Origin of the sequence: Ureibacillus manganicus DSM 26584 (genome assembly GCF_000772945.1) — a bacterium.
Lineage (GTDB): Bacteria > Bacillota > Bacilli > Bacillales_A > Planococcaceae > Ureibacillus > Ureibacillus manganicus.
The window spans coordinates 1-48,736 of sequence record NZ_JPVN01000023.1 but is presented as its reverse complement, the minus strand read 5'-3'; the positions used below and the strand labels follow the sequence as shown (position 1 = coordinate 48,736).

Here is a 48,736-nt window from a genome sequence, read left to right as displayed (position 1 = left end):
ATGGTAGTTGGGGGCTTCCCCCTGTGAGAGTAGGACGTCGCTTCGCAATTTGACACCACTAATTGTAGTGGTGTTTTTTTTATACCTAAATATAAAGGAATTGGACATATCGAAAGCAAGGTTCAGCGTTAATCTATTTTACACCGCATAAGAGTAGTTTTTAATACAGTAAATTTGAATATAACAATGTATAATAATAGTATTCTTTTATTATGAAGACTAATGCTTGTTCGTTAAATATGAAGGGATTATTTTAATGATAAACATATTATTACTTAGACCATCGTTAAAATTTATTGACTGCAATTAAGAAAAATTACTATTGTAAATAAAATGAATTTAAGAATTTTAACTAGTAAATAATAATTTTTAAAATAAAATAATTTAACATTACTCACTATAAATAAATATTTTTTTGTAATTTTAAAATATATTGTAAAAATAAATCTAGTTTCAATTAAATTATCTAAAAATAATATTAATTATTCGAATTTTTTAAACTATTAATCTTAAGATAATATTGATTTTGTCTATTAATTGAACTATCATAAAATTAACAATTCAAGTTTGAGAATTGTTAGAATTGTAGGATATCAGGGGGATGAAATATGAGAAAGTCGTTATTAGTATTTTTTGTTGCATTATTTGCACTAGTATTAGCTGCATGTGGTTCTAACAATGAATCGGGAACTTCAAATGAATCAGGGAAAACAGTATACAAAGTAGGAATTGATACTACTTACCCACCATTTGAATATGAAGTTGATGGGAAATATGTAGGGATCGATGTTGATTTAATAAATGCAATCGCAGAAGACCAAGGTTTTGAAGTACAATTAGAGGCTATGGACTTCAAAGGAATTATTCCAGCATTACAAGCAGGGCAATTAGACATTTCAATGGGTGGTATGAGTATTACTGAAGACCGAAAAAAAGTAGTAGATTTTACAGACCCATATTTTGATGCAGGTGTTTCTCTTGTAGTAAGTAAAGACAATTCAGAAATTAAATCAGTAGAAGATTTAAAAGGTAAAAAAGTAGCTGTTAAAAAAGGTACAGTAGGAGCAAATTACGCTGATTCAATCGTAAATGATATTGGTTTTGAGATTATTCAATTTGATGATAGTCCATCAATGTTCTTAGAAGTTCAAAATGGAAATGCAGTAGCTTTGTTTGAGGATTACCCAGTAATTTCATATGCAATCGCTCAGCAAGATTTAGGATTACAAGTTGTTGGAGATCGATTAAATGATGATCAGTATGGTATTGGAGTATTAAAAGGTAAAAACCAAGAAGTTTTAGCGAAAATTAATCAAGGCTTAAAGAATTTAAAAGAAAATGGAAAATATCAAGAAATTATAGATAAATATTTAGCAGATTAAAAAATAGCACGCTTAATGCGTGCTACTTTTTTCAAATAAGGAGTGATTTTCTAGTGGAAGCAGCAATTAATGCATTACCCTACTTAATGCAGGGATTAGTTACAACGTTGTATATATTTGGCGTAGCAATAATAATTGGTTTTATCATTGGTCTTGTTGTTGCATTAATGAGATTAACACATATTAAACCCTTACAATGGATTGCAAAGATTTATGTAAATATTATCCGTGGTACTCCATTGCTAGTTCAAATCTTTTTCATATACTTTGGATTAAACTCATTATCATTTATGAGTTTAGACAGAGAAGTAGCAGGGATTATAACAATAGCTTTAAATGCTGGGGCATATCTATCAGAAAATATTCGTGCTGGTATTCAGTCAATCGATAAAGGGCAAACAGAAGCATCCCGCTCATTAGGATTTTCAGGCGTCCAAACAATGCGTTTTATTATCCTCCCACAAGCCTTAAGAAGAATGTTACCTACATTTACAAATCAGGCAATAATAACATTGAAAGATACTTCATTGTTATCAGTAATAGGTATAGCGGACTTAACTCAACGCGGTGAAGTTCAAGCATCGGCAACATTTGAATCTTTTGCAATGTGGACGACTGTAGGGATAATTTATTTCATCGTTATCTACATATTAACACTGCTTAGTAACTTCATTGAAAGGAGATTTAAATTACGATGAGTATTGTTCAAGTAAAAAATTTAAAGAAACATTATGGACAAATGGAAGTATTGAAAGATATTTCAGTCGAAATTGCTGAAAAAGAAGTAGTCTGTGTAATCGGGCCATCTGGATCAGGTAAAAGTACATTTCTACGATGCTTAAATCGCTTAGAAGAAATTACTTCGGGTACTATATTAGTCAATGGCCATGAAATGACTGATAACAATTCAGATATTAATAAATTCCGTCAAGAAGTGGGGATGGTATTTCAACAATTTAATTTATTCCCACATAAAACTGTCCTACAAAACGTAATATTAGCTCCCATCAAACTAAAAGGTAAGTCGAAAAGTGAAGCTGAAACTTTAGGGATGACTTTACTTGAAAAAGTTGGACTTAAGGAAAAGGCAAATTCATATCCAAGTGAGCTATCAGGGGGTCAACAACAACGCGTTGCCATTGCAAGAGCGTTGGCAATGGAGCCTAAAATAATGTTGTTTGATGAGCCTACATCTGCATTAGACCCAGAGATGGTAGGGGATGTATTAAATGTAATGAAAGAACTTGCAAATGAAGGTATGACTATGGTTATCGTAACACATGAAATGGGCTTTGCTCGTGATGTTTGTGACCGAGTAATCTTTATGGATGGTGGCTATATCGTTGAAGAAGGCGATCCAAAAGATGTGTTTACAAATCCAAAACATGAACGTACACGTAGTTTCTTAAGCAAAGTATTATCTTCTTAGGGGGATTCATTAATGGAGTTGTCAAAGATAAGATTCATCTGACAACTCCTACATTTATACTTAATTAAGCCTAATTTTGTATGATAATAACAAAGATAATCTTGTATTATGAAACTACCATTGTTATAATATAAAAAAATGACATTTAGGTCCCGTGGTGTAGCGGTTAACATGCCTGCCTGTCACGCAGGAGATCGCCGGTTCGATCCCGGTCGGGACCGCCATTTATTAAATTATCCCTTTAACAAAGTTCGTCCTTGTTAAAGGTTTTTTTATTTTAAGGAATTATTAGACAACTTCAAATTATCACTCATGTTGGCGATCGATAATTAATATATATATTACTATTGCAAAAAAATACATGAGGAGAAATAGGTTTGAAATCAAAAAAATTACAACAAAAGATGCATGTTCTATGTTTTATCGTTGTTGTTAATCTTATTTTGATGATTTCCCATTACACATACGAAATAAATAAATTTTATATCATTGAAGAAAATAACTCTTTTAGATGGCAAAAGTTTATGAATGAAAGTGAATTTGAACAACTTCGACAAGGTATGACATATTTTGATGTGGTCAAGATTGCAAAAGGTAGAGGCGAACAACTCACGGAGCAATCATTTGTTTGGCAAGATGAGCAAAGCTTAAAGCGAAGTTATATCCTTACATTTACTAATGATCTTTTAGTTGGAAAATATATTTACATTAAACATCACCCAAATTAAAATAAACTAACCTTAAAGATTAAAGCTGACTTTAACTTTAGAAAGTCAGCTTTTTCGATTTGTTTCAGGTAATTCTTTTTGAACATATTGCTTTCATTGGGTAAACTAAAGATAATGTATTTTTTGAGAGGATAATAATATGAAATATGAAATAAATGTTGATTCAATTGAAGAAACAAATCTTCTAGCACATAAACTTGCAAACTTGTTAGAAGCACAGGATACCATTACTCTTGAGGGAGATTTAGGTGCTGGGAAAACTACATTTACACAAGCACTTGCTAAAGGACTGGGGATAAATAGAACAGTTAACAGCCCCACGTTTACAATAATGAAACAATATAATGGACGATTGCCACTTAATCATTTAGATGTATACCGTCTTTCAGATAGTGAGGAAGATTTAGGTTGGAATGAAATTTTTTACGGTGAAGGCGTATCGGTTGTCGAATGGGCGCATTTAATAGAGGACTCTTTACCTCAAGAAAGATTAGCAATTGAAATAAAACGAATAGATGAAAACGGCAGAAAATTCATACTAAAACCAATTGGAAGTAGATATGAAGAATTGTGTAAGGAGTTATTAAAATGATCTGGCTAGGAATTGACACGTCTAACACTCCACTTTCAGTAGCTATTACAAAGAATGGTCAAACTTTAGTGGAAATCGTACAAAATGTAAAATTAACTCATTCTGTTACAGCTATGCCAGTAATAGAAGAACTACTTGCAAAAGTAAATATGAAACCAAATGATATTGATGCAATTGCTGTTTCAGAAGGTCCTGGTTCTTATACAGGTATACGTATTGGTGTGACGATTGCAAAAACACTTGCTTGGACATTAAATAAACCACTTGTTGGTGTTTCAAGTTTAAAAGTAATTGCATCAAATGCAAATTTGTTTAATGGTTTAGTATGTTCATTATTTGATGCAAGAAGACAAAATGTTTACGCAGGTGTCTATAGAGGAATACATATGGAGCCAGTAATCGAAGATCATCACTGTACCATTGTAGACTTATTAACAAACTTAAAAGAGCTTAAAGAACCTGTCTTGTTTGTAGGACAAGATGTTACTATTTTTGAGGAAGTAATTAAAGAACACTTAGGAGAAAAGGCACTATTTGCACCTAAAACACTTCAGTTACCAAGAGCTACTAAACTTATTGAATTAGCAGCTGAAAAGCCGTTTCAATCTATGGATGAGGTCCAAGCCTTTGTTCCAAAGTACCATCGTCTGGCACAGGCCGAAGCTGAATGGATGAAGGAACAGAAAAAGGAGTAGAATTATGGTTCTTTATCGGAAAATGACTGAAACGGATGTAAATGCAGTTCATGCAATAGAAGTTGCTTCCTTCCCAACACCATGGACCTTGGATTCTTTCTACTATGAAATGACTGAAAACAATTTTGCGCATTACATTATAGCTGAAGATGATTTAGGGAATATTGTCGGATTTTGTGGTATGTGGTTAGTAATTGACTCAGCACAGATTACAAATGTAGCGGTTTCTGAGTCTGTTCGCGGTCTTGGAATCGGAGAAGGATTAATGAGAGAAGCCATTCGAATTGCAAAAGAACAATATAATATAGAAGTAATGAGTCTAGAAGTTAGAGTATCAAATATTGTAGCCCAAAATTTATATCGTAAGTTAGGATTTAATGATGGTGGCATAAGAAAAGGATACTATACAGATAATCAAGAAGATGCTCTTGTAATGTGGGTGAACTTATAATGGAAAATCAAAATTTAATATTAGCTATAGAGACGAGTTGTGATGAGACTGCAGCTGCCGTTATTAGAAATGGTAATGAAATAGTTTCAAATGTCGTGTCATCACAAATTGCAAGTCAAACACGTTTTGGCGGGGTAGTTCCAGAAATTGCTTCACGACATCACGTAGAAAAAATTACATTAGTTATAGAAAAGGCATTAAAAGATGCAAACTTAGATCCTGAAGAACTGGATGCTGTTGCAGTTACTGAGGGGCCAGGGCTCGTAGGTGCATTATTAATCGGCATTAATGCAGCAAAAGCCTTTGCCTTTGCACATGGGTTACCAATCATAGGTGTCCATCATATTGCAGGGCATATATATGCAAACGCTCTTGTACAATCAATGGAGTTTCCTTTACTTGCTCTTGTTGTCTCTGGCGGTCATACTGAACTTGTCTTAATGAAAGAACATGGGCATTTTGAAGTAATCGGTGAAACACGAGATGATGCAGCAGGGGAAGCATACGATAAAGTAGCAAGAGTTTTAAATTTGCCATATCCGGGTGGACCACATATAGATCGCCTTGCACATGAAGCAAGCGAAGGTGTAGTATTTCCACGGGCGTGGCTTGAAGACTCATATGATTTCAGCTTTAGTGGATTAAAATCAGCAGTTATTAACTTTAAACATAATATGGAACAGCGTGGGGAGAAAATCATACCGGAACAGGTCGCAAAAGGTTTTCAAGATAGTGTCGTAGAAGTGTTAACAACAAAAACAGTACGTGCAGCGAAAGAATTTCAAGTAAAACAAGTGATTGCAGCTGGTGGTGTATCTGCTAATAAAGGATTACGTACAAGTCTTGAGCAAGCATTTGCAAAAGAAGAAATACCTTTTTACGTACCTCCATTAAACTTATGTACAGATAATGCAGCTATGATTGGTGCCGCTGCTGCATCTATGTATAATGCTTCTGTTCGTGGCAATTTATCGATGAATGGAAATCCTGGTATGGAATTAAAAAGTTGGTCAAAAGAATAATATGCATAAAAAGAGGGCTATGAAAGTGAACATAGCGCTTTTTTTTTATATAAAAAATTATTTTCAACAATAATTAGATTAATATTAACAAAAAATACGTTTTTTTAAGTATTATCTTTTGTAAAACTTTTCTGAAAAATTATCCACAGGTTCTCCTATGAATAATTAAAAAGTCAATGCGAACATCCGTACTTATGCACAAAATGTGGATAACTTGTGCATAACCTGTGGTAAAACTAGATGTTGTGGTGATTTTTACACATAACGGTGTGGAGAACTTAAAAAATAAATGTGGACAATGTGGAAAACTCTGTTGATATCTTGATATTACTAGGTTTTTGATGTGAATAAAAATGTGGAAGAATTTTTGCGAAATTTGTCTATTGACCAAGATATATGTATTTTACTGACGAATAATAAAAAGTCCCTGTAAAAGTTAAATATGAGTCTAACTTTTACAGGGGCAGTTAAAAATTCAAGGATAACTTCTTATGAACCAATATCCTCTAGTTCTTCATTCAACTCAAGCCATTCTAATTCTGAATGTTCGTAGTTGGATTTTAAATTTTCAAGATTCGATTGGAGTTGCATAACCATTACATGATCTTGAAAAATATCAGGATTACAAAGATCTTCTTCAATTTGTTTAATTTGCTTGTCTAAATCAGCCATATCCTTTTCTATTTGTTCGACTAAGCGACGAATTTGGCGCTCTCGCTTTTTTTCTTCTTTATCAATCTGGGTTGTTATATTTTTTACTGAAGTAGCTTCAACTGAGTTATTTGCTGCAGCTTTCATTTGAGCCAATTCTTCAAGTTCCTGCTTCTTCTCTAAGAAGTAATCATAATCTCCTAAGTATTCAAACGCACCGTCTGAAGAAAGTTCAATTACCTTCGTGGCAATTCGATTAATAAAATATCGGTCATGGGATACAAATAGTAATGTACCAGGATAGTCTATTAAGGCATTCTCTAATACTTCCTTACTATCTAAATCTAGATGATTGGTCGGTTCATCTAGAACTAATAAATTCCCTTTTTGCATCATTAACTTAGCTAAAGCTAGACGTGCCTTTTCCCCACCAGATAATGAATGGACAGGTTTTGCAACATCATCTCCACTAAATAAAAAGCGCCCAAGAATTGTGCGGATATCTTTTTCATTCATTAGTGGCCATTCATCCCACAATTCTTTTAACACAGGTTTGTTTCCAGTAAGTTTGGCTTGTTCTTGGTCATAATAACTAATTTGTACGTTTGTTCCGTAACGAATGTCACCTTCTCGAATGGGTAAGTCTTTAACAATTGTTTTTAAAAGTGTTGATTTTCCGACACCATTCGGGCCAACTAAAGCAATCCGATCTTCACGATAAACTCTCATTGAAATATTCTTTGATATTATTGTTTGTTCATCATAACCTATTGCTAGATGATCGATAGAAAGTACGTCATTTCCACTTTGCTTTTCAATGGTAAATCCAAAATTAGCCGAACGCTCATCGCCGTCTGGTGAATTCATCCATTCAGTACGTTCTAACATCTTACGCCTGCTTTGTGCCATTTTTGTTGTAGATGCGCGAGCAATGTTCTTTTGAATAAATGCCTCTAGTTTTGCCTTTTCACTCTGTTCGCGTTCATAAGTTTTCAAATTACGCTCATAATTTTTTGCTTTTTCATCAAGATAAGCACTATAGTTTCCTACAAATCGTGTTACATGGGTTCTCGATACTTCATAAACAATGGTAACAAGTTGGTCTAAAAAATATCGGTCATGAGAAACAATTAATATTGCACCTTCATAACTCTTTAAATAATTTTCTAACCAGGTTAAAGTTTCTATATCTAAATGGTTCGTTGGCTCGTCAAGTATTAATAAATCAGGTTTACTAAGTAATAATTTAGCAAGAGCTAATCTAGTTCTTTGACCTCCAGATAAGGAAGAAATAGGCTTAATGTAATCTTCAGGGTAAAATTGCATTCCATGTAAGACAGATCGCGTATCCGCTTCATATTGGTAGCCACCTGCATCTTTAAAACCATGTTGCAGTTGATCATAATCACTCATTATTCGCTGATAAGTGTCATTATTTTCATAAACAGAAGGATCCGCCATCTTTGCTTCAAGAGCGCGAAGGTTCTGTTCCTGACTTCTTAAATCCGAAAAAATGGTCATCATTTCATCCCAAATAGATAAGGTAGAGTTCAATCCAGCGTGTTGCTCTAAATAGCCTAATTGAACATCTTTTGGGATGATAATATCCCCAGAATCGTACGACATTTGACCAGCTATTATTTTCAGTAATGTAGATTTTCCTGCACCATTTCGACCGACTAGCGCAACACGATCGCGATGTTGCACTTCGAGTTTAATGCCGCTTAAAATTTCATCCGTTCCAAAGGATTTGTTTAATTGATTTACTTGTAAAACAATCATTGTTACACCTCAGTTCACTACCAATAGTGTAATGGATTGTTAAGGATTCTTGCAATGTGAAAGCTTTACCTATTACAATATGTTTAGTAATATTGAATGGATTTCTTTCTCTTAATAATAGAATTGAATCCATTGATACTAAATTTATAGTATAGCAATCGGCGAATTTACATAATTTGAATAGTAAATATTGCAGAGAACATTACATAAAAAAGGACTTTGACAGCCCAATTTCGTTTAGTCGAAATTGAATGGGGGATAGTAAGTGAAACATGAACTAAAAATTCCACAAGCAACAACTAAAAGATTGCCATTGTATTATCGTTTTCTTCAAAATCTGGCAAATGAAGGGAAACGTCGAATTTCGTCACAAGAATTAAGTGAAGCTATGAAAATCGATTCTGCAACAATTCGACGGGATTTTTCATATTTTGGAGCACTAGGGAAAAAGGGGTACGGGTACGATGTTTTGTATTTGCTGGATTTTTTCAGACAAACATTAGATCAAGATGAGGGCGCTAATGTTGCTTTAATTGGTGTCGGGAATTTAGGAAATGCTTTTTTAAAATATAACTTCCAAAAGAACCATAATACACGAATTGTTGTAGCATTTGACTCAAAAGCGCCAATGGAAGGACATGAGGTTAATGGAATTCCTGTATTTCATCCAGACCGATTAGAAGAAATGTACGTTAAATATAATGCAGAAATGGCGATACTAACTGTGTCCTCTCGTTCAGCACAAGAAGTTACTAATAGACTTGCCAATATCGATGCAAAAGGAATACTAAACTTCACGCCTGTCCGTTTGAATGTACCAGAATCTATGAAGGTCATGAATATTGATCTGTCTGTGGAGTTAGAGGCATTAATTTACTTAATACGTAATAGTTAGGACGAAAAGATTTCACATTAATACAATAGCAATACACCTTGATTTGATTTAAAATAGTATAAGAAATAGAGGAGGTTTATAATCATGGTAGAAGTGCATTTAAATGCAGTAACACCGTTTGCCATAATCATTATTGCAATAGTAGCATTATTAATTTTTGGACCAAAAAAATTGCCAGAGTTAGGTAGAGCTGTTGGTACGACACTTCGTGAGTTTAAAAAGGGCACTAAAGGATTAATTGATGATGAAGATGAACCAAAAAAACCTGTGATTGAACATAAAGATACAACAATACAACAAGCTGAAGTAAAAGAACAAAATAACGAAGAAAAAGCTAAGTAGTTAAGGATGTCAGGAATATGAATCCAAAAGAATTAACTGTAATTGAACATATAGAGGAATTAAGAAATCGTCTAATTGTTTGTGCGGTTATCTTTGTATTATCATTATTTGCTGGTTTCTATTTTGCAGAGCCAGTAATTAAATTTATCCAATATAGAAGTCAAGAAGCAGAGCAACTAACTTTAAACGCATTTAATGTCACAGACCCACTAGCTGTTTATTTGCAAGTGACTTTCCTAATCTCACTTGTCATTACATCACCAGTGATTTTGTTTCAATTGTGGGCGTTTATCACACCTGGTTTACATGAATTAGAACGTAAGGCAACATTAAAGTACATTCCTTACGCATTTTTCTTATTTATTACTGGACTAGCATTTGCGTATTTTATCTTATTCCCAAGTGTTCTACAATTTATGATGAATTTGTCGGAAAGACTAGATATTGAACAAACAATAGGGATTAATGAATATTTTTCATTTTTGTTTAAACTGGTTGTACCATTTGGGTTTATATTCCAGTTGCCTGTTGTTACAATTTTTCTAGCTCGATTAGGAATTTTAAATCCAGCATTAATGAGAAAGTTTCGTAAGTATTCATACTTTGTCTTGTTTGTAATTGCTGTTCTCCTTGCACCACCTGATATTGTTTCATACCTAATTATTTCAATACCGTTATTTGTTCTATATGAAATCAGTATTATAATTGCAGGTGTAGGATATAAAAAATTCCTAACAGCTGAGGAACAAAGACAGAAAGAAGAACAGGAAGAAAACCACAGACAACAAGTGGAAGAACTACTTGCTGAACAACGCCGACAAATGGAGAATTTAAGTAACTAAAAAATAAAAGTGTAGATACAAACTTGATTGTATCTACACTTTTTTTACTGTATAAAAACGATGATTGTTTGGATTTCCTTCACCCAATTTTGAATTTCGTCACCATAGATTTGAGCAATGGTTACAAAACCGTTCAGAAGCATATGAGAAATGATCGAAGTTAATAATCGTTTTGTTTTATAGTAAAGGAAGGCAAATATGAAACCTGAAACTGCATAAATAAGGATGTGTGTAAATTCATTGTGAATTGTAGCGAAAACAATGGCGCTAATAAGTCCAGCAATCCAAAAATTTTGTGTTTGAATAATTGATCCAAAAACTACACGGCGAAAGACAAGTTCCTCTAGGATTGGTGCAAATAATACTGTTGATAAGATCATGATAGGAGCAATTTCTGTAACTTTGATGATTGTTTCGGTGTTCTGAGAGCCTAATGTTATTCCTAGTGCCAATTCAATATTAACAGCAACCGTTTGCCCAACTAGCACTAAGAAAAAACCAAGAATCCCCCAACCAATTGATTCCCCTATTGAGGATTTTTCCCCTTTATAAACATTCCAAAAGTTTTTATTACGACTAATAATTATGAAACTAACTATAAATGTTATAGCAAATGCAATGGTAGACCACCATGCTACAAGGACAATACCAGATTCATTTGGTTCTCTATCAATAAATTGAAGGAATATATCACGTACACCTGGAATAAATAATAGAAGCCCAGAAAGTTGACAAACAATATAAAGAATTAAAATATAAAATGCTGTCGCCTGAGTTTTTAATTTATTTGGTTGACTCAATTGTTTACCGCCTCTCTGTTAAAAAACTAATTATGCTGATTAAAAGCTTTTGGAAATAGTTAGAATATAAAAGTATGTGTAAAAACCCCTTTTTATCTTCTTATATTGTAGTTGAAGATAGATATAAATCAAAATTTTTTATGCTTCATACTTGCAAATGGAAAATGAATTCATTATTATAATAATTGTGTTAGCACTCATCAGATGAGAGTGCTAATAAGAAATCTAAAAAATATAAATAATAATATTCTAGGAGGTTGTTTCACTTGTTAAGACCATTAGGTGATCGTATCATTATCGAACTAGTTGAGGTGGAAGAAAAAACTGCATCAGGACTTGTTCTTCCGGATTCAGCAAAAGAAAAACCATCACAAGGTAAAGTTGTAGCAGTAGGAACTGGTCGTGTTCTAGATAACGGCACACGCGTCGAGCTTGAAGTGAAAGAAGGAGACACTATCATCTTCTCAAAATATTCAGGCACAGAAGTGAAATATGAAGGAAACGAATATTTAATTTTACGTGAAAGTGACATTTTAGCAGTTATTGGCTAAGAAACAAAAATTTAAAGCTACTATGCGTTGGTCTAAGCGCATGATTGATACTATTTTGAAAGTTAATTTATATTGGAGGGTAACAAAATGGCAAAAGACATTAAATTCTCAGAAGATGCTCGTTCTTTAATGCTTCAAGGTGTAGATAAATTAGCAAACACTGTTAAAGTAACATTAGGGCCAAAAGGTCGTAACGTTGTTCTAGAGAAAAAATTTGGTTCTCCATTAATTACTAATGATGGTGTAACAATTGCGAAAGAAATCGAATTAGAAAATCCATATGAAAATATGGGTGCAAAATTAGTTGCAGAAGTTGCATCTAAAACAAACGAAATCGCTGGAGACGGTACAACTACAGCAACTGTTTTAGCTCAAGCTATGATTCGTGAAGGTCTTAAAAACGTTACAGCTGGTGCAAATCCAGTTGGAATTCGTAAAGGGATTGATAAAGCGGTAGCTACAGCAATCGAAGAATTAAAATCTATTTCTCGTCCAGTAGAAAACAAGGAAGAAATTGCACAAGTTGCAGCGATTTCTTCATCAGATGAAGAAGTTGGAACATTCATCGCTGACGCTATGGAACGCGTTGGTACTGACGGTGTAATTACAATTGAAGAATCTAAAGGATTCACTACTGAATTAGATGTAGTAGAAGGTATGCAATTCGATCGTGGATATGTATCTCACTACATGGTAACTGATACAGACAAAATGGAAGCTGTATTAGATAACCCATACATCTTAATTACTGACAAAAAAATCACTAGTATCCAAGAAATCTTACCTTTACTTGAACAAGTTGTACAACAAGGTCGTCCATTATTAATTATTGCTGAAGATATCGAAGGTGAAGCGTTAGCGACATTAGTACTTAACAAACTACGTGGTACATTCCAAGTTGTTGCTGTTAAAGCTCCTGGTTTCGGTGACCGTCGTAAAGCAATGCTTGAAGACGTAGCGATTTTAACTGGTGGTCAAGTAATCACTGCAGATCTTGGTTTAGATCTAAAAACTGCAGATGTTACATCACTAGGTAGAGCAGCTAAAGTTGTTGTAAACAAAGACAACACTACAATCGTTGAAGGTTCAGGAAGCAGCGATGCAATTGAAAGCCGTGTAAACCAAATCCGCTCTCAAATTGCTGAAACTACTTCTGAATTTGATAGAGAAAAATTACAAGAGCGCTTAGCGAAATTAGCTGGCGGTGTAGCAGTAATTAAAGTTGGTGCTGCAACAGAAACTGAACTAAAAGAGCGCAAACTTCGTATTGAAGACGCATTAAATTCAACTCGTGCGGCAGTTGAAGAAGGTATCGTATCAGGTGGTGGTACTGCACTTCTTAACATCTACGGCTCTGTAGAAAAAGTATTAAACGAAGTTGAAGGCGACGTTGCAACAGGTGTGAAAATTGTTCTTCGTGCTCTTGAAGAACCAGTTCGTCAAATCGCTAACAACGCAGGTCTTGAAGGATCAATCATCGTTGACCGCTTAAAACGCGAAGAAATCGGTGTAGGCTTTAACGCTGCAACTAGCGAATGGGTAAACATGATCGATGCTGGTATCGTAGACCCTGCTAAAGTAACTCGTTCTGCACTTCAAAATGCTGCATCTGTAGCTGCTTTATTCTTAACAACTGAAGCAGTAGTAGCAGACATTCCAGAACCAGCTGGCCCAGCAATGCCTGACATGGGCGGTATGGGCGGCATGATGTAATAAGCCGTCTGAACCCTTGATATGTATGGGCTTGTATGTAAGGCGAAGGTGAAATGCTAACATTTTGCTAACATAGAGGATATTAACGGAGGCTTCTCAAAAGTTCAATGAACTTTTGAGAGGCTTCTTTTTTTATTTATTTCGTTACGGGTAGATAGTGTTTTTAATAATTTGATCAACTGAATGACCAAAACTATCCATAATTTGTTCAAGTGCTACACAACGCCCTGTCAGAAGCGATGTACGTGTATGTCGAACTGATAGATACTAAAAAAGCAAGTAAGTAAGTAAGTTAATAATAAAGAGTGTAAAGAAATCTTCTTTACACTCAAGAAATTACATGTTTAGTTTTTATTAAAATACTCTAAAAAAGCATTGGAAATTTCAACACCTTGATATGTTAAAAGTGAAATAGAAGTCAACGAGAACATACCAATCATAATAAATCGAATCCACATCATTTTTCATTTCCTCCTCTGAAATAGGTTAGTAGTATCTATTTCAAAGAGTTGATTAAATAATTCGATTGATAAAAAATGGTTGTAAGTAGCATAAGTCTTCTAGTTAACGCAGCAAACAGACTAAAGGAACTAGTAATACTTAAGATAATCAAAACTAAAACTGTTTGTGGAGTAAGGTTAAAATCCTTAAGTTTTCCATTATCATCAATTGGGTAGTCTGGAATTTGGTTATCAACTAGATAGATTTCTTCATCAACTATAGATTGAGGGTAATCGTAAAGAAAATGACAACAAAAGCTATATATTAAAATCAAAGCAATAAGGCTTAAGTATCTATTCAAAAAACGCCACACCCCTTAAAAGAAATTCGTAAAATTATTTATAACATAATTTTAGAAATTAGTATATTAAATACTAATAGTAATTAAGGTTATTATAGGTTATAAAAGGATATATTAGTTAATTATAACAGATAAATATTTATATTTTTCTAAGGCAATCTAGTAAAAAATCCCGTTAAAGATTACCATTCTAATATTTACAGACTTGAAAATTTTGGAGCACATAGTAACAGATAGTACTCACCTTCAACTTACGTTCGGTATGATGTAAATAACTAAGAATTAACTTGCAATCTACCTATATATAATCAAGGATTTATACAGTACTAACAATTGAAGTGAATATTAATATATTAACCAGTGATGAAATATACATAATTAGGCAAGCGAATATCACTTTCAGTAAAAAGTAACATTTTAAATGGCTGGAGCTGTTTCTACACGATGATAATACCAAGTATGTACAATAAAGTAATGCAACATGTAAAGATTAGCTTTGCCGCACTTCTGATAATTTTAATAGTGTTCAATTATGCTTCAAGCACAATATACTCTAGCAATTATTCACCTAGAAAGGTTTACTATGTTTCGATTGATGGAGATAATTCAAATCCTGGAACAAAACAATTACCTTGGCGAACAATTCAAAAAGCATCCAATACGATAGTTGCGGGAGAAACTGTTTTAGTGAGGGGTGGTATATACGAAGAATTTGTTGAAATCAGAAATTCAGGGTCAGCCAAAGATGGATATATTACTTTCCAAGCGTACCCTGGCGAACAGCCGATTTTGGAAGGGAAAAACTTAAAACCTACAAGTGCCAACAACAGTCTGTTATTAATACAAGATGCAAGTTATGTTGTTGTACAAGGTTTCGAAATTCGCGGACTTACAACGTCAAGTTCTAATGATTATATTTCTGGAATGAAAGTGCGTGGTGGCGGATCATATATATCTATTTTAGACAATAACATTCATGGTATAACGAATTATTCGGAAAAGGGCAATGCTCATGGATTATTAGTCTATGGTGATTCAACGATTCCGATAGAAAATATTAAAATTAGTGGTAATGAGGTGCATCATTTAGTTTCAGGGTCAAGCGAATCATTAACATTGGATGGTAATGTAAAAGATTTTGTCGTTGACTATAATACAGTACATGATACCAATAATGTTGGTATTGATATAATTGGTCATTACAATACTTGTTCAGATCCATGTGTAGATCAAGCGCGAAATGGGATTGTAGCACACAATGTTGTTTACAATATTGACACGTCTACTAATCCTGCTTATGGAGCCTTGGGGCATCGTTCTGCAGCTGGTATATATATCGATGGTGGTACCAATATAATTGTAGAAAACAATGAAGTCTTTAATAGTAACTTTGGTGTAGAGTTAGCAAGTGAGAATTACGGGATGGCCACAAGTGATGTTATTTTACGCAATAACTTTTTGCATCATAACCAAGGTGCGGGAATTATTATGGGTGGTTCTAGCGAAGAAAACGGTGGTGCACAGAATAATATCATTATTAATAATACGTTATATATGAATGATTCATTGAATCAAGGATATGGAGAAATTACGCTACAACATTATAATTCAAACAATATTTTTGCTAATAATATAATCTACACAGCCCCTAATAATAGGTTTATTAAGAAAAGTGAGAAGACAGGCAGCAGCAATTTCATAGATTATAATCTTTATTATCGTGAAGGTGGAGTGGATTCTTCAAGTTGGCGCTATGATGGAGAGATATATAGTACTTGGAAAGACTTTAAATATGCGACAGGATATGATCACCATTCTATATTTGCTGATCCTTTATTGGTTGATATCGAAAACAATAGTCCGTATATATCGGATAAATCACCAGCTATTGACCAGGGGACTTTCCAGTATGATCCTACTATGAAGAAAGACTATTATAATCTTCAACGAGTTGTAGGAAAGGGTATTGATATTGGTGCTGCAGAATATAAAAACGGGGTTTTGCCTAGCAAGCCTTTACAAGATAAGCACCCTAGATTAATTCCAGCTGAAGAAACTAAGACGGATTCTAATGTTAATTTGCCATTGGTTGTTATAGATGGGAAAGTGAATGAGTGGAAGAATATCACACCTTCACTAGCAGATGGTGCAAATATAAAATCCGCCAAGTTTACAAATGACTCGGAGAATCTATACATGTTAGTGGAAGGAAGTAATTTAAACAATAAATTACAAGTGTATATTAATGCAGATGGGAATGAACAAACAGGTTATCAATCTTCAAATTGGTCGACAAAAGGAATTGACTATTTACTAGAATCAATCAGATTCTATAGTTACGACGGAGACGGAACGAACTGGGCGTTTAAAGAAATAGTAAATTTACGTAAAATTAATAAGTATACAGGAGATGGAAATATAATAGAAATAGCGATTCCGTTAAATCTATTAAATCTTGTACCTGGACAACAATTAAAGTTAGGTGTTCTATTGAACGATAATAAATTAGATAAGCTCCCTATGAGTGGAGATATGTTCACTTATAAAATTAAATAATGTTTTTCAGTAAACACATCTGGAAGTTATGGTCCTTTATTGATGAAGTTAGATACGTTAACAATGTACTTATTCATGATAAAGGACTTTTTTGCAGTCTACATTTTAGGTATGTTTGCTAGTGAACGAATGTAGAAGAAAAGCTGTAAATAATAACATAAAAAGCTATCATTATTTGTTCGAAAATTGTACAGTATCAGGTAGTATAATATATCTTATTGCTCAATTAAAATGGAAAATGTAAAGTTACAACGATTATTAAGTGCTAAATACCTACATTTCTTTATACAATATATAAAGAAATGTAAAAGTTGAGAGAATACTATAAATTGAATCTAATATGAAACTGGTGATAGGATGAAAGTTTTAATAACTGGAGGATATGGCTTTATTGGATCCCATGTTGCAGATCGGTTTCATCAAGAAGGACATGAAGTGTTCATTATTGATAACTTGAGTACAGGAAGAAAAGAGAATGTTAAATTCAAGCATAAAGGATATATATTATCAGTCGAGGATCCTAAATGTGTAGAGATTTTTAAATCACATCAATTTGATGCAGTTGTTCACCTAGCAGCACAAGTAAGTGTAGCTACTTCGGTATCCAATCCCATAATTGATGCAAAATCAAATGTAGTGGGACTCGTAAATATGTTGAACATTTCTGCAATGCATCGTGTAAAAAGATTTATCTATGCTTCCTCAGCTGCTGTCTATGGATATCAAACTGAATTACCTATTCCTGAAGAAGCGAACTGTAATCCTATTTCACCGTATGGTATTAGTAAAGTTACTGGAGAGCTGTATTGTCAAAAATGGCAGGAACTATATTATTTACCGACTATAATGTTTCGTTTTTCTAATGTTTATGGCCCTCGTCAAAATAGCTTAGGTGAAGCTGGAGTTATTTCAATCTTTATGGATCGTTTTATTTCTCAGCAGCCATATATCGTGTATGGAGATGGTGAGCAGACAAGGGATTTTATTTATGTAGAAGATGTAGCATATGCGATTTACAGAAGTGTAAATAGTTCTCAAACAGGTATTTATAACCTATCTTCTAATGAGCAAATCTCTATCAATCAAATAATTAATATATTAAATGAAATACAAGGAACTAACGAAGTAAAATATACACATAAAAGAACCGGTGATATTGATAATTCTGTGTTGGATAATCGTAAAGTTATGCGTGATTTAGATTGGTCACCATTATATACAATTCAAGAAGGACTACGTAAAACGGCAGAGCATTTCATGGAAAATAGAGTGCGACGCAAAAAAAAAAAGAAAAATGAATCAGTAACCCGTAAAAAAGCACGACAAACATTTCGTAAAGTACAACCATTTGTTGAAAATATCGTTGCTTTTGTGTTAGTCGCTTGGCTGACACTTCATTTTTTAAATAACACATACGGAATTGTTGATGTGAGGTTATTTTATATTACAATCATTGGGATTCTATATGGTAGTCGTCAAGCTGTACTTGCAGTATTTCTATCTTCGGCCTTATTAATATATCAAAAGCTATCTGAAGGTAGAGATATTGTTTCTTTAACATATGACACCAACTTTTTCTTCCAAATTGCGATATACATTTTCGTTGGCTTAGTTGTAGGATATACAATAGAAAGAAAAAATGTCCTAATTAAACAACATGGATTAGAGGTAAATGAACTAAGTGAACGTTATGCTTTTTTAGAAAGTGTCTATACAGAAGTTCGCGAAGTAAAAGACGAGCTCCAATCACGTATATTAAATGCGGGAGATAGTTATGGGAAAATCTATTCAGCGACGAAGGAATTAGAAAGTTTAGAACCAGAACGTGTTTTCGGGTCTGCAGTAAATGTTGTCAAATCAATTCTACAAGCACCTAAAGTAATGATTTATATGGTAAACCCAAATCAGACATATTTACGACTTTTAGCTAGTACCGGATATCATACAAATGATATACCAAAGTCCTTAAAAGTATCAGATCATGAATTCGTTTCTAGTACAATTCAGACAGGAAAGGTATATGCGAACAAAAAATTAGAGCAAGGGGTACCGCTAATGGTTGCGCCACTTTTTCATAATGATAAAGTAACGGCCATTATTGCTATTGACGGATTGCCATTTGAGAATTTCTCGTTATATCATCAAAACTTGTTCCGTATTACGACAGATTTAATAGCTTCTGCACTTAGTAAAGCGTTATCTTACATTGAAGCAACCGAATCCAAGCGATATGTAGAGAATACTATGATTCTCAAACCTGAGGTGTTTAGTGAAATCTTGACTTCAAAAATGCAAACATATGAACAGTATCAAGTTCCTTATTTATTGTTACGTGCGGATATGAAAAACATAGCAAATAGAGATGTGTCTGAGTATTTATCCTCCAAATTGAGAGAAACTGATTATATTGGTTTAGATAGTGAAGGTAGATTGCTGGTTTTATTTTCCAATACGAGCGAGAAAGATAAGCAAAACATTGTTAATCGTTTAGCTCATCCTTTAATTGATTTTTCGGAAGTAACGAAGGAGCAATTAGTATGTATCTAATAATCTACAGTATATATTTACTTGCCTCAATCCTATTAATCTCTTTATTGTATCGAAAATCTTGGCAAGATTGGTTAATGAAAGTAATGATTATTGCTACCTTACCTGGTATTGGGTGGCTATTTCCGATATTTTGGCCAAAGAGCATTATTAGACATAATGTAGAAAATTTAAATGATTATATGACACGTCTTGAAGAAGAACTTAAAGTGAAAAGGAACAGCATTTATCAACGAGTGGAACGTCATGAGGAACTCGACATTATACCCCTTGAAGAAGCACTTTTAGTAAGTGAGTATAAGACTCGCCGTAAAGTAATGATCGATGTTCTAAAGCAAGACGTTGTCAATTATTTAGAAATCTTGCAACACGCAGTGAGCAATGAAGACAAAGAAACCTCCTATTATGCAGTAAGTGCAATTATGGAATTAAAAAGAAAATTGCAACTGGCTTTACAAGAACTTGCGCTAAATTATGAAAAGGATTCGTCAAATTTACAAGTGGTCAGAACATATGCAGAAGTCTTACAATCTTATTTGAAAAGTGGTTTCTTAGATGAACGAACATTATTAAAATATCGTTATACTTATCGCTCTGTGTTAGAAAAGTTGATCGAAATTAAACAAGATCTAGAATGGGCTCATAAAGAAAAAGTAGAAATTGAAATTACTTTAAAGTTATATGATGATGCTAAACAGAGTGCTCTTAAATTTCTCGATACATTTCAATATTGCGAAGATTCTTATTTATGCTTGATGAAAGTCTACTATGAAATGAAATCATATCAGAAAGTTCAAGAAACGTTGAATAGCTTAAAGAAATCACCAATAAAGTTGTCTAATCGTGCTTTAACAATGGTAAGGTTTTGGTCTAAAGGAGCATAAAGATGAAAAAGGGCGTAAAGTTACATCGTAATATTTACATCATATTGCTATTTGTATTACTTCTTGCAGTAGCATCGCAATTTGCGAGGTCGAAGTTTGTATTAGAATTTAGCCATAATGAAAATGTGCATCAACAATATCAGCAAGTGAAACAAAAATATCTAGCTTCGCTTAATGAAGAACCTTCTACTACTACTGCGATTAGTGACCGAAATTATTGTGTTTTGTACGATAGTCGAGATACGTTAAGTGTAGGAATTAAAGATAATTCCCTGCAAGTTTTGGAGTATATGCAACAACCATATACAACAGTTGATTTGGATATCAACGATGTAGATGTAAGTGAGTGTCAGGCAATTCTAATGACATCATCATTGAATAGAGTTGAATCTGAAATACAATCGATTATTGACTATGTCGAAGATGGTGGATACATGTATGTCATGCGTTTAGATAACCCTTCACCTGTATTCAATCAAATATATCGTAAATTAGGTTTTTTAAATTTTTCTTACCTTAAAGGTGAATATGGAATTGAACTTACTTCTAATGTGCTGATTAACCAAAAAGGGATTCAATATGATGGGGATTTCATTTATAACGATGTCTTGATAGGTGAGATAGAAGATTCTGCAGAATTATTAGCAACAACGATTAATCACACCCCGTTAATGTGGAAAAAAACATTTGGAGATGGGGCGTTCCTTGTTTTCAATGGTAGCAGCCTAGATACAAAGGAATCGAGAGGGCTTATTGCTGGTGGAATTAGTATGTTGGAGCCAGATTATATTTACCCAATCTTTAATACGAAATTATTTTATATAGATGATTTTCCAGCACCAATTCCTCAGGGGATTAATGATGTGATTTATAAGGATTATCAAATGGATATTACAACTTTTTTTCAAAATATTTGGTGGCCACAAATGATTAGGGTTGCTAAATTAAATGACATTAAATATACAGCTATGGTCATCCAAACGTACGGTGATGATGTAATAGGGCCTTTTCAATCTCGGGAAGATGAGGAATTGCATAATTTAATCGGATACGGTAGAGAAGTTATTAAAAGTGGTGGTGAGATTGGGATCCACGGATATAATCACCAATCATTGCAAATGGATCCGCAAATAGCCGACTATTTTGACTATAATGAGTGGCAAACTTCGGAGGATATGAAAGAATCAATTCGAACGGTTTTACAATATATTAAACGAGCTTTTCCTAACTATAATGTTATGTCATATGTTCCTCCTTCCAATGTCCTAAGTTCAGAAGGAAGACAAGCGTTAGTAGATACATGGCCAAATTTAGCGGTTATTTCATCTTTATACATGACAGATCCTTTTGAACGTTCATATGTACAAGAATTTCAAATTACATCCGATGGCATTATTGAAATGCCAAGGGTTACTTCTGGTTACTTTGACACGGAATATAATAAATGGCTAGAGGCGAATACAATTACATCAATAGGTGTGTTTTCACACTTTATCCATCCAGATGATTTGTTAGACAAGGAACGAGGTCGTCAGCAAACGTGGGAAAGTTTGTATAAAGATTTTGAAGACTTATTAGAAAGATTGCATAGTACCTATCCATGGTTACGAAGTATTACTTCAACGCAAGCAGCAGTTAGTGTTGCTAACCAGCTTCAAAGTGACATGGATGTTACGAAAGATAAGAATAAACTACAAGTTACTACTACATCAGAATCAGCTGAACAGTACTTTATATTAAGGACAGATAAAAAAATTAAAATGCTGGAGCACTGTATCGTAGAAAAAATTGATAAAGACATATATCTAGTAACAGCATTCAATAAGAACTTTTCTATTGGATTAGGCGGGTGATACGATGAAAATTTGCATAATTGCTGAAGGCTCTTACCCTTATGTTACAGGAGGCGTATCCAGTTGGATCCAAAGTATAATTCAGGGAATGCCCGAGCATGAGTTCGTAATCTATGCAATTGTTGCGGAAAAGAAGCAAAAAGGAAAGTTTAAGTATCAATTACCTGACAATGTTGTAGAAGTCAAAGAAACTTTTCTCGATTCCTATTTAGAGGAAGATAGTAAATGGGGTAGAAATTTTAAACTATCTGAGAAGGAAAAACATAATGTAAAGGCATTACTTGGAGCAGAGGGAGATATCGATTGGGCAGGTTTTATTAAGATGTTGCGAAGTACCCGGTTTCGGAATGTTTCCGACTTTTTAACGAGCCGTGATTTTTTTGATATTTTACAAGAATTATGTGAGGAAAAGTATCCGTTAGTTCCTTTCACTGAAATGTTTTGGACTGTACGCTCAATGATTTTGCCACTTTTTATTACTATACGAGAAGATATTCCTCAGGCAGATCTTTATCATAGTGTATCAACTGGCTATGCAGGAATTATCGGAGCAGTCACGAAGGTGGTTTATCGGAAGCCTTATCTTCTAACTGAACATGGTATTTATTCTCGTGAGCGGGAAGAAGAGATAATAAAGGCAGACTGGGTAAAAGGTTATTTTAAAGATTTGTGGATTCAATATTTTTATCGACTTTCTGCCAGTGCTTATAGTCATTCAGATTGGGTGACAACATTATTTGGACGTAATAAGGAAATTGAAATGGAATTAGGATGCGCGGAGGAAAAAATAGAAATTATTCCAAACGGTGTAAAAGTATTAGAATATAAAGGTTTGCCTACTGAGAAACCAGAATCTTTGTATTATATTGGTGCAATTGTTCGTGTTGTACCTATTAAAGACATTAAGACATTGTTGCAAAGTTTTTCAATCATAAAGCATGAAATACCAAACGCCAAATTTTTTGTAATGGGTCCTTATGAGGAAAACCAGGAGTATTATGAAGAATGTCTGCAGCTAATAGAATTATTGGAGCTTGAGGATGTTGAGTTTACAGGCTCAGTTCAGATAAAAGATTATATTGGAAAGATGGATCTATTAATGTTGACGAGCATTAGTGAAGGTCAGCCATTATCGATACTCGAAGCTATGGCTGCGGGTAAACCAGTTGTTGCAACTGATGTTGGTAGCTGTAGAGAGTTAATAGAAGGATTAGATGATAGGATAGGCGCATCTGGTTTTGTTGTACCAGTTATGCACTATGAAGAGTTAGCACATGCGGCTATTACGCTATATAAAGATGAAAAATTACGCCACGAAATGGGACGCAATGCATATAAACGTGTAGAGATGTTTTATAGACAAGAAGATGTCATAAAAAAATATCGTAATTTATACGACAGAATAGGGGGAGGAAATGATGGCAGGAATAGGATTTGAGCTTAGAAAGTTATTTCGTGAACAGGGGCTAATGAACCATCTGAAGGCGTATGCTTATTCCTCTTTAACGACAGTCGGGCCTATGATTTTGAGCATGATTCTTATTGTTGCAATGCAAAAAGTTACATCTACCGATAACATGAATTATTTGGATTGGCAACTATATATTGCTACAGTATCCTATTGTTTTATTTTTTCTATTGTGTTTACAAGTGGCATTTCCATGGTGCTTACACGTTACTCAGCAGATATGTTGTATGAGAAAAAATACACACGTTTAATGTCCTCATACTATGGATCATTGATTGTTATGTTACCAATTGTGGCGGTAGTAGCACTATTATTTTTGAGTGGAATATCGGCAAATTGGATTTACAAGATAGCAGCATATTTCTTTATTATGATTCTCATTATTGTTTGGATTCAAGGTGTCTTTTTATCAGCATTGAAAGATTATATGCGAATTGTACGAGGGTTTGCTATTGGGACAGTTGTTGCATTGTGTAGCGGGTGGCTTATTTCAAATGTTACAATAATGGACTCTAGTACTTCAGCGTTATTTGGATTAGATATAGGGTTTTTAATTATGGTGATTCTTACCAATTTCCACTTTGAACAAAAATTCCCACAAGCAGAGCAAAAATACTTTTTTGAGTTCTTAAGTTATTTCAAAAAGTATGCATCATTGTTTTTTGCTGGCTGTTTTCTTTATTCAGGAATATATTTACATAACTTTGTTTATTGGTTAGGACCAAATCGTAGTGTAATAGCAGACCAATTTCTTATTATGCCATACTATGATACAGCTGTATTCTATGCATTTATATCTGTATTACCGACATTTGTGACATTTGTTGTTTCTGTAGAAACTGCTTTTTATGAGAAATTCCGCTTATATTATTTGAATATTATACATGGCGGAACAATTCGTGATATCACTACTGCCAAGCAACAAATGCAGAAAACACTTGTGAAAGAAATTAGTGTGCTCATGGAGATTCAATTATTATTTACAATTCTATCGATTGCTTTTGGTATTAAGTTTTTACCGATGATCGGATTTACTATGGAACAATTGGATTTGTTTATCATTTTAACATTAGCGTATTTTTTATTTATTATCTATTTTGTACTAACACATATTTTAATGTATTTTGATGATCGGAAAGGAGTACTAGGAATTAGTTTCATATTTGTTGTTTTAAATATTATTTGTAGCTATTGGATGATGCAATTAGAAAGTGATGGGTTAGGGATGTTTATAGCATCAGGTATTGCATTAGGACTAGTGATAGCTAGATTACTATATATTCTGCGAAATATTGATTATTATACATTTTGTGCTCAGCCCATTACCGTAAAAACTGCTCGCAAAAAGCATAAGCAATTTAGTAAACCCTTTACGACTACTTTTATTCTCCTCATTTCGATATTGCTACTTTCGGCATGTACTGGATTAGAAAACGATTCGCAGAAGGAAGATTTGGATGGTGGAAATAATATCATTAATCGTGCTTTAATGCCTGATGAAGCGACTTCTGTGTTTTCGGAAGATAAAAAGGTTTACGAACGTGATGATGATTCGTCTTTGAAAACTTTGTATATCACCGTTTTACCTAATGAAGACGCAGGTGAACCGTTCGATTGGTACGCACTTAATCGTCAGCCAGAGAAGGCAGATTCAAAAAAATTACCGATACTCGTACAAGAAGGGTATAGCGACGAAAATGGACCGAGTTCAGGGATGTTTGGATACGGTACTACAAATAAAAATGCGACTATTGAACTTCGTGGAAATACTGCTTGGTATTTGCAACAAAAATCGTTTCGAATAAAGTTAAATGAAGAAGCAGGATTATATTTAGACCAGCGAACAATTAATTTAAATAAACATAGCAATGACTTTTCACGGATAAAAAATAAGTTAAGTTTTGATTTAATGGAACAAATTCCAAATATCACGAGTTTGAGAACTCAGTTTATCCATTTATATGTAAAGGATTTATCAACGGGTTTAAAAGATGCACCTTATGAGGATTACGGTTTATTCACCCATGTAGAACAACCGAATAAGATGTTTTTGAAATCACATATGCTTGATCCAAATGCTTATTTATATAAAGTTACTTTTTTTGAATTTAATAGATATGAAGAGAAGATAAAAGAAGAAACGGACCCTAATTTTAACAAGGAGAATTTTGAATCCATATTAGAAATAAAAGGTCGAGAAGAACATGGGAAACTCATCAAAATGCTTGAAGATGTGAATAATTTAAGTTTGCCAATTGAGGAAATAATGAATGAGCATTTTGATGAAGATAATTTTTTAACGTGGGTAGCTATTAATATTTTAATGGATAATATGGATACGGATGCAAATAACTTCTATCTTTATTCACCTATCAATAGCAATAAGTGGTATTTTCTCCCTTGGGACTATGATGGTGGATGGGAGCAACAAAGACGAACTAATAATATACGTTCCTACCAAAATGGGATCAGTAACTTTTGGGGGCAAATTTTAGCTAACCGGTATTTTAGAAAAGAAGGTAATGTAGAGAAATTAAAAGCTAAGGTTGAAGAATTGCATACACAATATATTAATAAGGATACAATTGAAGCGCAATTAAAGAGTTATCAAGAGATTGTCGAGCCTTTTCTATACCGTCAGCCCGATATAAACTTTTTACCAAATAATGTACTCAATTATAATGAGGAATTAAATATCATTCTGCAAACCCCAGAAGAAAGCATAAAACGATTTTATGAGGACATCGAAAAACCAAAGCCATACTACATGGATGAAGTTGAAGATTTAGGGGGGAAATTGAAATTCACATGGGAAATCTCATTTGACTTACAAGATGATGAGCTATTCTATGATTTTACAATTTCGAAGAACTTAGACTTTACAGATATCGTGTATGAACAAAAAGATTTAACAGTAAATTTCATAGAAATTGATAAACTGCCAGCTGGAAAATATTATTGGAAATCTGGTGTAAGAGATCACAAGGGGAATCGACAAGACGCCTTTGATTTTGTACTTGATGAAGAAGATAAAAGTAGAGACGGTATAAGGGAATTTGAGGTGAAGTAGATTGCAGAATCGTGATCAAAAATATAGAACGGAGCAAAAATATTATTTATACCTTCATGATTATTTGACTTTGAGAAATAAAATAGCTACAGTTCTTCCGTTAGACCCTCACTCTGTCAGCCCTGATGGCTACAATATTCGTAGCTTATATTTTGATGATCCGTTAAGAAGTGCATTGCAACTAAAAAATGATGGTATTTTTAGAAGAGAGAAATTCCGAATTCGAATTTACAATGGAAATGACAAGGTTATTAATCTAGAACGAAAGAACAAACGAGGAGATTACGTATACAAAGAATCTGCTTCAATAACGCTTGATGAGTACAAAAAAGTGTTAGAAGGAGATTATAGCTTTTTGTTGCAAAGGAAAGAAAAATTACTACATGAATTTTATATTGCTTTAAACACATATCACTTTCAGCCAAGTGTCATTGTAGATTATTGGCGTGAGGCTTATATACACGAATGGGGTAATGTTCGTATTACGTTTGATAAAAAATTATCAGCGGGTATTAATACGATAGATTTATTTAATCCTCAATTAGTATTGGAAGAAGTACTTCCGACAGAACTAACGATTTTGGAAGTGAAGTTCGATTCCTTTCTGCCGGATCATATTCGCCAAATATTACAGCCTAAGAGTCATATCCGATCCACAATTTCGAAATATGTACTGTGTAAAGAAAGAGCAATTCAACATTTTAAAGAATAAAGTTCGGGTGGTGGAAAAGATATGAGTTTTGAGGATTTTTTTAAGAATAGTGTTTTACAGTTAGAAGCATTTCGCTCAATATCTTATGTGAATATGATTTTCGGTCTACTCTTTGCGTTTTTAATAGGTATGTTTATCTTTTGGGTTTACAAAAAAACATTCCGTGGCGTCGTTTACAGTTATAATTACAATATTTCATTTGTACTAATGACAATGATTACATCGCTAGTTATTATGACGATTAGTACAAATATTATTTTGTCCCTCGGTATGGTTGGAGCACTGAGTATTGTACGTTTTAGAACAGCTGTAAAAGATCCACTTGATATTGTGTATATGTTTTGGGCTCTTTCAGCTGGTATTGCTTGTGGTGCCCGCATATATCCGCTCGCAATAGGGGGCTCTTTAGTGATTGGCGCTGTTGTGGTGCTATTGTCCAGACATAAAATTAGAGAACAATCGTTTTTACTCATTATTCGTCATACTGATGAAGCTGTAGGTTCTTTAAGGTCGGAGCTTAGGAAGCTTAATACAAAATTAAAGTCAAAAACAGTTCGGAAAGGTTATACAGAATTAACTGTAGAAATTACTTTACGTGACGATAATACAAACTTTGTCCATGTTATTAGTGAAATCGATGGAGTCAATGATGTATCTCTTGTGAATTATACTGGAGACTATGCACAGTAATAGATAGATTGCTAGAAACTAATTAATTACATTAAATAATAATAAACACCACATAAAAAATACAACGAAGTAGCACAATTTGCTACTTCGTTTTTATCTACAAAAATTATTTATTTTTTACTTTTCGTCAATTTGGCAATATAGCTCACAAAAATGAGAAGGGTTTAACTTTTCACCAGTTATTTTGCTAATTTTCTCATTCCATTTGTATAAAGCACCTGTCTTGAAATATTGATTTATTAACATATCACCAGTAGCCTTTGTAAAGATATCAGGGGATATAGTGTTCTCAATATAACGTTGCAATTGTGCAGCCATTAGCTCACCAAGTAAGTAGTTTTGATAATATACGGGAGCTAATGTAAAGTGTATTTTTGCAGCCCAGTCAGGTTGGTCAGTTGAATCTGGAGGAGTCACTAATTGAACGCGACTTACAATATCCCACCATAAAGTATTTAAATCTTGATCAGGATTTTCGTACAATTCCTTTTCAAAGTAGACAAATGTAATAATCCATCTACCAGCAATTAACATAGATAACTTTTGGAATTTTTCTAGTTCAGGAGAAAGTTCTTGAATAGTCTCCTCATTGATATTTAAAAACTGGCGCAACCATCTTGGATCTTTGCCCATTTTACCAAACAGCATAGCAATGGCTTCTGTTGTTAAAATATGGCTTGGTGCTCGTAAGATAAATGGAAGCTCCCGGTCAATATATTTAAAATAGGCTGCATGCCCAAATTCGTGTAAGTTTGTCTCCATCCAATAGGAATTTTCTTCAAGATTACAAAGGACTCTTACATCTCCTTCACGGTCCATATCTGTACAGAAAGCAGTAGGATTTTTCTTTTCACGTGGATATAAGTCACTTTTCTCATATAAATCAGAAATTTCAATTCCCATAGATAAGAAAGTATCCGTCGTTTTCTGTAAAATATCTTTACCCTTATAGAATGAATCTAAGTTTGTTTTCTCAGATGGTGGTGCTTCTTGGAAGAATGGATCCACATAATGCCAAGGGCGAATTTCAGAAGGAGTAATCCCAAATTTATCGGCTAATCTTTCATCTAATTCCTTTTTCATTGAACGATAAGCACTATCTGATTGTGTGATTAAATCATTAAAAATTGAAAATACTTCTTGCTGATCCAAATCTTGAAGGGCAAAACTCATTTGGTAATGATTCTCGTATCCTAGCAATCTAGCAGCTTCATTTCGCTTTTTTACAAGCTCTAGAAGATCCTTTTCGACAATCTTTCCAACTTCCTTACTTGCATACCATACTTTTTTACGAAGCTCCTGATCAGTACTGTTGATTAGAACGTTTCGAATCTCATTTGCTGAATATTTCTTGCCTTCTACCTCAGGGATATATGAGTTAAACATAAGATTTAAGTCAGAGGAGCGCTTTGATAAGTCTGCAAGAACTTCCTCCGGTAGTAGATTTCCTTTTATTCTATCTAATATAATCTCTAGTTGTCGTTTCTCAATATCTGTTAAGTTTTCATATTCTAAATAGTTTTTTGTTTCCTCATAGGTTTCCTTTTTAGAGAATAATAAGCTAAGTTTCGTTCTTGCCTCACTTTGTTTAGCTGCCCATTTTGGGTCACCTGTAGTTTGTGCCATCCAACTAGCTTCTGCGCCATCTCTCATCAATAGTTGTATTTGATCATTAAACTTTTGTAAAAAAGTTTGTACGTTTTTACTCATACTTGGCCCATCCTTTCACTCGTTTATCTGTCCTGTCCATAACGATTAGTGTGAATTGTGTGTATTTTCAGTTATGGAATTAATACCCATTATATACTAAATGATAGTAAGAAAAAAATATGTCACTTCAGTAGAAAAGAAACTAATTGTTCTAATGAACTCACCTACTCAATTTGTTTAAAATATCTAATTGAGTTGACCATTGTAACTTTTAATTTTTAAAAAAGTGTATGGAATATAATGTAACTTTTGTATAGTTTGTTGTCCAATGTTAATAAATTTGGAATTTTCATTGTTTTCGATTAACAATGGGTGCAGCATTTTATTGGCTATTTGGTCTAACGACTTCAACATAGAAAAATTATACAATTTAATTTAAAGAATTGAATTTGTTTAGAATAAACAAACATTCAATCTACTCGACTTTTAAAATCTACTAATTGGAGGTTTCAAATGGAAAAGGAAAAAAGTGCTAAAAAGAAGTTTCAACTTCCGCATATTTATGTCATCTTATTTATTTTCAGTGCTCTAGCGGCAATTTCTACTTACTTTATTTCAGCAGGTCAGTTTGAGCGTGTGCCAGGTCCTGACGGAAGAACAGCAATTGATCCTAACTCATATTCACAAGTGGAAGCTGCGCCAATTGGTATAGCCGATTTCCTTACTGTTATTCCGCGGGGACTAATAGATGCTGGGGAAATTGTATTTTTCACCTTTATAATTGGCGGTATGTTTATGGTGCTGAAAACAACTGGAATTATTGAAGTGGTTGTGGACAGGCTTGCAAACCGTTTTGCGAAAAATAGCATTTTGCTGATTCCGATTTTAACAACAGTATTTGGGGTTGGGGCAACATTAATTGGAACTCCTGAACTATCACTAGTTTATATTCCTGTAATTATGCCATTAATCATTGCCTTAGGGTATGATTCCATTGTAGCTGCAGCTATTGCTCTTGTTGGTACAGTTGTAGGGTTTACCACGGGAGTTTTAAACCCAATTAACGTAGGATTATCGCAAAAAATTGTAGGAATACCGGTATTTTCTGGATTGCCATTGCGTTTAATTCTATTTATTGTCTGTATATCAGTGGGAATTTATTTCATCATGAGATATGCAAAAAAAGTACAGCAGAATCCTATAAAAAGCTATGTTTATGAAGATGACCAAGAAAAAAGGGGACTTTACAAGCAAAAAGATAAAATTGAAGCGAAAAGCATGAACACAAGACAAAAATACGCTTCCGTTGCTGCACTCATCTTCCTCGGAATATTAGTATATGGTGTGCTTAATCTCGGTTGGTTCATGGTAGAAATGGCAGGTCTGTTTATCTTTATGGGAATCGTAGTCGGACTTATTGCCGGACTTAACGCTACCCAGATTTCTAACGCTTTTACGGAAGGATTCCGTGAGGTTCTTATGGGAGCCATTATTATTGGTCTTGCCCGATCTGTTGCTGTTGTACTAGAAGATGGACAAATTATGGATACAATCGTATACAGCCTCGGTTCATTGGTTGGTGAGATGCCATCTATCCTCGGTGCAGTAGGTATGTATCTAGTACAGCTGGCTATAAACTTTATTATACCGTCGGGAAGTGGACAGGCCTTAGTTACGATGCCGATCATGGGGCCACTTTCAGACATTATTGGTGTTACAAGACAGACAGCTGTACTTGCGTTCCAGTTCGGGGACGGCTTTGCTCATATTCTATTCCCGACTTCTGGTTACTTTATGGCTGCACTCGTTATTGCAGGCGTATCTTGGCAAAAGTGGATTCGTTTCTATATGCCCCTATTCCTAGTATTCTCGGCAATAGGGATTGTCACACTAGTGATCGCCCAGATGATTCAATATACAGGCTGATCACATTTAGTAATAAAAAATGGCTCTGAACTTGGCATTTGTTGCCCGACATTGGGGAGGAAGTACTATCTAAAGGCTTTCATCAGTTAAACTAAACTGTTGAAAGTCTTTTTTAATAGATTAAGAGAATTTACTTGTGTGGGCCTTTTCTATGAAATATGTTGATAGATTAGATATAATTGAATTGTATGACATTTTTAAAGTTTTAGATTTTTTTAGTGATAATCTAGAACGAAATAGAAAGGTGGAAATAAAATGAGTACGCTAGTAGCACAAGAAAGAAAAGACTTATCAAATTCTTCTTTGAAAAAAATGAGAAGTGAAGGAGAAATCCCAGCAGTTGTTTATGGAAGAAAAGTAAACACTAAATCAATTTCGATTAAAACTTCAGATTTAAATCGTGTCATTAAAGAAGTAGGTAGAAATGGTATTATCTCTTTAAATCTCGATGGAAATTCTAAAAATGTAATTTTAAGAGATTATCAAAGTAAAGCTTTAACTGGGGATGTACTTCATGTAGATTTTCTTCAAGTAGATGAACACACTGAAATCGATACAAAAGTTAGTGTAATTCTAAAAGGAACATCGGTTGGTGAGAAAGCAGGAGGGGTTACTAAACAATTCCTTCATGAATTGAATATTACGGCAAAAGCAAATAATTTGCCAGATAGTATTGAAATTGACATCACTGATTTTGAAATCGGTCATACTGTTCGAGTATCAGATCTTAAAGAAAAATACAGTAACTTCACAATCAATCATGAGGATGAAGAAGCAATTGTATCGGTTGACTATGTGAAACAAGTAGAAGAGGAAGAAACTACTGAGGTAGAAGCTTAATCTAATACTCGCAACACACAGTACATTTCGCTATTGCTCTGCCAAGCTTAGCGAAATCCAGTTAAACAGTACTATTATTATTTAACCGTTTGAATTATAAAGTAAATAGGAAATCTATGTCAATACAATTTGAAAAATAATAAAATAAACAAAGTCTATAGTAGAAGGCGCTTGTACTATAGACTTTTATTATATTTGGAATCCTAAAGTAACTAAATACTTTAGCTGCTTTAAAATCTTTAATTATTGTTTGGAACCGGAAAATAGTGAAAAGTCGACCACCTTCCATTAAAGATGAAAAGTGATCGACTTTTTAAATATTAAATATTATAGGAAAGAGCTTCAAGAGATTTTCAATTGAATTTACAGTGCTGTTTCCCTCAAATTAGATTGAACATGCCGTGTTGTTTCTTTCTTCTGAAGCATTCTAATCATAAGATTATTAGACACTAGAGCAATGATGATTAAGAAAGTACCTACTAAATCGAAAATTGTTACTTTGTTTCCTTGGAAGATTGATATTGTTAGAGTTGTAACAGGAACAAAGTTTATAAACAATAACGCGTTTAATGGTGACAATAAACTTACACCGATATTCCAACCTAACAAAGCTATAACTCCTGGGAAAATAATCATAAACAATAAATGCGGACTTACTGTCATAATAGCTTCTGCTGACGGAACAGGAATATATCCAAATACTGATGAAGCAATTGTTAGAATAATAGCTGTAATTGTACCAAGTAAACAACTTAATGTTGAATAACGTAAAGCGGACCAACCTTGAAATTCACTACCACCCATCGTATAAATAACCCATCCAATCACTGCAATTAAGATGAGCATAGTAGGAATAAATTGATCTGTAGCACCTAAAAATGATTTAATATCCCCTTTTGTTATTACTAACATTGCACCAATGAATGACACGAATACACAAAGTAAAGTAAATAGATGAGGACGATCTTTGAAAATCATCCAAACAATAATTATGGATATCATCGGCATAAGTGATTCCATGATCGATGCTACCATAATCCCTGATTCCCCTAAAATATCTTCTCCCCAAAAGATAAAAAGATTATAGACTGTAAAGGCCATTGTACCAAAGAACCATAAATGAAGGCCTCTGCCCTCAAACCGAAAAGCTTCTTTGCCTTCTTTCCAAAAAAGAATAATAACTAAAATAACAGTTACAGAACCATAACGAATAATTGTAAAATAGAAGGGATCTATATGCTTAAAGGCATCATGTGCAACTGGGAACATTGCTCCCCAAGAAACAGCAGCGACTAAACACAAAATAGCTCCTAATAATACATTATTTTTCATTTTTTCCAATACCCCTATTCATTTATCTTACACATCATCATACCTCCATTTATTCATCACGTAAAACGAATAAAAATAAAGATTATAATCATTATTTTTGATATCATAGAAAGGTAGATAATATATAAAAAAGGGATGAGGATTTTGGAATTTAAAGACTTAGAAATATTTCAAATGGTGGCTGAAAAAGGGACTGTTTCTGAAGTGGCTAAAGAATTTAATTATGTTCAGTCAAATATTACATCGAGAATACAGAAGCTTGAGGCAGAATTAAATACATCATTATTTAACCGACATCGCCGTGGGATGACTCTAACACCTGAGGGTAAAGCGCTATTAGGTTATTGTAAAAAGATATTATTGTTAACCGATGAAATGAAAAAAGCAGTTCAAAATGAAAACGAACCAACAGGTAAATTGGAAATTGGAACAGTTGAAACGGTATATCAGTTACCAATCATATTAACTACTTATATAAAGAAATATAAAAATGTTGATTTATCATTATTTTCTGGTGTAACGGAAACACTAGAAGAAGAAGTGCTGAATCATAAATTGGATGGGGCGTTTGTTACTGAATCAGATTTTCATCCAGATCTTGTATCCCATGAAGTATTTAATGAGGAGCTTGTATTAATTTCAGATATGCGTGAGTACACACTTGACGAGTTAAAAGATGAACCGTTTTTGTGCTTTAGCGAAGGTTGTGGCTATAGAGCTCGTCTTGAAACTTGGTATAAAGACCAAAATATTATACCTCGAAAAGTAATGGAGTTCGGAACGCTAGAAACAATCTTACGCAGTGTTTCTATGGGACTGGGAGTTTCGTTTGTTCCTAAGTCATCTGTAGCACATATGGAACAAAGCGGTCTCATCCAATGTCATACACTTCCCGATAAATACAGTAAAATAAAGACTGTGTTTATTAGAAGATCTGATACGTACTTAACTGCATCTATTAAAAAGTTTATAGAAACAATTGAAACAAGCAAAAAAGCAGAACCTATATCTAACTAACTTAGGGTTTTTGCGAAATTTGCAATAATTGAGGGTGAATAAATGGATCAACAACAAACAGATTATCAAATATCCTTAAAGGAAATAAAATATTTATCACCAAAAGTAAATCATGGATTAGAACTAATATTTGTAATTAATGGAGAAGTAACAGTAGAAATTGATAGCAGATTTTTTGTGTTAAAAGAGCAAGATCTACTTCTTATTAATCGAAACCAACTCTATCAGGTAAAAGGAAATACATCAAACAGTGTTCTAACTCTAAATATTACTGATGCCTTTATCGATCAATATTATGCAGATTATCGAAACAGTCGTTTTGAGTGCTTTTCTCAAGAAATAGATATGGGCAGAGAACAGATGTTAGATAATATTAGGAAATCACTTGTTCAACTGATGATTTCTTATTGTCGGAAAGATGAAAGCTATCGAATTGAAATTCAAAGTTACTTATGTGATATTTTGCTAAATTTGGTTAGAGGATTTAAGAAAAAAGGAAGTACATTTGAAAAGCTGGATACGAATGATTACCGATTAGAACATATCATTGAGTACTTGGAAAGGAATTATCACCAAGTCATCACATTAGACGATATGGCAAAAAAGTCGTATCTATCAACAAGCTATTTATCTCGTTATTTTAAACAAAAAACGGGAATGGGATTTAGCAGATTTTTGATGAACATTCGATTGAAGCATAGTCTAAAAGATTTACTATATACAAATGATACTATTTCACAAATTGCAATGAGAAACGGCTTTGCAAATACAAAATCTTTTACAAGTCTATTTAAAGAATCCTACGGCATTACACCACATGTATACAGAGAGAACCATGCTACTGAAAAAATCGATTCCTTTGAAAGTTATCCTCTAGAGGATGCGGAACAGTTAATTCATTCCACTGAGATCTTGGGGAAATTAGGAATCGTACTAAATCAATTAGATCAATCTTATAGAAATACAGAATCAAGATTTGAAGAATTAACATTAGACATAACAAAACCAATTCAAAGAGAAATTTCTCGACCTAAACATGTTGTCATTGTTAGAGAGTTAAAAGAATTACTTAAAGCCCCAGTAAGATCTCAACTACTAATGGTGAAAGAAGAAATCGGATTAAACTATGTAGGAATTAGTAATTTGTTGAGAGGGGAAACAATTACAGCTGATGTTGAAACAGATGAAGCTTTAGCTACAAGTTCACCTTACTTCAAAGCTGATGTAGCCTTAAATTTTCTTAAGAAGCATGATCTCTCCTTATTTATAAGAATTGATTATCAAGAAATTACGACAAACGAAGATCATAACCTTGAAAAGCTCATTGCATTTTTAAAGCATTGTTTGCAATTGTATGGATCCTCGTATATAAATACTTGGCATTTCTTGTTTTACGAGCCTTATTATACTGCCGTAGGACATAAGGAATTAAGACGTGTATACATGAAATTGTATAATGTGCTAAAAAAGATGATACCAAATGTTCAAGTAGGTGTATTTTTACCATTTTCATTTGTAGATGAAAAAACCACAGAATCACATAATTGGTTACTAACAGAAGCTGATTCTATAGATTTTATAGGGTATCATTCAAACCAAAATGATGTAGTCGATTTTAAGGAATTAAATGATCAACGATTTAATATGACTAAGGATTACCTAAAAGAAAAAACAGCAAAGATAAAACATTATTTAAAAAAGAATGGTATTGAAAAGCCACTTCACCTTGTCTCATGGAATACGCTATCTGGAAATACAAGGTTTACCAATGGAATATTTTTCAGGGGAGCTTTAGTGTTAAAGGGTGTTTTAGATATATTAAATGAAGTGGAATCCATTGGTTTTTGGATTAACACTGCATTGCATGAAAATGACAGCGACGGCCAGCGCATACGAATTGAGGGAATGGAACTGTTCCATTATTTCAGTGGAAAACGCCCAGCTTACTTTGCCATGATGTTTGTTAAGAGGCTGTATGGTACAGTGATTAGCCACGGATTTGATCATGTTCTCATACAAAACGAACGAGGTTATCAGTTAGTATTAATGAATTGCAATACAATCAATCCTTATTATTCTGTGGAAGAATCTTTTCTTCAAAAGCTGAATAAAGAAATACTTGTTAAAATTAATGGGCTAGAAACAGGTGAGTATCAAGTTCGGAAATATACCTTTGATAGAGATCATGGTGCTCTTTATACGAACTGGTTAAATTTAAATAGTAAGCACGGATTAGATATGGAAATTATAGATTATATCAATCGGTCAAATCACCCAAAACTAGAAATCTTTGATGAGACAATTGCAGATGAGTGGTCTTTTCATTCCTATTTAACATTAAATGCAATTCATTATTTTGAAATTAGAAAAGCTATTTTTTAAGAAGTCATCGTTGTACGAATTACAACGGTGGCTTTTTTATTTTGAATCTCAATTCTGGATAATTCACTCTAGCAAAGAATTCTACATTCAAGTGCAAATTATTACCCCCTTTTTTTGATGTTAATAAATGTATGTGAAAAAAAATTCAGACCCTAATAGAAATAGTAGGCAAATAATGACTCATCTATTTAGGCAGCTTTTTTTATAATAAACGTGTAAACAAGTTTAAAGGAGGAACGAACAAAAGTATTTTAGGAAAGGAAAGTTTAGTTATTACTGGTGATACATTCACAAGTATTTATGAAATATTGAAGGGAAAAGTATTGTAGACAGTATTATTTTTTTCAAACTCTAATAGGAGGCATTCTTATGGAAAATGGTTATAAAGGCACTAATAAAATGATTATCGGGATAGTTTTCGGTGTAATTACATTCTGGTTATTTGCTCAAGCAATGGTTAACGTTGTACCAGAAGTTCAAAAAGATTTAGGTGTATCAATCGGTACATTAAACATTGCCATTAGTTTAGCTGCTTTATTCTCGGGTTTATTCATCGTAGCAGCAGGTGGTCTAGCAGATAAAGTTGGACGTAAAAAAATTGCGGTTATTGGTTTCATTTTAAGTATAATCGGTTCGCTTTGTTTAGTTTTAGCTCAAGGTGCCGTGTTATTAGTTATTGGACGTATTATTCAAGGTATTTCTGCTGCGTTTATCATGCCATCAACAATTGCTTTAATGAAAGCGTATTTTGATGGAGCAGATCGTCAACGTGCATTAAGTTTCTGGTCAATCGGTTCTTGGGGTGGATCTGGTTTTGCTTCATTTGCAGGTGGTGCCATTGCAACATCATTAGGTTGGAGATGGATATTCATTATCTCAATTATTGTTGCAATCATTGGTTTATTCTTATTGAAAGATACACCAGAAAGTAAACAAGAATCAACTGGTAAATTCCGTTTTGATTATGCTGGATTAGGAATCTTTATTGTTACAATGTTAGCGTTAAACTTATTCATCAACTACGGTGCGGATTGGGGTTGGACAAACGCTAATACACTAATCTCACTTGCAGTTGCAGTTATCGGATTAATCATTTTTGTTAAAGTTGAAAAAGGTAAAGAAATTGCTTTAGTTGATTTTGCAGTATTTAAAAACAAAGCATACACTGGTGCAACAGTTTCTAACTTCTTACTTAACGCTATTGCTGGTGCGTTAATAGTTACAAACACATACGTACAACAAGGTAGAGGTTTCACTTCTTTACAATCAGGTATTTTATCATTAGGTTATTTAGTTGTAGTATTAGCCATGATTCGTGTTGGTGAAAAAATTCTACAAAAAATTGGTGCGAAAAAGCCAATGGTATGGGGTGGGATCATTACAACAATCGGTGTTGCAATGATGGCATTAACATTCTTACCAGGCTTTACTTATACAGTTGTAGTATTTATCGGTTTTGCTTTATACGGACTAGGTCTAGGACTTTATGCAACACCTTCTACAGATACATCTGTATCAAATGCACCTTCAGATAAAGTAGGTCAAGCAGCTGGTGTTTATAAAATGGCAAGTTCTTTAGGTGGAGCGTTCGGTGTTGCGATTTCGGCAACAGCTTACGGTGCAGTAGCAGTAAACGGTGATTATCATACTGCTGGTTTAGTGGGATTAGTCGTTAATATTATTTTCGGTGTTCTATCAGTAATATCTGTTCTGTTCCTTGTTCCTAATAATGCAGGTAAAACGAATGAAAGTACTACATCTAAACCTAATAAAGGAATCAGTAAAAAACCAGCTATGGGTGTAAAATAGAAATTTTAAATGCGTATAGATTGAACCGAAAAACAACTTCTTTCTATACGCATTGTTTAAACTTAATCATATAGGAAAAAGGAAGTGCATTCTCATGAAAGAAAAACTAATGGAAATGCTAGAGTCTCGTAAAGACGAAATAATTGAAATACGAAGACATTTACATGAAAATCCAGAAATTTCATTCAAAGAAGAAAAGACAGCTCAATATATTCTTGATTTCTATAAAGGAAAAGATGTTGAAGTTCACTCAAATGTTGGGAATGGCTATGGAATTATCGTAACAATTAAAGGTGGCAAACCTGGTAAAAATATTGGTTTACGAGCAGACTTTGACGCACTTCCAATAACTGAAGAAACAGGGCTTCCTTTTTCATCAAAAAACGAGGGTGTAAGTCATATGTGCGGTCATGATGGCCATACAGCATACTTACTTGTGTTAGCGGATTGCCTAATTCAATTAAAAGACGAAATTCCAGGAACTATTAAAATTATTCACCAACATGCCGAAGAAGTGCCACCAGGCGGAGCGAAAAGTATTGTGGAATCCGGTCTACTGGATGATTTAAATAACGTATTTGGTATTCACTTACTTCCAATGGGACCTGCTGGTGAAGTCGGCTATCATGCTGGATGGTCATTCAATGGACGAGCATACTTGAAATTAAAAATACAAGGTAGAGGTGGACACGGTTCTTCACCACATTTAGCAAATGATGCGATCGTTGCAGGTGCACATTTTGTAACAGCTGCACAAACGATCATTAGTCGCCGTTTAAGTCCTTTTGATATTGGTGTTATTACGATTGGTTCATTTGATGGGAAAGGTACATTCAATGTCATTAAAGATAGCGTAGAGCTTGAAGGTGACATTCGATATATGACAATGGAGACAAAAGCAACGATTGAAAAAGAAGTGAAACGTCTAGTTCGAGGGTTAGAAGAAGAATTTGGAGTAACATGTGAATTAACATACGAAAATGATTATCCTCCATTATATAATGACCCAGAATTAACAGAAAAAGTAGCACAGTATTTAAAAGATGCCAATGATGAAGTTATCAAAGAAGTAAAGGAATATCCAGCAATGTCACCATCAGAAGATTTTGCATATTATGCTGAAAAATTCCCATCTTGTTTCTTTTACATTGCATGTACACCAAAAGGAGTGGAAAAGCCATACTTCAATCATAATCCTAAGTTTGATATTGATGAAGATGCTCTTCTTGTTGCTGCGAAAGCGGTTGGACATGTCGTTTGTGGGTATTATGAACTGAATTAGTGAAATTTCAAAAGGCCTTCGTTTTATAAGATGAAGGCCTTTTGAGCATTCAAATTTCAAGGAAAAGGTTATTCAAAATATCACTACAATTTAACACAGTACGTATCTGAAAACGTATTAAGATTAAAAATTAGGAAACCCTAAGCAATATGCAAAAGTGAAGGGAGAAAGTTTATAATGCAGTATACAAAAGCATTTTTCATAAAACTTGCCTTGACTATAGGGATGTTATTAATTGTATTAGGGTTATTTTTTAATATTTCAATAATGGATAGTATCATAATCGGAATTGTATTAACTTTTGTTGCATTTGTAGGAGATATGATAGTGCTACCCAAAGTTGGAAATATGATTGCAGCTACCGGTGACCTATTACTTGCATTTCTTGTAGTATGGGGAATGGGATCTTATCTATTTGATGAAGGCGTTTCATTGCTGTCTGCGGCACTTTTATCGTCTTTATTTATAGGTGGTGGCGAGCTATATTATCATCGTTACTTAAGAGATCATGTTTTTGTAAACGTTGACAAACCTAATAATTTTTCCCGAGTGAACCATTCACATCGTTTGCAAATGGAAGTTGCAGAGGAATTTCATGACCTACAACCAAAAGAATCCGACAAAAAATAACAGCAGACCACATTGCTCAAATTGATGAGTGATGTGGTATTTTTATTAAAATACCTAATGAAAATGTTGTTTAGTCAATTTGTATTCACTGTAAATTCAGAAAATTGTAATTGACTTATAATACCTATCATACTAGTATTTAACTAATGCTATTAATATAGTGGGTATACTATGGATATTTTCTGATAAGGAGTCATATATTCACAGTGGCAATTGACATCTGGACAATAGCACAAAGGGATATGTGTAATGATATTTGAATTCAAAAGTAAAGGGGAATACTTTTTATGAAAGCTAATTTATTTATTGATGGTAAGTGGATTGAAACCGAAAAGCATATTGATGTTGAAAATCCTGCGACACTCGAAAAAATTGGGGAAGTTGCTTTTGCAGAAGAACATCATATTAACCAAGCTGTGGACGCAGCAGCTAAAGCATTTGAATCATGGAAAGAGTTAACTGCATATGAAAGAGCAAGCTATCTTCAAAAATGGTTTACTTTAATTGAAGATCATAAAGAAGACATAGCTCGTATTATGACAATTGAACAGGGTAAACCTTATGCAGAAGCGTTAGGGGAAGTTAATTATGCTAACAGCTTTGTTAGCTGGTATGCAGAAGAAGCAAAAAGAGTTTACGGACAAACAGTACCAGCTTCCTCTAGACAAAAAAGAATTATTGTCCTGGAACAACCAGTTGGAGTAGTAGCAGCCATAACTCCTTGGAATTTTCCGGCGGCAATGGTGACTCGTAAAATCGCACCGGCATTGGCAGCAGGTTGTACAGTAGTAATTAAACCATCTGAATTCACACCATTTACAGCATATAAACTTGTTGAATTAGCGCATGAAGCTGGTATACCTGAAGGTGTCATTAACATTGTAACTGGTAATCCGCAAATAATTGGTGAACTTTGGATGAAAGATGTCAGAGTCCGTAAACTTTCATTTACAGGTTCAACTCGTGTAGGAAAATTATTAATGAGTCAGGCTTCAAGTAACGTAAAAAAACTATCATTGGAGCTTGGTGGTCATGCACCCTTCATAGTAACTCAAAATGCTGATTTGAAAAAAGCTGTTCAACAATTAGTGTTAACAAAGTTCCGAAATGCTGGACAAACTTGTGTATGTGCAAATCGTATTTATGTTCATAATTCGGTAGTTAATGGATTTGTTGACGAGTTAAAACGTGAAGTAGGAAACATAAAAGTGGGTAATGGGTTAAAAGAAGGGGTTAATATAGGACCACTTATTAATGGGCAAGCAGTTGATAAGGTTCAAAACCATATTCAAGATGCAAAACAAAAAGGTGCAGAGGTTATTGTAGTTGAACAGGCAATTGAAGAAAAGGGATATTTTGTCGAACCTACAGTGTTAGTAAATGTAAAAGATGACATGCTTTGTATGAAGGAAGAAACATTTGGTCCAGTCATTCCAATTACAACTTTTGAGACATTGGTAGAAGTGATAGAACGTGCAAACAATACACAATATGGGTTAGCAGCATACATCAACACACAACATATTAAAGAGGCAATCACATTAAGTGAACAACTGGAATTTGGAATAATCGGAATTAACGATGGACTACCAGCGACTGCACAAGCTCCATTTGGAGGAATGAAAGAAAGTGGATTAGGTCGAGAAGGTGGACATTGGGGAATTACTGAATTTTTAGAAACGAAGTTTATTTCATTACAAATTTAACCTAGTTGTAAATTAAGATAATAAACTACCATTGCACACTCAATTTGTGTGCGTAAGACAAACAACCTTCTAAACTTTGGAAGGTTGTTTGTTTTTTAGATTATTGCAGATGGAAATTTACATTATGAATTTTTTTTATTGTTTTGCAATTTGATCCAGATATCGCCATATAAAGATTGCAATTTGGTGGGCCTCAGCTTCGTGGGTAGTATTGTTGAAAGTTCGATTAAATGCTGATAATACAGCTTCAAAAATCGAATTACTTTCAATAGTAGTTTCAAGTTCTTTTAATAAGAAGCTTGCGTATTCATAACCTTTCTTTGAATCATCTTCAGATAGGTTATTTATAAATCCATTTAATTGACAAATAATATGTTCTTTTGATACGGGCATTTCGTTAACTTTATTGAGCAAAGCTTTAGAAATTTCAGGTGTTATTATTAAATCCTGTTTTTCAAACAAATGTGATGCAATTAATTCGATATTTTTTATTACAGAACGAATAACTCTTTCGGGAGAAGCAGGTTTTCCAGTAGCAACAATATATGTGCGAAGTATACCCTGCATCATTCCAATTGCATAAACTGCAAGTTCTGTTGAAATGTTCTTTGATTTCTCACCAAAGATGTCTATAAAGCGGTTTGAAAGCCAGTTTATTTCTAAAATGAAATGACGTTCTAAAACTCCCTTTATCTCAGAGTCGGTACTCCCAGCAATAGATTCGAAAATTTGAATTAAATTATGTTCTCTATTCACATACATTAATAATGAGATTTGTTCAACTAAAACATTAATATCTGAAAGGTCCTTGTTCATTGCCACTTCATAGCGTCGATTGGTCGCTTCCTCCCTTGCTTCTTCCAAGATTGCAATTAAACATTCGTTCTTTGAAGTAAAATGATTATAAAATGTCCCCTTCGATATATTTGCAACAGCAATAATGTCCATAATAGAAGTATGGTTATAACCTTGGTCTATAAATAGCTGGCGTGCAGCTCTAATTATTTGGCGTTTTCTTTTATTCATTTATATCACCTTAAACGTTTGAGTAAATAAAATTATACCACAAGTATAGATTGAAAACCTTTTCATATAAGTTAATTTAAACTATCGGTATAAAAATATTGAAATTAATAGACTAAGAGTATAAAATGAATTTCATCCAAAATATTCGGTTAGAAAGAGAGCACGATATAAATGAATAATGAACAAGTCATGAAAAAGCCCCCCTATCTAATGATAGGTGTTCTTTTTGTGGGTGCTTTTGTTGCTTTTTTAAATAATACTTTACTAAATGTTGCTCTACCATCAATGATGGTAGACTTAGGAGTCGACTATACGACAATCCAATGGCTAGCCAATGGATATATGTTAGTAAGTGGGGTATTAACACCTGCTTCTGCTTACTTTATAACTAGGTATAATACTCGGCCATTATTTATCATTTCGACAATTATTTTTGTATTAGGTACATTACTTGCTGCCCTAGCCCCTGCGTTTGGTGTGTTATTAGCTGGGCGTATGTTACAAGCAGTAGGTGCTTCCTTTATGGGACCTTTATTAATGAACGTAATGTTAATTAGCTTCCCTGTTGAAAAGCGTGGTGCTGCCTTAGGGGTCTTTGGGTTAGTAATGATCGCTGCACCAGCAATTGGCCCAACATTATCTGGTTATATTGTTGAACACCATCATTGGCGTGTTCTTTTCATAATGATTTTACCTTTTGCTGTTATTAGTTTATTGTTAAGTATTTGGAAACTTGAAAACGTATTGCCTACAAGAAAAGTAACATTAGATTACTTTTCGCTCGTCCTATCTGCAATCGGGTTCGGTGGAATACTTTATGGTTTTAGTATTTCAGGAGATAAAGGGTGGACTAGTCCAATTGTAATTACAACATTGATAATAGGGGTTATCGGTGTCGTATTATTTGTTTTAAGACAATTAAAACTTGAATCACCTGTATTAAATATGGGCGTATTCAGATCGCCAATGTACGCTTTAGCTGCAATCATTAGTGCTGTGTTGTCTATGGCCATGATGGGCGGTATGATTTTAACACCTGCGTATGTTCAAAGTGTTAGAGGAATTGAACCATTTGTTTCAGGTTTAATGATGTTACCGGGTGCCCTTGTAATGGCATTTATGTCCCCGATCACTGGAAAATTATTTGACAAAATAGGTCCTAAACCATTAGCGATATTTGGTTTATTTATTATGGCCGTTACCACATACTTGCTATCTTTACTCAATATGGATTCAAGTTATATTTATATAATTAGTGTATTTTCAGTTCGTTCATTTGGGATTGCCCTTGTTATGATGCCAATTCAAACGAATGGATTAAACTCACTGACGGCTAAACTTTATCCTCATGGTACTGCTGCAAATAACACAATCTCACAAATTGCTGGAGCAATTGGAACTGCAGTACTGGTGTCCATTATGACTGCAAAAAGCACAGCAGTTGGGAAGGACTTAGCAGCTGAAGCTGCTGCGAATGGAACACTAACTGATGAATTTATGAAAACAATCAAGTCTCAAGCTTTACTTGAAGGGATTCAATTATCATTCTTAGTTGCTACGTTCATTGCGGTAATTGCACTGATCTTATCAATTTTCTTAAAACGTGTTGTTGACCCGAAAAAAATGCATTAATATACATTGATATGCAATCACTTCTTAATCATCATAGAAGTGATTGTTTTTTTCGCAAAAATGCTTTTTATTGTTACAGTTGTATATTAAAGTGCACTATTTTGCTATATGATGCATTTACTAATTGAAAAAAAGTACAGAAAAACTGCACTTTAGCATATACTAGAAATTAACGGAAATTGTTATTGTATACGTATGTATATATATAAGTTGGAATTTAATATTATGCATATATGTCACTTTTTCTAACATTTCAATTGATGTATAATTAGAAAAAATTGTACTCGTATTTAAATTATGTGTGTGGGGGTTTATGTGGATGAATGTTCTTGACGTTTTAGAAAAATTAGATACGTTAGAAATACTTTACGAACCCATTTATAGTGCAGATGAACATGTTTTAGTGGGATATGAAGTCATCGGTTTTATACTTGAGGGGAATTTATATAAAGCAAAAGATTTGATATATGACGATACAATACCAGCTGAGTTAAGAATAGAACTACAGCATTATATTGTGGAGGAGTCTATAAAAGCTTCTAAGGAACAATTAAAAGATCTTAGCCTATATTTACCTTGTAATCCCAATTTGTTAATGTCTGATTTTGGTGAAGCTTATTTTAATCTACTAAAAAAGAATATAGAGGTGTCTTTATTACCTCAAATTTACTTAGTGATACCTGAACATAAAGTAAAAGGGGACTTCGAACAGTTACTTCACCCGATTCGATATATTAAAACCTATGGAGTAAAGGTTGCGTTAGATAATATTGGATCTAAAAGTAATCTAGATAAAATTTTAATGCTTGAGCCAACAGTACTAAAAATTAATGTAAATCAACTAAATTATAATAAATGGGGAGCACAAAATCATGTGTTCACAACAATCCAGTCCCTAGCATTAAAAATTGGTGCAACATTAATGTTTGATAATATTCAAACCGATTATCAATTGCATCATGCCTGGAAAAATGGGGCACGTTACTTTAAAGGAGAAAATTTACAAAAACCAGTTACTGAGTTTATTTCTCGCTTTACATTAAAAGAAAAGTTTAGAAGCGAATGCCAACATTTTATCTCTACTGAAAAGAAACTTTTAGAGTCAAAGTATGTTGAAATTAAAAATCTTCAAAAAACAATCTCAACAATTGTTGAAGAAGTAAAACCATCCAGCAAAAATGTCGAAAGTCTATTGCAACTTTCAAAAAGATTAGAAGCTTATGCATTCAGATTTTATATTTGTAATGAAGAAGGTTTCCAAACCTCTCCAAATATTTTCTTTAAAGATGGCGCTTGGAATGTACAAAATAACGCTATTGGTAAGAACTGGAGTTGGCGTCCGTACTTCCTTTTCAACATTATTAAAATGCGAAATGATGAAAAAGGTCAATTTTCATCAGTTTACAGCGATATAGAAACAGGCGAGTTAACAAGAACTTACTCAATGCCTGTAAATAATAAGGAATTTGTATTTATCGACATTATGTATGATTATTTATTTGAGCATAATATTGTGAATTAGATGCCAGATACTCAAACGAATCTGTAGGTTTTGTTTGGGTACTGGCATTTTTTTGTTATGACTTGTGAAGATGAATCATAAAATGAATCGAAGTATGTCTTACATTGCAAACGAATTGTGAAAAAGTGATAGAAGGAGTGTTATCATCCAAATCCATGTCGTCCAACAAGGAGATTCTGTATGGGGGATTTCACAAGCTTATGGTGTAAATTATCAAACAATTCTACAAGCTAATCAATTAGATGCGAACGACCAATTAGTAGTTGGGCAGGCGCTTGTTATTCCGATTGTGGGGAGTTTTTATTGGGTAAGGGAAGGGGATACCTTGTTTTCAATTGCGCAGCGTTTCGGACAAAATACAAATACGCTCGCACAAATAAACGGGATTAACCCTAATCAGCCATTACCTGTTGGTACGAGACTTTATATTCCACCTATGCAAAAAACAAAAGCAGAGGTCAATATTTATATTGAACCAATGGGGGAAACAGTTAGCGAGGAATTATTAAGTCAAGCAAGAGAAGTTGCACCTTCATTAACTTATTTAGCTCCGTTTAGTTACGAAGCAAGACGAGATGGTAGTCTAGATCCGATTCCGACAAACGGAATACCAGAAGTTGCTCGTGCATCAGGTGCGTCACTCATGTTAGTTGTTACAAATCTAGAAGAAGGTCAGTTTAGTGATGATTTAGCGAGAGCAATATTGCAAAGTACAGCCGTGCAAGATGTGCTTTTGGAGAACATTGTTGATGAAGCTCGTAGAATCGGTGGAGTAACGGATATCCATTTTGATTTTGAGTTTTTACCGCCAGATCAACGCGTTCCTTATAACAACTTTTTGCGAAAAGCCGCAGACTATTTGCATAATGAGGGCTTTATGATTTCAAGCGCATTAGCGCCTAAGACGAGTAGAGAGCAATCAGGTCAATGGTATGAAGCTCATGATTATCGTGCACATGGGCAAATTGTAGATTTTGTTGTTCTCATGACGTATGAGTGGGGTTACTCAGGCGGTCCACCTATGGCTGTCTCGCCAATTGGGCCAGTGGAAGACGTAATAAATTATGCTTTAACTGAAATGCCGGCAAATAAAATAATGATGGGTCAGAATTTGTACGGATACGATTGGAAGTTACCATTTGTAGAAGGTGGAGAATACGCGCGCGCGGTTAGTCCTCAAAGAGCGATCGAAATAGCAAGAGAAAATAATACAGCTATTGCTTACGATTATAGGGCGCAAGCACCTAACTTTAATTATGTTGATAATAACGGTGTGTCACATAAGGTTTGGTTTGAAGATGCGCGGTCCATTCAAGCGAAATTTAACTTGATGAAACGACTAGGTTTGCGAGGGATAAGTTATTGGAAATTAGGATTCCCATTCCCGCAAAATTGGCTATTGATCAATGAAAACTTTGATGTTGTAAAAAGAAATCAATAATCAGTATTTAATGGCTCTTGTTATGTAAAGAGCCATTTTTTTGTGTGCGACGGGCAGTTGCACCATGTGCAATAACAGCACAGG

The 48,736-nt window shown here is 33.9% G+C and carries 38 protein-coding genes and 1 tRNA gene; 33 read left to right on the top strand and 6 right to left on the bottom strand.

The annotated features are described in order from the left end of the window. Positions 1 to 608 precede the first annotated feature (608 nt). From CD29_RS15670 to tsaD, 9 genes are all read left to right on the top strand, one after another. Positions 609 to 1,382, top strand: coding sequence for a transporter substrate-binding domain-containing protein (locus tag CD29_RS15670; protein WP_036188924.1), 774 nt, complete (start codon positions 609 to 611; stop codon positions 1,380 to 1,382). Positions 1,383 to 1,468: 86 nt separating this feature from the next. Then, positions 1,469 to 2,080: an amino acid ABC transporter permease gene (locus tag CD29_RS15665; RefSeq protein WP_408056629.1), complete on the top strand. Its 612-nt coding sequence runs from the start codon at positions 1,469 to 1,471 to the stop codon at positions 2,078 to 2,080. Next, the gene (locus tag CD29_RS15660) at positions 2,077 to 2,811 is read left to right on the top strand and encodes an amino acid ABC transporter ATP-binding protein (RefSeq protein ID WP_036188918.1); all 735 of its coding nucleotides are present in this window, start codon (positions 2,077 to 2,079) and stop codon (positions 2,809 to 2,811) included. The genes CD29_RS15665 and CD29_RS15660 overlap by 4 nt, the downstream gene beginning before the upstream one ends. Positions 2,812 to 2,959: 148 nt before the next feature. Next, positions 2,960 to 3,035 (top strand) — tRNA-Asp (locus tag CD29_RS15655). A 153-nt stretch (positions 3,036 to 3,188) separates the two neighbouring features. Continuing rightward, a complete protein-coding gene (locus tag CD29_RS15650) occupies positions 3,189 to 3,539 on the top strand; it encodes a hypothetical protein (protein WP_036188915.1) in 351 nt (116 codons plus the stop codon). A 139-nt stretch (positions 3,540 to 3,678) separates the two neighbouring features. Next, complete coding sequence (tsaE, locus tag CD29_RS15645; protein WP_036188912.1) at positions 3,679 to 4,131, top strand: tRNA (adenosine(37)-N6)-threonylcarbamoyltransferase complex ATPase subunit type 1 TsaE; 453 nt, start codon at positions 3,679 to 3,681, stop codon at positions 4,129 to 4,131. Further along, a complete protein-coding gene (tsaB, locus tag CD29_RS15640) occupies positions 4,128 to 4,826 on the top strand; it encodes a tRNA (adenosine(37)-N6)-threonylcarbamoyltransferase complex dimerization subunit type 1 TsaB (RefSeq protein ID WP_036188908.1) in 699 nt (232 codons plus the stop codon). Before tsaE ends, tsaB begins: the two co-directional genes overlap by 4 nt. 4 nt (positions 4,827 to 4,830) lie before the next feature. Continuing rightward, on the top strand, positions 4,831 to 5,277 hold the full coding sequence (rimI, locus tag CD29_RS15635; protein ID WP_036188904.1) for a ribosomal protein S18-alanine N-acetyltransferase: 447 nt from the start codon (positions 4,831 to 4,833) through the stop codon (positions 5,275 to 5,277). Beyond that, entirely contained in the window at positions 5,277 to 6,299 is a 1,023-nt protein-coding gene (gene tsaD / locus CD29_RS15630) for a tRNA (adenosine(37)-N6)-threonylcarbamoyltransferase complex transferase subunit TsaD (protein ID WP_036188901.1), read from the top strand. Before rimI ends, tsaD begins: the two co-directional genes overlap by 1 nt. Before the next feature lie 489 nt (positions 6,300 to 6,788). Here the strand turns inward: tsaD and CD29_RS15625 are convergent, their stop codons facing one another. Further along, positions 6,789 to 8,732 (bottom strand): ABC-F family ATP-binding cassette domain-containing protein, encoded by a 1,944-nt coding sequence (locus tag CD29_RS15625; protein WP_036188898.1) that lies wholly within the window; start codon positions 8,730 to 8,732, stop codon positions 6,789 to 6,791. 265 nt (positions 8,733 to 8,997) lie between these two features. Between CD29_RS15625 and CD29_RS15620 the strand changes: the two genes are divergently transcribed. The 3 genes from CD29_RS15620 to tatC all read left to right on the top strand — a co-directional run bounded on the left by CD29_RS15620 (position 8,998) and on the right by tatC (position 10,811). Continuing rightward, complete coding sequence (locus CD29_RS15620) at positions 8,998 to 9,627, top strand: redox-sensing transcriptional repressor Rex (RefSeq protein ID WP_036188894.1); 630 nt, start codon at positions 8,998 to 9,000, stop codon at positions 9,625 to 9,627. An 84-nt stretch (positions 9,628 to 9,711) separates the two neighbouring features. Next, on the top strand, positions 9,712 to 9,969 hold the full coding sequence (locus tag CD29_RS15615) for a twin-arginine translocase TatA/TatE family subunit (RefSeq protein WP_036188892.1): 258 nt from the start codon (positions 9,712 to 9,714) through the stop codon (positions 9,967 to 9,969). Between the two features lie 17 nt (positions 9,970 to 9,986). Further along, positions 9,987 to 10,811: a twin-arginine translocase subunit TatC gene (tatC, locus tag CD29_RS15610; protein WP_036188889.1), complete on the top strand. Its 825-nt coding sequence runs from the start codon at positions 9,987 to 9,989 to the stop codon at positions 10,809 to 10,811. Positions 10,812 to 10,855: 44 nt separating this feature from the next. Here the strand turns inward: tatC and CD29_RS15605 are convergent, their stop codons facing one another. After that, the gene (locus CD29_RS15605) at positions 10,856 to 11,611 is read right to left on the bottom strand and encodes a CPBP family intramembrane glutamic endopeptidase (RefSeq protein ID WP_036188886.1); all 756 of its coding nucleotides are present in this window, start codon (positions 11,609 to 11,611) and stop codon (positions 10,856 to 10,858) included. Between the two features lie 266 nt (positions 11,612 to 11,877). Between CD29_RS15605 and groES the strand changes: the two genes are divergently transcribed. Together groES and groL are read left to right on the top strand one after the other, a co-directional pair. After that, positions 11,878 to 12,162 (top strand): co-chaperone GroES, encoded by a 285-nt coding sequence (gene groES, locus CD29_RS15600; protein ID WP_036188883.1) that lies wholly within the window; start codon positions 11,878 to 11,880, stop codon positions 12,160 to 12,162. Positions 12,163 to 12,249: 87 nt separating this feature from the next. Further along, complete coding sequence (groL, locus tag CD29_RS15595) at positions 12,250 to 13,875, top strand: chaperonin GroEL (protein WP_036188880.1); 1,626 nt, start codon at positions 12,250 to 12,252, stop codon at positions 13,873 to 13,875. Positions 13,876 to 14,371: 496 nt separating this feature from the next. Here the strand turns inward: groL and CD29_RS15590 are convergent, their stop codons facing one another. Further along, positions 14,372 to 14,677, bottom strand: a complete 306-nt coding sequence (locus tag CD29_RS15590) for a hypothetical protein (protein ID WP_036188877.1) — start codon at positions 14,675 to 14,677, stop codon at positions 14,372 to 14,374. Between the two features lie 444 nt (positions 14,678 to 15,121). Between CD29_RS15590 and CD29_RS15585 the strand changes: the two genes are divergently transcribed. From CD29_RS15585 to CD29_RS15545, 8 genes are all read left to right on the top strand, one after another. After that, positions 15,122 to 17,233: a right-handed parallel beta-helix repeat-containing protein gene (locus CD29_RS15585; protein ID WP_052124205.1), complete on the top strand. Its 2,112-nt coding sequence runs from the start codon at positions 15,122 to 15,124 to the stop codon at positions 17,231 to 17,233. A 357-nt stretch (positions 17,234 to 17,590) separates the two neighbouring features. After that, positions 17,591 to 19,780, top strand: coding sequence for an NAD-dependent epimerase/dehydratase family protein (locus tag CD29_RS15580; RefSeq protein ID WP_036188873.1), 2,190 nt, complete (start codon positions 17,591 to 17,593; stop codon positions 19,778 to 19,780). Next, complete coding sequence (locus CD29_RS15575; RefSeq protein ID WP_036188871.1) at positions 19,771 to 20,664, top strand: tetratricopeptide repeat protein; 894 nt, start codon at positions 19,771 to 19,773, stop codon at positions 20,662 to 20,664. Before CD29_RS15580 ends, CD29_RS15575 begins: the two co-directional genes overlap by 10 nt. A gap of 2 nt (positions 20,665 to 20,666) precedes the next feature. Next, a complete protein-coding gene (locus tag CD29_RS15570; protein WP_036188869.1) occupies positions 20,667 to 22,517 on the top strand; it encodes a DUF2194 domain-containing protein in 1,851 nt (616 codons plus the stop codon). Between the two features lie 4 nt (positions 22,518 to 22,521). Beyond that, positions 22,522 to 23,955, top strand: a complete 1,434-nt coding sequence (gene pelF, locus CD29_RS15565; protein WP_036188867.1) for a GT4 family glycosyltransferase PelF — start codon at positions 22,522 to 22,524, stop codon at positions 23,953 to 23,955. After that, positions 23,933 to 27,055 (top strand): exopolysaccharide Pel transporter PelG, encoded by a 3,123-nt coding sequence (pelG, locus tag CD29_RS19750; protein ID WP_081976292.1) that lies wholly within the window; start codon positions 23,933 to 23,935, stop codon positions 27,053 to 27,055. Before pelF ends, pelG begins: the two co-directional genes overlap by 23 nt. A 1-nt stretch (position 27,056) precedes the next feature. Further along, positions 27,057 to 27,767 (top strand): polyphosphate polymerase domain-containing protein, encoded by a 711-nt coding sequence (locus tag CD29_RS15550; RefSeq protein WP_036188865.1) that lies wholly within the window; start codon positions 27,057 to 27,059, stop codon positions 27,765 to 27,767. 21 nt (positions 27,768 to 27,788) lie between these two features. Continuing rightward, positions 27,789 to 28,457: a DUF4956 domain-containing protein gene (locus tag CD29_RS15545; protein WP_036188862.1), complete on the top strand. Its 669-nt coding sequence runs from the start codon at positions 27,789 to 27,791 to the stop codon at positions 28,455 to 28,457. A gap of 117 nt (positions 28,458 to 28,574) precedes the next feature. Here the strand turns inward: CD29_RS15545 and CD29_RS15540 are convergent, their stop codons facing one another. Beyond that, on the bottom strand, positions 28,575 to 30,167 hold the full coding sequence (locus CD29_RS15540; protein WP_036188859.1) for a M2 family metallopeptidase: 1,593 nt from the start codon (positions 30,165 to 30,167) through the stop codon (positions 28,575 to 28,577). Positions 30,168 to 30,620: 453 nt separating this feature from the next. On the opposite strand from CD29_RS15540, the gene CD29_RS15535 reads away from it, so the two are divergent. Both CD29_RS15535 and CD29_RS15530 read left to right on the top strand, forming a co-directional pair. Then, positions 30,621 to 32,033, top strand: a complete 1,413-nt coding sequence (locus CD29_RS15535; RefSeq protein ID WP_036188857.1) for a YfcC family protein — start codon at positions 30,621 to 30,623, stop codon at positions 32,031 to 32,033. Positions 32,034 to 32,288: 255 nt separating this feature from the next. Further along, positions 32,289 to 32,873: a 50S ribosomal protein L25 gene (locus tag CD29_RS15530; protein ID WP_036188854.1), complete on the top strand. Its 585-nt coding sequence runs from the start codon at positions 32,289 to 32,291 to the stop codon at positions 32,871 to 32,873. A gap of 363 nt (positions 32,874 to 33,236) precedes the next feature. Here the strand turns inward: CD29_RS15530 and CD29_RS15525 are convergent, their stop codons facing one another. Next, entirely contained in the window at positions 33,237 to 34,205 is a 969-nt protein-coding gene (locus CD29_RS15525) for a DMT family transporter (protein WP_036188853.1), read from the bottom strand. Between the two features lie 144 nt (positions 34,206 to 34,349). Between CD29_RS15525 and CD29_RS15520 the strand changes: the two genes are divergently transcribed. The 6 genes from CD29_RS15520 to CD29_RS15495 all read left to right on the top strand — a co-directional run bounded on the left by CD29_RS15520 (position 34,350) and on the right by CD29_RS15495 (position 43,031). Continuing rightward, on the top strand, positions 34,350 to 35,222 hold the full coding sequence (locus tag CD29_RS15520; protein ID WP_036188851.1) for a LysR family transcriptional regulator: 873 nt from the start codon (positions 34,350 to 34,352) through the stop codon (positions 35,220 to 35,222). Positions 35,223 to 35,264: 42 nt separating this feature from the next. Further along, on the top strand, positions 35,265 to 37,604 hold the full coding sequence (locus tag CD29_RS15515; RefSeq protein WP_036188850.1) for a helix-turn-helix domain-containing protein: 2,340 nt from the start codon (positions 35,265 to 35,267) through the stop codon (positions 37,602 to 37,604). 369 nt (positions 37,605 to 37,973) lie between these two features. Beyond that, complete coding sequence (locus tag CD29_RS15510; protein WP_036188848.1) at positions 37,974 to 39,413, top strand: MFS transporter; 1,440 nt, start codon at positions 37,974 to 37,976, stop codon at positions 39,411 to 39,413. Positions 39,414 to 39,507: 94 nt separating this feature from the next. After that, the gene (locus CD29_RS15505; RefSeq protein ID WP_036188847.1) at positions 39,508 to 40,695 is read left to right on the top strand and encodes an amidohydrolase; all 1,188 of its coding nucleotides are present in this window, start codon (positions 39,508 to 39,510) and stop codon (positions 40,693 to 40,695) included. Positions 40,696 to 40,872: 177 nt separating this feature from the next. Then, positions 40,873 to 41,325 (top strand): DUF2512 family protein, encoded by a 453-nt coding sequence (locus CD29_RS15500; protein WP_036188846.1) that lies wholly within the window; start codon positions 40,873 to 40,875, stop codon positions 41,323 to 41,325. A 287-nt stretch (positions 41,326 to 41,612) separates the two neighbouring features. Next, entirely contained in the window at positions 41,613 to 43,031 is a 1,419-nt protein-coding gene (locus CD29_RS15495) for an NAD-dependent succinate-semialdehyde dehydrogenase (RefSeq protein ID WP_036188845.1), read from the top strand. A gap of 135 nt (positions 43,032 to 43,166) precedes the next feature. On the opposite strand, the gene CD29_RS15490 is transcribed toward CD29_RS15495, so the two are convergent. Continuing rightward, positions 43,167 to 44,057, bottom strand: a complete 891-nt coding sequence (locus CD29_RS15490) for a TetR/AcrR family transcriptional regulator (protein WP_052124203.1) — start codon at positions 44,055 to 44,057, stop codon at positions 43,167 to 43,169. A gap of 171 nt (positions 44,058 to 44,228) precedes the next feature. Here CD29_RS15490 and CD29_RS15485 point away from each other — a divergent pair, with 171 nt between their 5' ends. From CD29_RS15485 to CD29_RS15475, 3 genes are all read left to right on the top strand, one after another. Continuing rightward, on the top strand, positions 44,229 to 45,689 hold the full coding sequence (locus CD29_RS15485; RefSeq protein ID WP_036188843.1) for a DHA2 family efflux MFS transporter permease subunit: 1,461 nt from the start codon (positions 44,229 to 44,231) through the stop codon (positions 45,687 to 45,689). Between the two features lie 319 nt (positions 45,690 to 46,008). Next, a complete protein-coding gene (locus CD29_RS15480) occupies positions 46,009 to 47,211 on the top strand; it encodes an EAL domain-containing protein (protein WP_036188841.1) in 1,203 nt (400 codons plus the stop codon). Positions 47,212 to 47,356: 145 nt separating this feature from the next. Further along, positions 47,357 to 48,652: a glycoside hydrolase family 18 protein gene (locus CD29_RS15475; RefSeq protein ID WP_036188839.1), complete on the top strand. Its 1,296-nt coding sequence runs from the start codon at positions 47,357 to 47,359 to the stop codon at positions 48,650 to 48,652. Positions 48,653 to 48,736: the final 84 nt, after the last annotated feature.

Coding starts and splice junctions, on each gene's coding strand:
- CD29_RS15670 (WP_036188924.1), top strand. CDS start 609: ATGAGAAAGTCGTTATTAGTATTTTTTGTTGCATTATTTGCACTAGTA.
- CD29_RS15665 (WP_408056629.1), top strand. CDS start 1,469: ATGCAGGGATTAGTTACAACGTTGTATATATTTGGCGTAGCAATAATA.
- CD29_RS15660 (WP_036188918.1), top strand. CDS start 2,077: ATGAGTATTGTTCAAGTAAAAAATTTAAAGAAACATTATGGACAAATG.
- tsaE (WP_036188912.1), top strand. CDS start 3,679: ATGAAATATGAAATAAATGTTGATTCAATTGAAGAAACAAATCTTCTA.
- tsaB (WP_036188908.1), top strand. CDS start 4,128: ATGATCTGGCTAGGAATTGACACGTCTAACACTCCACTTTCAGTAGCT.
- rimI (WP_036188904.1), top strand. CDS start 4,831: ATGGTTCTTTATCGGAAAATGACTGAAACGGATGTAAATGCAGTTCAT.
- tsaD (WP_036188901.1), top strand. CDS start 5,277: ATGGAAAATCAAAATTTAATATTAGCTATAGAGACGAGTTGTGATGAG.
- CD29_RS15625 (WP_036188898.1), bottom strand. CDS start 8,732: ATGATTGTTTTACAAGTAAATCAATTAAACAAATCCTTTGGAACGGAT.
- CD29_RS15615 (WP_036188892.1), top strand. CDS start 9,712: ATGGTAGAAGTGCATTTAAATGCAGTAACACCGTTTGCCATAATCATT.
- tatC (WP_036188889.1), top strand. CDS start 9,987: ATGAATCCAAAAGAATTAACTGTAATTGAACATATAGAGGAATTAAGA.
- groL (WP_036188880.1), top strand. CDS start 12,250: ATGGCAAAAGACATTAAATTCTCAGAAGATGCTCGTTCTTTAATGCTT.
- CD29_RS15585 (WP_052124205.1), top strand. CDS start 15,122: ATGATAATACCAAGTATGTACAATAAAGTAATGCAACATGTAAAGATT.
- CD29_RS15580 (WP_036188873.1), top strand. CDS start 17,591: ATGAAAGTTTTAATAACTGGAGGATATGGCTTTATTGGATCCCATGTT.
- CD29_RS15575 (WP_036188871.1), top strand. CDS start 19,771: ATGTATCTAATAATCTACAGTATATATTTACTTGCCTCAATCCTATTA.
- CD29_RS15570 (WP_036188869.1), top strand. CDS start 20,667: ATGAAAAAGGGCGTAAAGTTACATCGTAATATTTACATCATATTGCTA.
- pelF (WP_036188867.1), top strand. CDS start 22,522: ATGAAAATTTGCATAATTGCTGAAGGCTCTTACCCTTATGTTACAGGA.
- pelG (WP_081976292.1), top strand. CDS start 23,933: ATGATGGCAGGAATAGGATTTGAGCTTAGAAAGTTATTTCGTGAACAG.
- CD29_RS15545 (WP_036188862.1), top strand. CDS start 27,789: ATGAGTTTTGAGGATTTTTTTAAGAATAGTGTTTTACAGTTAGAAGCA.
- CD29_RS15540 (WP_036188859.1), bottom strand. CDS start 30,167: ATGAGTAAAAACGTACAAACTTTTTTACAAAAGTTTAATGATCAAATA.
- CD29_RS15535 (WP_036188857.1), top strand. CDS start 30,621: ATGGAAAAGGAAAAAAGTGCTAAAAAGAAGTTTCAACTTCCGCATATT.
- CD29_RS15530 (WP_036188854.1), top strand. CDS start 32,289: ATGAGTACGCTAGTAGCACAAGAAAGAAAAGACTTATCAAATTCTTCT.
- CD29_RS15525 (WP_036188853.1), bottom strand. CDS start 34,205: ATGAAAAATAATGTATTATTAGGAGCTATTTTGTGTTTAGTCGCTGCT.
- CD29_RS15515 (WP_036188850.1), top strand. CDS start 35,265: ATGGATCAACAACAAACAGATTATCAAATATCCTTAAAGGAAATAAAA.
- CD29_RS15510 (WP_036188848.1), top strand. CDS start 37,974: ATGGAAAATGGTTATAAAGGCACTAATAAAATGATTATCGGGATAGTT.
- CD29_RS15505 (WP_036188847.1), top strand. CDS start 39,508: ATGAAAGAAAAACTAATGGAAATGCTAGAGTCTCGTAAAGACGAAATA.
- CD29_RS15500 (WP_036188846.1), top strand. CDS start 40,873: ATGCAGTATACAAAAGCATTTTTCATAAAACTTGCCTTGACTATAGGG.
- CD29_RS15495 (WP_036188845.1), top strand. CDS start 41,613: ATGAAAGCTAATTTATTTATTGATGGTAAGTGGATTGAAACCGAAAAG.
- CD29_RS15490 (WP_052124203.1), bottom strand. CDS start 44,057: ATGAATAAAAGAAAACGCCAAATAATTAGAGCTGCACGCCAGCTATTT.
- CD29_RS15485 (WP_036188843.1), top strand. CDS start 44,229: ATGAATAATGAACAAGTCATGAAAAAGCCCCCCTATCTAATGATAGGT.
- CD29_RS15480 (WP_036188841.1), top strand. CDS start 46,009: ATGAATGTTCTTGACGTTTTAGAAAAATTAGATACGTTAGAAATACTT.